The sequence below is a fragment of the Microvirgula curvata genome (genome assembly GCF_054781615.1).
Genome location: NZ_BAAGUB010000003.1, coordinates 285769 through 340414 on the forward strand (window position 1 = coordinate 285769; position 54646 = coordinate 340414).

A 54646-nucleotide genomic window follows, 5' to 3' on the forward strand; every position below is an offset into this window, starting at 1 on the left:
CGTTCCAGCGCAATGCTGACGGCAATGGCACCGCTGCCGGTGCCCATGTCCAGACAGCGCGCCTGTGGTGGCAGATGCGCGAGGGCAAACTCGACCAGCACTTCGGTTTCCGGCCGCGGAATCAGCACGCCGGGCGCCACATGGAAATCCCGGCCAAAGAACTCGCGCACCCCGACCAGATAGGCGATCGGTTCGCCGGCCAGCCGGCGGGCGACCAGCGCATCGAAGCGGGCGGCATCGGCCTCCGGCACTTCCAGCTCGGGCCAGGTCGACTGACGGGTACGGCCGATGCGCGCCGCCTGCTCGAGCAGCATGCGCGCTTCCAGCCTCGGCAGACCGCTGCCGGCCAGCAATTCGGCGACGGTCCGCATCACATCAGGAACACGGTGGCGAGACCGAGGAAGATGAAGAAGCCGCCGGAATCGGTACAGGCAGTGATCAGCACGCTGGAACCCAGCGCCGGATCACGTCCCAGTTTCTGCATCAGCGTCGGGATCATCACCCCCATGGTCGCTGCCAGCACCAGGTTCAGCGTCATCGCCGTGGTCATCACCACCCCCAGTTGCCAGCTGCCGTACAGCGCCCAGGCCAGTACGCCGAGCGCACTGCCCCAGACCAGGCCATTGATGACGCTGACGCCGATTTCCTTGCGCCACAACCGCCATGCCTGGTTCAGCTGCATCTGGCCCATGGCCAGTGCGCGCACGATCATGGTGATGGTCTGATTGCCGGAGTTGCCGCCGATCCCGGCCACGATCGGCATCAGTGCCGCCAGCGCGACCAGGTTCTGGATCGAATGCTCGAAGGCGCCGATCACCCGGCTGGCGACAAAGGCCGTGCACAGATTGACCGCCAGCCACGCCCAGCGGTTCTTCACCGAGGCCAGCACGCCGGCGAACAGGTCTTCCTCTTCCTTCAGGCCGGCCATGCTGAGCACTTCGCTCTCGCTCTCCTCACGGATGTAGTCGACCATGTCGGCCACCGTGAGCCGGCCGACCAGCCGGTAATTGCTGTCGACCACTGGTGCGGACACCAGGTCATAGCGCTCGAACGCCTGGGCCGCATCCCCGACGTCGTCGTCAGGCAGGAAGGTGACCACATCGCGCGCCATGACCGACGACACTTCGGATTCGGGATCGGAAATCAGCAGTTTGTTCAGTGGCAGTACGCCGACCAGGGTTTCCTCGTCGTCGACGACGAAGATCTTGTCGGCGTGGTCGGGCAGTTCCTCGAAGCGGCGCAGATAGCGCAGCACGACTTCCAGTGTCACATCGGCGCGGATCTTGACCAGCTCGAAATCCATCACGCCGCCGACCTGGTCCTCGCGGTACGACATCGCGCTTTGCAGCTGCTCGCGTTCCTTCAGGTCCAGGCCGCCCATGACCTCGTACACCACCTGGCTCGGCAGGTCGGGCGCCAGGTCGGCGAGTTCGTCGGCATCAAGCTGTTCGGCGGCGGCGACCAGCTCTTCGCGGTCCATCGACTCGATCAGCGTCTCGCGCACCGCGTCGGACACTTCGAGCAGGATGTCGCCATCGCGGTCGGCCTTGACCAGATCCCACACCCGCAGCCGCTCGTCCAGCGGCAGCGATTCAAGAATGTAGGCGACGTCGGCGGGGTGGAGCTGGTCGAGCTTTTTGCTCAACTCGGCGCTGTGCTGCTTGTGGACCAGATTCTCGACCAGCTGCTGGCGAGGCATGTCCTGCTTGTGGACGAGATCCTCGACCAGCTGCATGCGGTTCAGCAGGTTCTGCACCTGCGTCAGGCTGGCCTGGAGGTTGTCCTGGTTTCTTGTGGTATCGACGGTCATGCAAGTCGTCTCCCGTACCCGCACGGAAGATCGGCGCCGGCGAATACGTCAGTCGTTATGTTTGTAGGGAGAAGGCGGCGGGTAACTGGGTAAGTCCATGGTTGGAGCCGGGGAAAGGTGCGCCCGGCAGAGTACACAGAGGGCGCGAATTGTAACGCCGGCGCAATAAACCACGCCAGACTGCTGACGAAAATTGCTGCGCCGCACGCCATCGCGTCGATCGCGATCCGGCGTGCGCCACGCGCGCCGGACACCGGCGCAATGATGCGGCGCAAACATTACGGGATGTCGGCGTAGGCCATTCGCCGCTGCAGGATGGCAGCCTTGCGCCGGAGCCGGGAATCATTGCGGTGATCATCGTAATAGCGCGGATTCGGCACCATGGCCGCCAGTCTGGCTGCCTGCGACGCCGACAGCCGCGACGCGCCGGTCTTGTAGTAATGCCGGGCCGCCGCTTCGGCGCCGAACACGCCATTGCCCCACTCGATCACGTTCAGATAGATCTCGAAGATGCGCCGCTTGTCCATCACCGCTTCCAGCATCACGGTGATGATGGCCTCCTCGGCCTTGCGCCACGGCGTGCGTTTGGACGACAGGAACAGGTTCTTCGCCAGTTGCTGGCTGATGGTCGAGCCGCCGGCGACGATGCGGCCCTTCTGCATGTTCTTCTCCCAGGCGGTCTGCATCCCCTCCCAGTCGAACCCCTCGTGGGCAAGGAACTTGGCGTCCTCGCTGGCGACCAGCGCCCGCTTCAGGTTGCTGGAAATGCGGTCGTACGACACCCAGCGATAGCGGATCTCGATATCGGGATTGGTTTCGGCCAGCACGGCCTGCTGTTCGGTCATGAAGGCGGTCGTGGACGGGTTGTTCCACTTCCAGTACAGGATGTGCCCGAACAGCCACAGTTGATACAGCAGGAACACCGCGGCCAGCAGACCGACCAGCTTGAAAAGCAACTTCACGAAAAGCTCCGCAAAAAAGAAAACAGCCGGAAGAACCGGCCCAGACTGCCCACAAACCCCGTCCATTGAAGAACGGACGAGCGAAGCGAGGTTTCCCCGCAGCGGCGGGGACGGAAGAGGCAGGAGTCAATCAGACAGACTGCCGTACTCACGGCAGATCCTGTCAGTCGGGCGTGCACCGACGCCACGGTGACCGTCGGTGCCCACCTTTATCAGCAGTCTGAGCCGGAAGAACCGGCCGTGGGTCGGGCATGTAACGGCGCAGCCGTCAGTCATGCCAGCAAATCGCGAAGGCTGTTCATCACCGGACGTGTCTCCGGCTGCACGCCATGCCAGATCCGGTACGACTCGGCCGCCTGTTCGACCAGCATGCCCAGTCCGTCGGACAGCATGCCGGCCCGTTCGGCCTGCGCCCGCGCCAGGAACGGCGTCAGGCCCTTGCCGTACACCATGTCGTAGACCAGCTCGCTGTCGGTCAGCACCCCGTCCGGCAGCGGCGGCAGCGCGCCGCTGAGGCCGGCCGACGTGCCGTTGATGACGATGTCGAAGTGGCGTCCGGCCAGTTGCTCGTACGCACAGACCTCGATCCGGCCCCAGCCGGCGAAGTCGGCCGCAACCTGCTGCGCCTTGTCCAGCGTGCGGTTGACCAGGGTGACGCTGGCCGGCTTCTGCTCCAGCAGCGGCAGCAGCACGCCGCGCACGGCGCCGCCGGCGCCCAGCACCAGCACATTCTTGCCGGCGATGGCGACATCGAGGTTGACGGTGATGTCACGGGTCAGGCCGATACCGTCGGTATTGTCGCCATGGACCTCGCCATCGCGGAAAGTCAGCGTATTGACGGCCCCGGCCGCACGGGCACGCTCGGTCAGGTGCTGCCGCGCCAGCTCATGCGCTTCGAGCTTGAACGGCAGGGTCACGTTCAGTCCGTGGCCGCCGCCGGCGACAAAATCGCGCACGCTGGCGGCAAAGCCGTCCAGCGGCGCCAGCAGGCGTTCATAGGCCAGCGGCACTCCCTGCAGGCGGGCGAACTCGAGGTGGATGTACGGCGACTGGCTGTGCGCAATCGGGTTGCCGATAACGGCGTAGCGTTGGGTCATGATGGTCACTATCGCAAAGGGAAATTCGGAATTCGGTCGCGGGGCGGCTCAGCCCTGCCGCCATGGCAGGCCGCTGACACGCCAGCCGCCAAGGCGGTTGCGCTGGCCCTGCCCGTCGAGCGGGCCCTCGAAGCCGTCGAGGATGTTGTAGGCCTGGTAGCCCAGCCCGGCCGCCAGCGTGGCGGCGGCCACCGAGCGGACCCCGCTGCGGCACAGGAACAGGACCGGCAGGTCTTTCGCCACCGCCGCTTCGAGCTGGCCGGCAAAGGCCGGATTGGGCTGCATGCCGGGCCAGGTCCTGAATTCGATGCCGGTCGCGGACGGCGGCATGCCGACAAAGCTCCACTCGGCAGCGCTGCGCACGTCGACCAGGCGCGCGGCGCCCAGTTCGACCAGTCGCCAGGCCTCCGCCGGGGTCACCTCACCGGCATAGGCGCTGCCCGCTTCGCGTCCGCGTGTCGCGGCCCGGGCCAGAATTGTGTCAATTGTGTCGTCCATCGCGAAGCCAGCAAGCCGGGTGTCATGTTCGGGCGATTATAGTAGCAGCGAATGCACGGACAATGACAAGGCTTGTCCGGCAGTCGCCGGACGGTCCAAACCGGTGCATGCCCGTCAGCAATGCACCGGTTTTGTGCCACCGCACGGCAAATTGCACGCTTATGGTGCATCATGCCATTGAGCGAGCCGGACGGGACGGCGTCCAGTCCCCGGGAATGCCGCGACAGCGGGCATGGCACAGTTTCTGCTATGTCTTCTGCCAGCTATCCGGTGCGCCCGGACCTCAACTTGAACGACTCGTAACACCTGAACACTTTGGGAGATTTGTATGGCGGCTGCCGACGTTAAGAAACTGATCGAGGATAACGACGTAAAGTTCGTTGACCTGCGCTTTACCGACACCAAGGGCAAGGAACAGCACGTCACCATCCCGGCGCACGTCCTGACCGAAGATGCCGAAGCCTGGTTCGAGCACGGCCATGCGTTCGATGGCTCGTCCATCGCCGGCTGGAAGGGTATCCAGGCCTCCGACATGCTGCTGATCGCCGACCCGGCGACGGCCTTCATCGACCCGTTCTACGACGAACCGACGGTGTTCATGACCTGCGACGTGGTCGATCCGGCCGACGGCAAGGGCTACGACCGCTGCCCGCGTTCGATCGCCAAGCGCGCTGAAGCCTACCTGAAGGCCAGCGGCATCGGCGATGTCGCCTTCTTCGGTCCGGAACCGGAATTCTTCGTGTTCGACAGCATCACCTGGCACGCCGACATGTCCGGCTGCCACGTGAAGATCAACTCGGAAGAAGCCGCCTGGTCGTCCGCCGATCCGCTCGACGGCGCCAACACCGGCCACCGTCCGCGCGTCAAGGGCGGCTACTTCCCGGTCCCGCCGGTCGACAGCTTCCAGGACATGCGCTCGCAAATGTGCCTGGTGCTGGAAGAACTCGGCGTGCCGGTCGAAGTGCACCACCACGAAGTGGCGACCGCCGGCCAGTGTGAAATCGGCACCCGCTTCAGCACGCTGACCCAGCGCGCCGACTGGACCCAGATCACCAAGTACGTGGTGCAGAACGTCGCCCACAGCTTCGGCAAGACCGCCACCTTCATGCCGAAGCCGATCTGCGGCGACAACGGCTCGGGCATGCACGTTCACCAGTCGATCTGGAAAGACGGCGTGAACCTGTTCGCCGGTGACGGCTATGCCGGCCTGTCCGACTTCGCGCTGTACTACATCGGCGGCATCATCAAGCACGCCAAGGCGCTGAACGCGATCACCAACCCGGGCACCAACTCGTACAAGCGCCTCGTGCCGCATTACGAAGCCCCGGTGAAGCTCGCCTACTCGGCCCGCAACCGTTCGGCCTCGATCCGCATTCCGCACGTGGCCAGCCCGAAGGCCCGCCGCATCGAAGCGCGCTTCCCGGACCCTTCGGCCAACCCGTACCTGTGCTTCGCCGCGCTGATGATGGCCGGCCTGGACGGCGTGCAGAACAAGATCCACCCGGGCGAACCGGCCAGCAAGAACCTGTACGACCTGCCGCCGGAAGAAGACAAGCTGATCCCGACCGTCTGCGCGTCGCTGGACGAAGCGCTGGGCGAGCTCGACAAGGACCGCGACTTCCTGACCCGTGGCGGCGTGTTCAGCAACGAGTGGATCGATGCCTTCATCGAACTCAAGATGCAGGAAGTCAACCGCATCCGCATGACGCCGCACCCGGTCGAGTTCGACGAGTACTACAGCCTGTAAGGGCCTGGCCGGGCGGGCACCGGAACACCGGGAGCCCGCCCGGCTGATACGGGGGACTGTCACACGACAGTCCCCCGGTTTTTTTGCACGGCCGGGCACCGACGTTCACCGTGGCGCGGTGCACGCCGGCTGACAGGATCTGCCCCGCTTCCGTCCCCGCCGCCGCGGGGAAACCCCGCTTCGCCCGTCCGTTAGACGTGGTCACTTTTTTCAGCCTTTTCCGACCCGGTCGATGGCGTATCATCGGCAGCATGACTCTGCGCCCCGCCCTTCCGCTGCTGGCTGCGCTGCTGGCGCTGCCGGTAACCGCCGCGCCCGTGCCGGTGGACGGCACGACACCATACCCGACGCCGCCCGACATCCGGCTCTCGCGCCCGGTGCCGACCGCGCCGTATGCGCCGCCGTCCCGCTTCGGCACCATCGCACCGATCCCGCCAGCGAGTGATCGCCAGCCGGCACCGGTACGCGATATCGACATGGACATCCGGCCCGCGCCGCGCCGTCTGCCCGACCGTCCGCGCTGAGCCCGGCACGGGTGCCGGCCACATGGCAGGCATTTTGCTTTATCGTCGTTATTCATTCCCTTTTGGCTGCCGATGCCCGATTCCGTTTTCGCCGGTCTTGCCCTGCTCGACACGGCGGTCCTCGCCGTCAACCGCGAGGGCGCCATCCTCCACGCCAACCCGGCAGCCGAAAACCTGCTGGCACTGGGCAGTCGCGAACTGGTCCGCCACACCCTGTCGAGCCTGTTCGTCAATGCCCAGCCGCTGATGCGCGGCCTGGCCACCGCCGTCGACAACGATGTCAGTTTCACCGAACACGATCTGACACTGGACACCACCAACCAGCTGCACCTGCACCTGTACTGCTCGCTGACGCCGATCGACGCCAACGGCGCGGCGGCGCTGCTGGAGCTGCGGCCGATCGACCAGCAGATCCGCATCGCCAACGAGGAACGCCTGCTGATCCAGCAGCAGGCGAACCGCGAGCTGATCCGCAATCTCGCCCACGAGATCAAGAACCCGCTTGGCGGCATCCGGGGTGCCGCGCAGTTGCTGGCACTGGAACTCGATGACCGCCCGGACCTGACCGAGTACCTCGATGTCATCCGCAACGAGGCGTTGCGCCTGCAATCGCTGGTCGACCGCCTGCTGGCGCCGAACCGGCGCCATGTGCAGGACGACGTCAATATCCACGAAGTGCTGGAACGGGTGCGCAGCCTGCTGCTGGCCGAGTATCCGGACGGACTGCACGTTCTCCGCGACTACGATATCAGCCTGCCGATGCTGACCGCCGACAAGGAGCAGTTGATCCAGATCGTCCTCAATATCGTCAAGAACGCGGCACAGGCCATGGCCGGCCACGGCACCATCCGCCTGAAAACCCGCATCGCCCGCCAGGTCACGCTGGCACGCCGCCGCTACGCGCTGGCACTGGAATTGCAGATCATCGATGACGGCCCCGGCATCCCGCCCGACCTGCACGACCATGTGTTCTACCCGCTGGTGACCGGCAGGGCCGAGGGAACCGGACTGGGCCTGACGCTGGCACAGACCTTCGTGCATCAGCACCAAGGAACCATCGAGTTCGAATCCCGGCCAGGACGCACCTGCTTTACCGTGCTCCTGCCGTTCCTGGAGAAAAGCGCATGACCACTGCACCGGTCTGGATTATCGACGACGACAAGTCCATCCGCTGGGTTCTGGAAAAAGCACTGGCCCGCGCCGGCATCGCCTTCCAGAGTTTCAGCAATGCCGACGATGCCCTGAACGCCATGTACGACGACACGCCGAAGGTGATAGTCAGCGATATCCGCATGCCGGGCACGGACGGACTGAAATTCCTGGGCAAGATCAAGGCTGACCATCCGCAACTGCCGGTCATCGTCATGACCGCGCACTCGGATCTCGACAGCGCCGTTTCGGCCTTTCAGGGCGGCGCATTCGAGTACCTGCCCAAGCCGTTCGACATCGATCAGGCCGTCCAGCTGGTCGAACGCGCACTCGGCGAGGTCGCCAGCATCGACCGCCCGGCGGACACGCTGGAACCGCTGCCGGTGCTGCTTGGCCAGGCGCCGGCAATGCAGGACGTGTTTCGCGCCATCGGCCGGCTCAGCCAGTCCAGCGTCACCGTGCTGATCACCGGCGAATCCGGCTCCGGCAAGGAACTGGTCGCGCAGGCGCTGCACCGCCACTCGGCGCGTGCCGCCAAGCCGTTCATCGCCATCAACACCGCCGCCATCCCGCGCGATCTGCTGGAGAGCGAGCTGTTCGGCCACGAGCGTGGTGCCTTCACCGGCGCCACCGCGCAACGGCGCGGCCGCTTCGAGGAGGCCGAGGGCGGTACGCTGTTCCTGGATGAAATCGGCGACATGCCGACCGAGCTGCAGACCCGCCTGCTGCGGGTGCTGTCGGACGGGCAGTTCTATCGCGTCGGCGGCCATATGCCGATCAAGGCCAATGTGCGGGTCATCGCCGCCACCCACCAGAACCTGGAATCCCGCGTGCGCGACGGCCAGTTCCGCGAGGACCTGTTCCATCGCCTGAACGTGATCCGCCTGCGTCTGCCGCCGCTGCGCGAGCGCCACGAGGACATCCCGCTGCTGACCCGGCATTTCCTGGCCCGCAGCGCGTCCAGCCTTGGCGTCGACGCCAAGCGGCTGTCGGAAGCCGCCATGGCCCAGCTGGCCGACTATGCCTTCCCAGGCAATGTCCGCCAGCTGGAGAACCTGTGCCAGTGGCTGACAGTGATGGCACCGGGCCAGACCGTCGAGCCGGCCGACCTGCCGCCGGAGCTGAAGGAAAGCGGCGGGGACGCGGTCGCAGGCCACCATCCGGCGACAGCCGGCGACTGGGCCGGCAGCCTGGCCGCCGTCGCCGCCGAGCAGTTACGCCGTGGCGAGACCGGCATCATCGACGCGCTGACCCGCGAGTTCGAGGGCACGCTGATCCGCACCGCACTGGCGCACACCGGCGGGCGCCGGGTCGAGGCGGCGTCCCTGCTCGGGCTCGGCCGCAACACGCTGACACGCAAGGTGCAGGAGCTGGGGATAGACAGCGACGAATAAAAGAAGGGGACCTCGCGGTCCCCTTCTTTGTGCCCTGCATGCTACTCGGCGCTGTCCTTGCGGCCTTCGCGCCGCGCCTTGCGCTCGGCGCGGTCGGCCTCGTCAGCCAGCCGCTCGGCTTCGAGCCGGGCTTCGATTTCCCGGGCCATGACCTCCCACTGCGCCGGTGTTTCCAGCGTCAGCCGGCCGATACGGCCGTCGCGGAAGTCGTTCAGCACCACTTCGGCCGCCTTCTGCTCGTCCAGCACGCCACCGGCACGCATGGCGCCACGGCGACGGCCGATTTCCTCGAACAGTGCTACATCGCTGTCCGGCAGCGCGCTCAGGTTGTAGCGCGCCATCAGTTCGGCCGGGTAGACCGGCATCAGCATCGCCAGCAGTTCGAGCGCCACCTCGGCCTCGTCCATCGCATTGCGGCCGACAGCGCCGCTGGCGGCCAGCGCATAGCCGGAACGCTCATGCTCGATCTTCGGCCACAGCATGCCCGGGGTATCGAACAGCACGACTTCGTCGGTCAGCTGGATGCGCTGCTGCGCCTTGGTGATGGCGGGCTCGTTGCCGGTCTTGGCGATCTTCTTGCCCATCAGGCTGTTGATCAGCGTCGATTTGCCGACGTTGGGAATACCGCACACGATCAGCCGCAATGGCCGGTCCGCACCGATCACCCGACCGGGCACCAGTGCGCGCGCCGCGTCGATAATCTTCTTTTTCGGATTGCTCTCGCCATTGTCGAGCGCAATCGCGCCGGTCCCCGGCTGCGAGGCGAACCAGGCCAGCCAGTCCCGGGTGGTGGCCGGATCGGCCAGATCCTGCTTGTTGAGGATCTTGAGCTTCGGCCGCCGGGTCTCGAGCAGACGGGAAATCATCGGGTTGGACGACGACATCGGCAGACGCGCATCGCACATCTCGATCACCACGTCGACTTCGGCGAGCTTGTCGGCAAACTCGCGCTTGGCCTTGTGCATGTGACCGGGGAACCATTGGATGGCCATGGGGAGAATCCTTCTGTGGTCGTCCTGGAGCGGCCGACCGGCTTTAACGGCAAAACGGCGCGCATTGTACCCGTGCGGCAGCCTGCCGGATATGGCGGTCGCAGGCAAACCCTTGGCGAAACGGGCTTTTGTGCCGTACTTGACCCCGGTCAATGACGTGCTGCTTAGCCATGGCCGGCACGAACGGGCGGTCGTACATTGTTCCCATGCTGTGCCGCGCATCGGCCAGCAGGGTGTTCTTCACGCAAGCTTGAATCAAAGCCTTGGGCGTCACTGCGGTGGCGCCTTTTTTATTGTCGTCGGCCGCCATCCCGTACACTCGACACCTTGCCGTTTTTCTCCGGTACGCGATGACACGCTTTGATATCTCGATCTGCTGGTTCCGCCGCGACCTGCGGCTGTCCGACCATGCCGCGCTGTACCAGGCCCTGAAGCACAGCCGGAGCGTGGTGTGCGTCTTCGTATTCGACCGCGCCATTCTCGAACCACTGCCAAGGGCCGACCGCCGGGTGGATTTCATCCACCGCTCGCTGGCCGAACTCAAGCAGGCGCTGCGCGAGCACGGCAGCGATCTGCTGGTCCGCCATGCCGATGCCTGCGAGGCGATTCCCGAACTGGCTCGCACGCTGGGTGCCGACGCCGTGTTTGCCAACCGCGACGATGACCCGGCCGCCATCGCCCGTGACGATGCCGTGGCTGCCGCCCTGGCCGCAGACGGGCGCACGCTGCTCACCAGCAAGGACGTGACGCTGTTCGAGCGTGACGAGGTCCTGACCGCATCCGGGACGCCCTACAGCGTCTATACGCCGTACCGGAACGCATGGCGGAAAAAGCTCGATCCGTTCTTCCTGCAGGCCTATCCGGTGGAACGCTACCTGACAGCACTGGCGCCGCTGCCGCCGCAACCGTTCCCGTCCCTGCCCGAACTCGGCTTTGCGCCGGCCGACCCCGGCGTGCCGACCGGGATGTCCGGCGCGCAGGCCCTGTTTGCGGCCTTTCAGCCACGCATCGCCCATTACCGCACCCTGCGCGACTACCCGGCCGACAATGGCGTGTCGGCGCTGTCGGTCCACCTGCGCTTCGGCACGATCTCTATCCGGCAACTGGCGCAGTTCGCCTGGGCCGACGGTTCGGACGGCGCGATGTGCTGGCTCGACGAACTGATCTGGCGCGACTTCTACCACCAGATCCTCTGGCACCATCCCCGGGTCGGTCAAGGGCGGTCGTTCAAGCCGGAGTACGAGGGCCTGGCCTTCCCCGGCGACCCGCAGCATTTCGACGCCTGGTGCGAGGGACGGACCGGCTATCCGCTGGTCGACGCCGCGATGCGTCAGCTGAACCGGACCGGCTGGATGCACAACCGGCTGCGCATGGTCAGTGCCAGCTTTCTGGTCAAGGACCTGTTGATCGACTGGCGCCATGGCGAAGCGTATTTCGCCGAAAAGCTGCTGGATTTCGATCTGGCCGCCAACAATGGCGGCTGGCAGTGGGCCGCCTCGACCGGCTGCGATGCCCAGCCATACTTCCGCATTTTCAACCCGGTCACCCAGTCGGAGAAATTCGACCCGCGCGGCGATTTCATCCGCCGCTTCGTCCCGGAACTGGCCGCGCTGGACCACAAGGCCATCCACGCGCCGTGGCAGGCCAGGCAGTTGCCGCCCGGCTTCCGGCTGTCGCATGACTATCCGGCGCCGATCGTCGACCATGCCGTGCAGCGGCAGCGTGCGCTGGCGCTGTACGGCAAGGACTGACGGCAGACAGCAGCAAGCCCGCAGACCTTTCCGTCTGCGGGCTTGCCGTGGGTGAACGCCGGTTACTTGTGGCGGTCGAGGAAGGCGCGGATTTCGGTTTCCGCCTGCTCCTTCGTTCGGCCGTAGCGCTCGCGGATCAGGCCGTTGAGCTGCTCGACCTTGCCATTGATGCGGGTCAGGTCATCATCGGTCAGCTCGCCCCAGGCGGCCTTGACCTTGCCCTTCAGTTGTTCCCACTTGCCTTCAAACGTATCACTGTTCATGGTCTTTCTCCTTGCAGGTTGGACTTCGTGCCCCGGAGCGGCCGGTCAGCCGCGACGGGAAAACAGGCTGAGCACGAAGAGGATGAGGCCAACGACAAAAACGATTTTGGCCGCGTAGGCTGCCGTACCGGCCAGGCCGCCGAATCCAAGCGCGGCCGCAACCAGTGCGACAATCAGGAAAATGACACCCCAACGAAACATGTCTGTCTCCTTCGGTGCTGACGCGCCGGAACGGGCCGCGACATGGGTGGGGGGAGTGGGAGTGTGCGCCGGGCGGGAATTACTTCACCCGCAGGTCGTTCTTGACCGAGGTGACGCCCTGGATGCCGCCGGCGACTTCCGCCGCGCGGAGCACCTGGGCCTTGTTCCTGACCACGCCGCTGAGCTGGACCCGGCCATTGCTGGTACTTACGCTGATCGGAAATGACTTCACATCGGCATCGGCCAGCAGCGCCGCCTTCACCTGGCTGGTGATGGCCGTATCGCTGAGATAGCCCCTGGCGCCCTTGTCACCGCCGTCCTTCAGCCTCAGGTCACTTCTGACCTCCTTGACGCCGGGCACGTTCGCCGCCAGTTGCGCGGCCAGCGACGACTGCTGCATATCGTTGACGAAGCCTGACAGCAGCACGACGCCCTGCTGGGTCTCCACGCCGATATCGAGGCTTTTGATCTGCTCGTCGGCCAGCAACGCAGCCTTGACCCTGGCCGTCACCGCGCTGTCGTCGATATAGGCATCCGCCTGCTTTGCACCACTCTCGATCTTGCTGCCGGCCTTGTCGATACTCTGGCCGAGGGTGTCCGCCATCGCCGCGCCACTGAATACCAGCGAGGAAGCGAGGAGCCACGGGGTCGCATGCTGGAACATCCGGTTTCGGGTCGTATTCATGGGGGTGCATCCTTTCCGTTGTTGTTCGGTTTCGGTGTGCTTGTTGCGTACCCCCAGACTAGGGCAGCCATGCCGGCGGCCCAACAGTGAAAGGTTTAACAAATGTAACAATAACCAGTACATCATGACACATTTGGTTAAGCGGCTGTTTTTTAATCGAAAATACTGAAAAACTTATTCACACCCAGCATACCCCTCTTTGCAGGCGCACGACGTTTCCGACATGAAAAAACCGGAAGTAGCCACTTCCGGTTGCATGATGAAAAGGCAGCGTCGTGACTAGCCCAGCAGTCCTTCCGCCGTCATCGCCGCCTGCACGGCCGGTCGCTTGAACACCCGCGCGCGCAGCGCCTTGATGCGCGGCCAGCGATCGAGCGAATGATGCAGGAAGCCCAGCCAGCCCAGGCAGGTGAACAGATAGGCATCGGCCACGCTGTAGCTGCCGTTCAGGTAGTCCCGCCCCGCCAGGCGCGTTTCGACATCGTCGAGTCGCAGGCTGAGCCGGGCCCAGGCACGCTGCATCATCCCGGCCGAGTTCTGGCCGTCCACATCCCACAGCGGCCCCGTGCCCTTGTGGATTTCAGTGGCGATAAAGTTCAGCCATTCCGCCAGCTGTGCCCGTTCCAGCGTGCCGGCACGCGGTACCAGTCCCTTGCCGGGCACCAGGTCAGCCACGTACTGCATGATCGCTGCCGCCTCGGTCAGCACCGTACCGCACGGCAGGGCCAGCGCCGGCACATAGTTGCGCGGATTGATGGTGCGGAAGTCGCGACCATCGGCGGTCAGGCGCGGTGACGCACGCAGGTTGATGCGTTCGAGGTCGTACGGCAGGCCGGCTTCTTCCAGCACGATATGCACCGCCATCGAGCACGCGCCCGGGGTGTAGTACAGCTTCATTCCTGTTCCTCTCGTCATGAATCACGATGCCGGCCAGCAGGTCGTCGCGGCTCGCCGGCCGCTACAGTATGGCGCGGCGATGGCGGGCTGACAAAGGCCGCCGGCCCGCGGAAGCCTTGCGTTCGTCGCCGGGGCTTGCATTAGACCGACCGGTCTAATACCATGTCCCCATGATGACTGAAGCCTCACCGTCGCACGATACCCGCGAACACATTCTTGCCGTCGCCGAGCCGATGATCCTCGGTCGCGGCTTCACCGCGGTCGGCCTGACCGAGCTGCTGACGGCAGCCGGCGTGCCCAAGGGATCGTTCTACCATTACTTCCGTTCCAAGGAGCACTTCGGTGAAGCGCTGCTGGAACGCTACTTCGCCGGCTACGCCAGCCGGATGGAAACGCTTTTCGCCGACGGCGTGCCCGGCCCGATGCGCGACCGGCTGCTGGCCTATTTTGCGTCCTGGCTGCACGGCGCCTGCGATATTGAAAATCACGGCAGTTGCCTGGCGGTCAAGCTGTCGGGCGAGGTCTGCGATCTGTCCGAGCCAATGCGCGAAGCGCTCGCGCACGGCATGAACCAGGTGGTCGGCAAGCTGTCTGCCGCCATCGCGGCGGCCGTTGCCGACGGCTCGACCACGGCCGGCGACGATTGCGATGCACTGGCCGAAGCCCTGTACTCGATGTGGCTGGGTGCCGCGCTGCGAACCAAGGTGCTGCGCGACCCGGCTCCACTGCAACGGGCGCTGGACGAAACCCGGCGGCGCCTGCCGCAACCGGACTGATCCCTGTTCCGGCCGGTGTGACCACGACACCGGCCTTTCATTTCCCCACCAACTAGACGACCAGTCTATTTTCAGGACACCACCGATGAACGCCGACAAGTTGCTCACGCCGCTCACCCTGGGCGCAATCGAACTCCGCAACCGCATTGTGATGGCCCCGCTGACCCGCCTGCGCGCCATCGAACCGGGCGATATCCCGACTCCGCTGATGGCCGAGTACTACACCCAGCGGGCCAGCGCCGGCCTGATCATTACCGAGGCCGCGCAGATTTCGCCGGTCGGCAAGGGCTATGCCGGCGCACCGGGCATCTATGACGAAACCCAGGTCGCCGCCTGGAAGTACATCACTGATGCCGTCCATGAGCACGGCGGCCGCATGGCGATCCAGTTGTGGCACGTCGGCCGCATTTCGCACACCGCGCTGCAGCCCGGCCACGCCGCCCCGGTGGCACCGTCGGCGCTGGCTGCCGACACCCGCACCACCATTCGCGATGAAAACGGCAATCTGACCCGCGTGCCCTGCTCGGTGCCGCGCGCACTGGAAACCGCCGAACTGGAAGACCTGGTTGAAGACTACCGTCTGGCCACCGACCGCGCGCGCCGCGCCGGCTTTGACCTGATTGAAATCCATGCCGCACACGGCTACCTGTTGGCCCAGTTCCTGTCGCCGCAGTCCAATGTCCGCACCGACGCCTATGGCGGCAGTATCGAGAACCGGGCCCGGCTGACGCTGGAAGTGGTCGATGCGACCATCGCCGAGTGGGACAGCGCTCACGTCGGCATCCGCATTTCACCGCTGGGGATGTTCAACGGGCTGGACGATGCCGGGCAGGAAGAAATGGCCTATTACCTGGTCAGCGAGCTGGCGCGGCGCAATCTCGCCTACCTGCATATCTCGGAACCGGACTGGGCTGGTGGCCCGGCCTACAGCGAGGCGTTCCGCCGCGCGCTGCGCGACCGCTACCCGGGCAAAATTCTGGCCGCCGGCAGTTACACCACGGAAAAGGGCGAGAAGCTGATCTCGCAGGGGCTGATCGACGCCGCCGTCTTTGGCCGGCCGTTTATCGCCAATCCGGATCTGGTCGAACGACTGACCCTGGGTGCGCCGCTGAACGCCGTCGACGAAGCCACGGTGTATGCGTCGGGCGCCACCGGCTACACCGACTACCCGACCCTGTCCGCCCGGGCCTGAGCCCGGCATGACGCAAGACCGGCGCGGCCTCGTCAACCGGCCTTGCCGGTCTTGCCCCCCGGGTGACGCCCGGTCTTGTCCTGATAGAACGCGCGAATCTCGCGCATGTCGCGCTCGATATCGCCGGTCGGCTGGAACAGCGGGCCGAAGCCGGCGGTCTTGCTCGGGTAGTCCATATAGGCCATCAGGATCGGCACTTCGGCGCCGACGGCAATATAGTAGAAGCCGGTCTTCCATTCGGTGACGCGGTTGCGCGTCCCCTCCGGCGGAATGGCGACCACCAGCCGCTCGGAGCGACGGTAGACCTCGACCATCTGTTCGACCAGCGAATTGCGCTGGCCGCGCTGGACCGGAATCCCCCCGAGCCAGCGCATGATCGGCCCCATCGGTCCGCGAAACAGGCTGGCCTTGCCCATCCAGTAGATTTTCGCCCGTGCGGCGAAGCACATGCCGAGTGTCAGCGGAAAGTCCCAGTTGCTGGTATGTGGTGCGGCGATCAGCACATACTTGGGCTGATCGGGAAAGCGGCCAACCAGCTTCCAGCCACTGACGCGCAGCAGCACAATGGAAATCCAGGCGAACAGCGTGCGAATGACGGGGGTATCGAAAAGGGTGTAGTGCATCGGGTTCGGCCGAAGCCGCTCGGGTCGCAGTGGAAAAGGCGGCGGACTGTACCTGAAATCGCTTCGCCTGGTATTAACGACAGCACGCCCGCGACAGCGGGTTTGATCTTTCTCATATACCAGTTCTGAATTTGCAATCCATTTTTAATTGCATTTCAGAATATGAGCACTGCGTAGACTGGGGCTGTCAGTATTCGCGGAGATCCCGCCATGCGAGCCCTCATTGTCGGCGGCGACCATATCGAGCCCACCCGGCGCGCCCTGCAGGCGCAAGGTTTTCAGGACATCGTGCACTGGAGCGGCCGCAAGACCGGCGACCTGACCCGGCCGATGCCGGCCCGGGTCGGCCATATGGTCATCATGCTCGGCTACATCAACCACAACCTGGCCAGGCGCATGCGCCAGATTGCCCGGGCGCAGAACATCCGGCTCGATTTCGTCGGCCGCAAGGGACTGCACTAGCGACCGGCAGGCATCAGAACTTGTAGCCCTTGTGCAGCGCGACGATGCCGGCGCTGAGGTTGTGATAATCGACCTTGCCGAAGCCGACATCGAGCATCATCTGCTTCAGCGTTTCCTGGTCCGGGTGCATGCGGATCGACTCGGCCAGGTACTGGTAGCTGGCAGCATCGCCGGCAATCAGCTTGCCCATGATCGGCAGCGCCTTCAGCGAATACAGGTCGTAGACCGGCTTCAGCGGCGACCAGATGCGCGAGAACTCCAGCACCAGCAGCTTGCCGCCCGGCTTCAGCACCCGCAGCATCTCGGCCAGTGCCAGTTCCTTGTGGGTCATGTTGCGCAGGCCGAAGGCGACGCTGACCAGATCGAAGTAGTTGTCCGGGAACGGCAGCTTTTCCGCGTCGGCCAGCGCGACCGGCAGCACCGTACCCTCGTCCAGCAGCCGGTCACGGCCGACGGTCAGCATCGAGCTGTTGATGTCGGTCAGCCAGACTTCGCCCTGCTTGCCGACCCGTTTGGCCCAGCCGCGCGCCAGGTCGCCAGTGCCACCGGCGATATCGAGCACTTTCTGGCCCGGGCGCAGCCCGGCGGTATTCAGCGTGAAGTGCTTCCAGATCCGGTGCAGGCCACCCGACATCATGTCGTTCATCACGTCGTACTTGTTGGCGACCGAATGGAACACCTCGGCCACCTTGCCGGCCTTGGCATTTTCTTCGACGGTCTGGAATCCGAAATGGGTCTGCTTGTCCATGCTTACTCCCTGCTGGCGCCGGCGGCGGCGAGGCGGTCGAGATAGTGTTGCCAGTATTCGGCCTGCTTGAGGCCGAGCTCGTAAAGATAATCCCAGCTGTACAGCCCGGTGGAATGACCGTCGTCAAACACCAGCTTCAAGGCGTAGTGACCAACCGGTTCGAGATCGGTTATGGCCACGTGACGCTTGCCGACCTGCAGCGTTTCCTGGCCGGGACCATGGCCGCGGACTTCCGCCGACGGCGAGAACACCCGCAGGTATTCGCACGGCAGCTGAAAACGCGCGCCATCGTCGAAGGCGATTTCCAGTTGCGCGCTGCGCGTGTGCAGCACGATGTCGGTCGGGCGGGGAGAAGCAGGGGTCAGGCCGGTCATGCGCGGGTCTCCTTTTCCAGCAGCATGGCGTCGCCATAGCTGAAGAAGCGGTATTCCTGTTCCACCGCATGCCGGTATGCGCCGCGCAGGGTGTCGATGCCGGCAAAGGCACTGACCAGCATCAGCAGCGTGGATTTCGGCAGGTGGAAATTGGTCAGCAGGCGGTCGACCACCCGGAAGCGGTAGCCCGGCGTGATGAAAATGTCGGTCTCACCGCGGCCGGCGCGCAGCGCGCCGTCCTGGGCCGCCGCTTCCAGCGCGCGCATCGAGGTGGTGCCGACGGCAACCACGCGGCCACCGGCCGCATGGCAGGCGGCGATCGCGTCCACGGTCCCGACCGGAATCTCGAAGCGTTCGCTGTGCATCTTGTGTTCGTCGATATTGTCGACCCGCACCGGCTGGAAAGTGCCGGCGCCGACATGCAGCGTGACCGTCGCCGTGCCGATGCCGCGCGCGCGGATGGCGGCGAGGATCTCGTCGGTGAAGTGCAGACCGGCCGTCGGCGCCGCCACGGCGCCACGCTCGCGGGCATACACGGTCTGATAGCGCGACTCGTCGTCACCGCCGGCTGCCCGCTCGATATACGGCGGCAGCGGCAGCTTGCCGGCGTCGTCGAGGATCGCGTATACGTCGCGGTCGCCGAGGAAGCGCAGCAGGAACAGTTCGCCCTGGCGTTCGACCATCTCCGCCTCCCAGCGGTCGGCAAACAGCAGCCGGGTGCCCGGCTTCGGCGATTTGGAGGCGCGGACATGGGCCAGCGCATGGTGATCGTCGAGCACGCGCTCGACCAGCGCCTCGATCGCACCGCCACTGGCCTTGCGGCCGTACAGCCGTGCCTTGATGACGCGGGTATCGTTCATCACCAGCAGGTCGCCGGGGGCGAGCAGCCCGATAAAGTCGGGAAAGCGCAGGTCGCTCAGGCGGTCGCCCTCAACGTGCAGCAACCGGCTGTTGCCGCGCTGTTCGGGAGGAAACTGCGCGATCAGGCGCTCGGGAAGGTCGTAATCGAATTCGGAAAGCAGCATGGGGAACGGCACGGCCGGAAGGCAATCGCCGGATTATAACGTTTTGCCCGGTCCCTACCTGCAAAATGCCGCCATGACCCTGTTGCGAGTGCGGAGACGACGAGCGGGAAAATCGAGCAAATACTCTGAAAAATCAGGCCGGCAGCAGCATGGCGGTGACCATTTTCGAGTCACTTGTAACGGAAGTTGCTTGCCAGTTCGCGAACGTTTGCCGCAAAATCGCCGCCATGTCGACGACAAACCCCCGAAACCCCAGCCGCGTACTTGTGCTGCACGGACCGAACCTGAACCTGCTCGGCACCCGTGAACCCCAGCATTATGGCGCAGATACGCTCGCCGGGATCAATGCGCGTCTGATCGAGCGGGCCCGTGCCCGCGGCGTGGCCTGCGATACCTTCCAGTCCAATGCCGAGCACCTGCTGATCGAGCGCATCCACGCCGCCCGCGAGGACGGCACGGGGTTCATCGTCATCAATCCGGCGGCATTCACCCACACCAGCGTCGCCCTGCGCGATGCGCTTGCCGCTGTCGATCTCCCCTTCGTCGAGGTGCACCTCTCCAATGTGCACAAGCGCGAACCGTTCCGACACCACTCGTATTTCTCCGACCTCGCGGTCGGCGTGATCTGCGGGCTGGGTGCGCGCGGCTACGAATTCGCACTCGATATCGCCCTGGACTCGTTGGCGGCCCACTGAGCCATCCGCCCGGTGCGCCGCCCAAGCAAATCTTACGGGAATCCGCCATGGACCTTCGCAAGCTGAAAAAACTGATCGACCTCGTCGAGGAATCCGGCATCGCCGAACTCGAAGTTACCGAGGGAGAAGAAAAAGTCCGCATCACCCGCGTGCAGGCAGGCAACACTGTCAGCTACGCCGCACCGCCGATGGCGATGCAGGCCCCGGCACCGGCCGCCGCCCCCGTGGCAGCAGCCCCGGTGGTCGAGGCCAAGCCGGTCGTCGACGACACCAAGCTGATCAAGTCGCCGATGGTCGGGACTTTCTACCGCTCGTCCAGCCCGGGTTCGAAGCCGTTCCTCGAAGTCGGCCAGACGGTCAATGTCGGCGATACGCTGTGCATCATCGAAGCGATGAAGCTGATGAATGAAATCGAAGCGGACCGTTCCGGCGTGATCAAGTCGATCCTGGCCGAAAACGGCCAGCCGGTCGAATACGGCGAGCCGCTGTTCGTCATCGAGTAATTCCCGCGTGTGCAACGTGAACCCTGAGAAGGCGATGCCGCTGGCGGTGATTCTTCTGACGGTTCACGTTTCACGTTTCACGGATGCAGCCTGCAACCCCACTCGTCGCCGTCCCGGCGGTCCCGCTCCGGCATCCTGCCCGGACCGGACAGTCGGACCGACACCGGTCAGCGGTGTCGCGCCATGACGGACGAGTCGCGGAGACCCGCCATGTTTGAAAAAATCCTTATCGCCAATCGCGGAGAAATCGCGCTGCGCATCCAGCGTGCCTGCCGCGAAATGGGCATCAAGACCGTGGTCGTCCACTCCGAGGCCGACCGCGAAGCCAAGTACGTGAAGCTCGCCGATGAATCGGTGTGCATCGGTCCGGCCGCGTCCGCGCTGAGCTACCTGAATGTGCCGGCGATCATCGCCGCTGCCGAAGTCACCGATGCCCAGGCCATCCACCCCGGCTACGGCTTCCTGTCGGAAAACGCCGATTTCGCCGAGCGCGTCGAGCAGTCGGGCTTCGTCTTTATCGGCCCGCGTCCGGAAACCATCCGCCAGATGGGCGACAAGGTGTGTGCCAAGCAGGCCATGATCGAAGCCGGCGTGCCCTGCGTACCGGGCTCCGGCGGCGAGCTGCCGGATGATCCGGCCGAAATCACCAAGACGGCCCGCGAAGTCGGCTACCCGGTCATCATCAAGGCGGCCGGCGGCGGCGGCGGTCGCGGCATGCGCGTCGTGCATTCCGAAGCCTCGCTGATCAACGCGGTCAACATGACCAAGACCGAGGCCCAGTCCGCGTTCGGCAACCCGGCCGTGTACATGGAAAAATTCCTCGAGACACCGCGTCACATCGAGATCCAGGTGCTGGCCGACGAGTACGGCCACGCCATCTATCTCGGCGAACGCGACTGCTCGATGCAGCGCCGTCACCAGAAGGTCATCGAAGAAGCGCCGGCCCCCGGCATCACCGACAAGCAGCGCAAGCAGATCGGCGAAGCCTGCGCCGAAGCCTGCCGCCGCATCGGCTACCGTGGCGCGGGCACGTTCGAGTTCCTGTTCGAGAACGGCGAGTTCTATTTCATCGAAATGAACACCCGCGTCCAGGTCGAACACCCGGTGACCGAACTGATCACCGGCATCGACATCGTCCAGGAACAGATCCGCGTGGCCGCCGGCGAAAAGCTGCGCTACACGCAGAAGGACGTGAAGATCCACGGTCACGCCATCGAGTGCCGCATCAACGCCGAAGACCCGTTCACCTTCGTGCCGAGCCCGGGCAAGATCGAAAGCTATCACCCGGCTGGCGGCCCCGGCATCCGCATCGACTCGCACATTTACCAGGGCTATACCGTCCCGCCGTATTACGATTCGATGGTCGGCAAGCTGATCGCCTATGGCGACACCCGTGACCAGGCCATTGCCCGCATGCGCGTGGCACTGTCCGAACTGGCCATTTCCGGCATCAAGACCAATATTCCGCTGCACCAGGAACTGATGATGGACGCCGCCTTCCAGCGCGGCGGCACCAGCATCCACTATCTGGAGCACCGGCTTGCAGAACGAAACAAGAAGGGCTGACATGGCTTGGCTTCAAGTCTCTATCGACGCTGACAGCCGTATCGCTGAACGCTTCGCCGACGCACTGATGGAACTCGGCGCCCTGTCCACCGCCATCGAGGATGCGGCGGCGGGTACCGAATTCGAGCAACCGATCTTCGGTGAACCGGGCGAGCCGGTCGACCAGTTGTGGGACAAGAGCCGCATCATCGCCCTGTTCGACGCCGACGCCGACGTGGCGGTGATGATCGCCGCCGCGGCCGCCGAGGCCGGCATGGCCCTGCCGGCCTGGAAGGAAGAGACGGTCGAGGCGCAGGACTGGGTGCGGGTGACCCAGGCGCAATTCGACCCGATCCGCATTTCCGACCGGCTGTGGATCACGCCGACCTGGCATGAGTCGCCGGCGCCCGATGCCATCAACCTGGCCCTGGACCCGGGCCTGGCCTTCGGCACCGGCAGCCATCCGACCACGCGGCTGTGCCTGCAGTGGCTGGACGCCAGCATCACCGGCGGCGAGCATATCCTCGACTACGGCTGCGGCAGCGGCATCCTTGCCATTGCCGCGCTGAAGCTGGGCGCCGCCGATGCGGTAGGCATCGACATCGACAAGCAGGCCGTCACCGCCAGCAATGACAATGCGGCTCAGAACAGCGTCACCGCCACCTTCGGTCTGCCCGATACGCTGGTGGAGGCGTCGCAGTACGACGTGCTGCTGGCCAATATCCTCGCCAATCCGCTGCGTGTGCTCGGCGACCTGCTCGCCTCCCACGTGCGCCCCGGCGGCCGCATCGTGCTGTCCGGCATCCTCGACGAGCAGGCAGAGGAACTGTCCCGCCTGTACAGTCAGTGGTTCGACATGGATGCGCCGGTATTCGACGAGGGCTGGACCCGACTGACGGGTACCAGACGGAGTGTTTGATTACGCTGACATAATTGCAATGCGCCGCAGCCGAGCGGCGCATTTGCATTTATCGTACCCGCCTGTGTAACCTCATAAGCAAGAACCGAGAAAACCCATAGCTGACCCCATGTATACAACCCAATGCCCTCATTGCGACACCCGCTTCCGCCTGCAACCCGAACAGCTGGACGCTGCAGACGGGCTGGTGCGCTGCGGACGCTGCCGCACGGTGTTCAACGCCAGAGCGCATCTGGAAGAAGAGCCGGCAGCGGAAACGCCGGTCGAGCCCGACACGACCGCCCCGGCCGGCGCACGCGCCGAAGACTTTGCGACCCCCGGCACCGGATCAACCGCGCCGTGGGATGAAAACGCCCCGGCCAATGAGGCGCAACGGCTCGCGCATCGCATGCGCCAGGCCAAGTCGGGCGAATGGGCAGCCGAGCCGCTGAAAGCCTCCAGCGACGAAACCGAACTGGCACCGGCCGGCAGCTCGCACGATTTCGACCTCGACCTGCCCGACCTCGCCACCCTGTCGAGTTATGGCGAAGTCGAGACACCGCCCCCGCCGGCAGAGGAGCCGGAAGTGCCACCGCTGCCGCCGCTGCAGGAAGACCGGCAGCCGGAAGCGCAGCCCCCGGAACCCGAGACGCCGGTCAGGAATGAAGAGCCCGACTTCGCCAGCCTGCTCGACAGCCTGAAGACGCCACCCCGGGTCGAACCGGTCGTCGGCGCCGTCGTCAGCGCCACCACCGAGCCGGACTTCGACGTCAGGATCGGCGACCACAAGACTCCGCTGCGCGTCGATGACGAGCACACGCCGGTCCCGCTGCCGGAAGACCGGCCGGTGCGTCCCGCCCGCTCCGAAAAAGCCAGGAAGAAGACCGCCGGGCCGAAGCACAGCTTCGCCTGGCTGTGGCTGATCGGCGCCCTGCTGGCCGCCATCGCCCTGGCCGCCCAGCTGGTGTACCTGTTCCGCACCGAGATCGCCAGCCAGGTGCCGGGCGCCCGCGCGCCGCTGGAAGCCGCCTGTAAGGCGCTCGACTGCACGGTGCCCTTGCCGCGCCAGAGCGAGCTGCTGCGCACCGAGTGGTCGGAAATGAGCTTTATCCCGGAACAGAGCGCACTGGTGCAGCTGTCCGCCACGGTCATGAACCACGCCGACTACGACATGGACTGGCCGTACATGCAGGTCACGTTCAAGGACGCCTCCGAGCACGTGCTGCTGAAAAAGGTCTTCCCGCCGAAGGAATGGCTGCCTGCCGGCGAGCAGAAACAGCCGGCCTTTGCCGCCAACAAGGAGGTCAAGGTCAACATGCAATTGAACCTCGGCACCCTGCGTGCGCAGGGCTACAGCATCGCCTGGGTCTATCCGTAACATCTGGCCAAGGCAAATCCCGCTCCATCTGCTAGGATGAGCGGGATTTTTTTCACCTTTTGTTGACGAGAGTCATATTCCATTCGTCATAGTTAAAGCACGATGACCTATCTTGCGCCGGCACGGTCCTGACTTGTCTCATTCCCGACCGCTCCTGCGTTGCAGGGCAGTCCGAAGCAGCATGACCGATCCGGCACCGCCCGACTGCCGTCTCCGGCTCCGTCAGAGAATCCGCCATGCCCGACTTGTCCATTCGCACTCGTCTGTCCCTGCTGATCGCCGTGCCGCTGCTTGCACTGACCGGCTATGCCGGATACGACGCAAACAGAAGCTGGAACACCATCGAGGAGATGGCGTCGACATCGGCGCTGATCGCTTTCTCGACCGCCTCCGGTGACCTGGTCCATGCCCTGCAGGCCGAACGCGGCCGCTCGATCGGCTTCCTGAACGGCGACCCTGACCGCAAGCCGGTCGACGCGACCCGTGAGGACAGCGATCGCGCCAACGCCAACCTGCTCGATTTCATCCAGAATCGCCCGCTGCCGATTGCCATACAATCGAATATCGCACCGCTGAAAGCCAAGCTCGGCGAACTGGCCGCGCTGCGCGCCAGACTCGACGCGCGCCAGCTGCAGCCGGCCCAGGCGCTGGCGGCCTATACCGGCCTGATCGACGAGCTGTTCGCCTTTGTCGGCACACTGGAACATGCCACCCGCGACCCGGAGCTGTCCCGTGACACCACCGCGCTGCTCGGCCTGATGTGCCAGAAGGAATTCGCCGGCCGCGAACGCGCCACGCTGAACGGCGCACTGTCTGCCGGCCAGCTCGACACTGCCGCCCGCGACCGCATCATCGGCGGCATGGGCCAGCAGGCGGCCTGTGAGAAGCAGTTCGAGCGCGCTGCCGCGCCGGAAATGAGCGAGGTGTACAAGATCATCCAGGGCACGCCGGAATACCAGGGCGGGCAGAAGATGCGTGATTCACTGATCGTGCCGGGCGAAATCGCCGCCGTCGGCGTCAAGCCTGCCGACTGGTTCAAGGCCTCGACACTGCATATCGACGCGATCAAGGGCATGCAGGACACGCTGAGCCTGACCATGCAGGCCAAGGCCGACAGCCACCTGGCCGACGCTCGCCGCTCGCTGGCCATCACGGGCGGCATTACCGCGCTGCTGCTGGCCATCGTCATCGTCATGTCGCTGATGACGCTGCGCAGCATCCTCAAGCCGATCAACCAGCTGCGCCAGTTGATGGACGACATGGCCCGTTCGCTGAACCTGTCGCTGCGCACCGGCATGAAGGGCAAGAACGAAATCGCCGCCATGGCCGGCAGCTTCGACCGTCTGGCCGCCACCTTCGAGCAATCGCTGAGCGAAGTCGGTGACAACGCGGCCACACTGGCCACCGCCGCGCGCCAGCTTACCGCCATCAGCGCCCAGGCCTCCGAGGCCAGCAGCGCCCAGACCGAATCGTCGAACCGCATTGCCGATGCCGGCGAGGAAATGAGCCAGGGCATTGCCGAGGTCGTGCGCCATGCGCATGCCAGTCGCGACAATGCCGATGCCTCGCGCCGCCTGGCCGACGAGGGGGTCGAGCACATGAATGCCACCACCGCCGAAATTCGCCAGCTGGCCAGCCAGGTCAACGATGCCACCCAGCGCATCGAGGGCCTGCATGCCCGCTCGCAGGAAATCAGCCGCATTATCGTGACCATCCGTGAAATCGCCGACCAGACCAATCTGCTGGCGCTGAACGCGGCCATCGAAGCCGCGCGGGCCGGCGAGCAGGGCCGCGGCTTTGCCGTGGTGGCCGACGAAGTGCGCAAGCTGGCGGAACGCTCGAGCCTGGCCACGGTCGAAATTTCCACCCTGATCGGCGCCATTCGCACCGACACCGATGATGTCGCCGGGCAGATGAACGAGGCCAGCCAGCGCATGCACGACGGGCTGACCCTGCTCGACACCGTGCAGCAGACGCTGGGCCGCATCCGTGCCAGCGCCGAGGGCACGCTGGACAAGACCAGCGAGATCAGCAAGTCGATGCAGGAGCAGGAAGTGTCCAGCGACGCCGTGGCCCAGGGCATCGTCACCATTGCCGGCCAGATTGCGCAGACCGGCCAGCTGGTCAACGAAACGGCCGAGGTCGCCGGGGCGCTGGACGTGACCGCCGACCGCCTGATCGGGCTGGTCGGACGCTTCCGCCACGGCCAAATACAGGCTTGACAAAACGCCCCGCCGGTCTTTCCGCCGTTTAATCGTTCAGGCGCGTTGCTCCGGGCGGGGCTCTGTGAAAAAATCGACTCAATTCAACGGATTTTGGTTTTCTCACTATGCTGGACCGGGACGGCTATCGCCCCAACGTGGGAATTATCCTCTGTAACGCGAAAAATCAGGTGTTCTGGGGCAAGCGGGTGCGCGAGCACTCGTGGCAGTTTCCACAAGGGGGTATCAAACCGGGCGAAAGCCCGGAAGCGGCCATGTACCGCGAACTGATGGAAGAAGTGGGCTTGTCCCCTCATCACGTGAAGATCCTCGGTCGCACCCGCGACTGGATGCGTTATGAGGTACCGCCCAACTGGGTCCGTCGGGAATGGCGAGGCAGTTACAAGGGACAGAAACAGATCTGGTTCCTGCTGCGCCTGACCGGACGTGACTCCGACGTCTGTTTGCGGGCATCGAGCCATCCTGAGTTCGATGGCTGGCGCTGGAGCGACTACTGGTCGCCCATCGACAGCGTGATCGACTTCAAACGCGGCGTGTACGAATCGGCGCTGACCGAGCTCGCCCGTCTGTTGCGCGGGCTGGACGCCCGCCAGTCGTAGCGCCCTGCCCCCCGGCTTCCGGGAGGTTTATCGACCCGCCCGGCGTGGCGGTGCCGCGCCGATTGCGAAAAGGAGCTGTGCATGGCCCTGACCCCTTCTTCCATGCTGCCGCTCGGCTACCCGCTGCCGGCGTTCGAGCTGCCGGACGGCACCGGCCGCCGCTACCGCAGCGAGCAGCTTGCCGGTCCGGCCGGCCTGCTGGTCATTTTCATCTGCAACCATTGCCCTTATGTGAAGCACATCGACCCGGTGCTCGCCCCGCTGGGCGCGGTACTGGCGGCACAGGGTATCGGCATGGTCGCCATCTCCAGCAACGACGTGGCCGCCTATCCGGACGACGCGCCGGCGCGCATGGCGGAGACCGCGCACCTGCTCGGCTACACCTTTCCGTACCTGTATGACGAAGACCAGTCGGTTGCCCACGCCTTCCATGCCGCCTGCACCCCGGACCCGTACCTGTTCGATGCCGGCGGCCACCTGGTCTGGCGCGGCCAGCTCGATGCCAGCCGGCCCGGCAATGGCATTGCGGACGCCGCCGACCTCAGGCGCGCCGTCACCGCCATGCTGGCCGGCCAGCCGCCGCTGACCGAACAGAAGCCCAGCATCGGCTGCGGCATCAAGTGGCGCAAAGCCTGACCCTTTCCGGACATCCATGCTGAATACACCCCGCCCCCCGTACGGGCTGGCCGCGCTGGTCGCCGTTGTGGCGACCTGGTCGGCCATCCTGCCGTTCGACCGCCCGACCTGGTGGCTGGAAGTCGCGCCGGTACTGCTGGCCGCGCCGCTGATCGCCCTGAGCTGGCGCCGCTTCCCGCTGACGCCGCTGCTGTGCGCCGCCGTGGCGCTGCACATGATCCTGCTGTTGTATGGCGGCCACTACACCTATGCCGAGACGCCGTTCGGCAACTGGCTGCGCGAGCAGCTCGGTACCGAACGCAATCCGTTCGACCGCCTCGGCCACCTGGCGCAGGGCTTCGTGCCGGCACTGGTGGTCCGCGAGATACTGCTCCGCCGCTCGCCGCTGCACGCCGGCAAATGGCTGACCTTCATCACCCTGTCGATCTGCCTGGCCATCAGTGCCGCCTACGAACTGTTAGAATTCGCGGCGGCGATGGCCATCGGCCAGGGCGCCGACGAATTCCTCGCCACCCAGGGCGATCCGTGGGATACACAGTGGGACATGCTGTGCGCGCTGATCGGCGCGACGCTGTCACTGCTGTTGCTGTCACCACTCCACAATCACCAGATCGCGAAACTCCGTAGATTTTCCTGATGAGTCAGACTTACGACGAAAGTGCCGTCCGCGTCCTGAAGGGCCTCGAGCCCGTCAAGGAACGGCCGGGCATGTACACCCGCACCACCGACCCCACCCATATCTGCCAGGAAGTCGTCGACAACGCGGCGGACGAGGCGCTGGGCGGCTATGCGCACAAGATTGCCGTCACCGTACACACGGACGGCTCGCTGTCGGTCGAGGATGACGGCCGTGGCATTCCGGTCGGCCTGCATCCGGCCGAACACATTCCGGTAGTCGAGCTGGTGTTCACCCAGCTGCACGCCGGCGGCAAGTTCGACAAGACGGCCGGCGGCGCCTATGCGTTCTCCGGCGGCCTGCACGGTGTCGGCGTCTCGGTCACCAATGCGCTGTCGACCCGGCTGGAAGTCGAGGTCAAGCGCGACGGCGCGGTATGGCGCATCGTGTTCTCCGGCGGCGACGTCATCGAACCGCTGACGCAGATCGGTGAATGCGGTGCCCGGACCTCCGGCACCAGCGTCCGCGTCTGGCCGGACCCGAAATACTTCGAGAGCCCGCGCTACTCGATGACCGAGCTCGAACGCCTGCTGCGCGCCAAGGCGGTGTTGCTGCCCGGCGTGGCCGTGACGCTGACGATCGAAAAGGCCGACGGCAGCAGCGACACCCGTACCTGGCGCTATCCGGACGGACTGAAAAGCTATCTGGACGAGCTGTGCAACAGCGACGCGCCGCTGGCGCCGCCGTTCGCCGCCGAACACTATGCCGGCCCCGATCACGACACCTTTGCCGAGGGCGAAGGTGCGGCATGGGCCTTTGCCTGGTTCGAGGAAGGCACCGGCGGCGGCGAAAGCTACGTCAACCTGATCCCGACCGCCTCCGGCGGCACCCACGAGGCGGGGCTGCGCACCGGCGTGTTCGAAGCAATGAAAGCCTTCGTCGAGCACCATGGCCTGATGCCGCGCGGCGTGAAGCTGCTGGCGGAAGACGTATGGAGCCGCGCCCGCTATGTGCTGTCGGCCCGCGTGCTTGACCCGCAGTTCCAGGGCCAGACCAAGGAAAAGCTCAACAACCGCGATGCGCTGAAGCTGGTCTCGGCCATGGTGCGCGACCCGTTCGAGCACTGGCTGAACACCCATGTCGACGACGGCAAGAAAATCGCCGAGCTGGCCATTCGCCAGGCGCAGCACCGGCTGAAGTCCACGCGCAAGGTCGAAAAGAAAAAGGGCTCCGGCGTCGCCGTGCTGCCCGGCAAGCTGACCGACTGCGAGAGCGAGGACATCGAGCGCAACGAACTGTTCCTGGTCGAGGGCGACTCGGCCGGCGGTTCGGCCAAGCTGGCGCGAGACAAGGAAACCCAGGCCATCCTGCCGCTGCGCGGCAAGGTGCTGAACAGCTGGGAAACCGACCGCGACCAGCTGTTCGGCAATGCCGAAATTCATGATATCTCGGTGGCGATCGGCGTCGATCCGCATGGTGACGGCGATGCGCCGGACCTGTCCGGCCTGCGCTACGGCAAGATCGCCATCCTGTCGGATGCCGACGTCGACGGCTCCCACATCCAGGTGCTGCTGCTGACGCTGTTCTATCGCCATTTCCCGAAGCTGGTCGAACACGGCCATATCTACGTGGCACAGCCGCCGCTGTTCCGCGTCGACGTTCCCGGCCAGGGCAAGACCCGTCCGCCGCGCAAGTTCTACGCGCTGGACGAGGCGGAAATGGACGGCATCGTCGACCGGCTGCGCGCCGAGCAGGTGCGCGAAGGCAGCTGGTCGGTCAGCCGCTTCAAGGGCCTGGGCGAGATGAACCCGGAGCAGTTGCGCGACACCACCATGAATCCGGACACCCGCCGGCTGCTGCCGGTGCAGATCCGCACCGACGCCCACGACGACACCCGCAGGATGTTCTCGATGCTGATGGGCAAGGGTGAGGCCAGCAGTCGCCGCACCTGGATGGAAGCGCACGGCAACGAAGTCGAGACCGATATCTAGACTGCCGGTCACTGCGGGCGGCATGGCGCCGGTTTGCAGACAAACAGAAGGGAGCCCTGGGGCTCCCTTCTGTTTTTGCCGCTTTGGCCTTCCGGTCCGGACTATTCGTCGTCGCCGCCGCGCATGCTGCGGTCAACTACCTGACGGGTCAGGTGCGGGGCGAACAGTTCGATGAAGTGGTAGGCGAAGCCGCGCAGGTACGCATCGCGGCGGATGCCGATCCGGGTGGTCGACGGCAGGAACAGGTGCTCGGCATGCACGAAGCCGAGCTGGGTGTCGCGCTCCGGCTCGAATGCCATGGTGGCGATGATGCCGACCCCGAGTCCCAGCCCGACATAGGTCTTGATCACGTCGGTGTCGATGGCGGTCAGCACGATATTCGGTTCGATGCCGGACAGTTCGAAGGCACGGTTGATATTGTTGCGGCCGGCAAACGCGTAGTCGTAGGTCACGATCGGCCACGCGGCGATGTCCGCCAGCGTCAGCGGATGGTCAAGCGACAGGATCGGATGGCCGAGCGGCGCCACCACACTGCGGTTCCACTGGTAGCAGTCGAGTGCGGTCAGTTCGGAGAACTGGTCGATGCTTTCGGTCGCCACGGCAAAATCGGCCTCGCCAGCCACGACCATTTCGCAGATCTGGATCGGATTGCCCTGCTTGATGCGCAGCGAGACCTTCGGATAGCGCTTCAGAAACGCCTGCACCGCGGTCGGCAGCGCATAGCGTGCCTGGGTGTGCGTGGTGGCGATGGTCAGTTCGCCCTCTTCCTCGCGGGCGAACTCGTCGCCGACCCGCTTCAGGTTCTGCGCTTCGCGCAGGATGCGGCCGGCGATATCCAATACCTGCTGGCCCGGTTCGCTGACCGCCACCACCCGCTTGCCGTTGCGGATAAACACCTGAATGCCCAGTTCGTCTTCCAGCAGGCGAATCTGCTTGGAAATCCCGGGCTGCGACGTGTGGAGTTTCTCCGCCGCCTCGGACACATTCAGGCCCTGCTTGGCGACCTCCACCAGATAACGCAACTGCTGCAGCTTCATTCTGCTCCCCTGCCGGGCGGCCCCCTGTCGTCTGGCCGCCGGTTTCTAAATAACCCTGAACGCTTAAACTCTAACACAATCTTCTTTTGGTGTTCTAAAGCCGTCTGGGTACGATACGGCCTCAGCCAGTAACAGGAGAATGCAGTGGAACTCGACGCCAAAGTCGCGGCCGCGCGCGCGCTACTCGCCGGAATCGCCAGCGGGCATGCCCCTGCCGTGTTCACGACGAGCTTCGGCGCCGAGGACATGGTCATCACCGACCTTATCGCCGACGGGAATATCGATATCGATATCGTCAGCATTGATACCGGTCGCCTGCCGGCAGAGACTTATGAACTGATGACGCGAACGGCCAGCCGCTATCCGCAGCAGCGCATCGACGTGCTGTTTCCCGATCATCAGGGCGTGGAAGCCTTTGTCGCGCAACACGGCGTCAATGGTTTCTACGACAGCGTCGACGCGCGCAAGGCCTGCTGCGCGGCACGCAAGCTCGAACCGCTGCGCCGCGCACTGGCCGGCCGCAATGCCTGGGTGACCGGCCTGCGCCGTGCCCAGTCGGTGACCCGCGAAGGGCTGGGCGAAAGCGAATACGACGAACAGTACCGGCTGACCAAATTCAACCCGCTGCTCGAATGGAGCGAACGCGACGTCTGGGATTACCTCCGCGCCCGCGACGTGCCCTACAACACCCTGCACGACCAGCACTATCCGTCCATCGGCTGCGCCCCCTGTACGCGGGCCATCGCCGTCGGCGAAGACGTGCGCGCCGGCCGGTGGTGGTGGGAAAATCCCGAAAACAAGGAGTGCGGCCTGCACGTCCATATGCTGAAACCCGCTGCCTGAGTGGCGTTTCCCGATCCGCCCGACCGCCTTTGCGCGTGTCATCAATGCCTGCAATCGAGCCATGTACCAGTACGACGACTTTGACCGCCGCATCGTACGCGAGCGCGTCGACCAGTTCCGCGACCAGACCCGACGCTTTCTCGCCGGCGAACTGTCCGAGGATGACTATCGACCGCTTCGCCTGCAGAACGGCCTGTATATCCAGCGCCATGCGCCCATGCTGCGCATCGCCATTCCCTACGGCACCCTGTCCAGCGTCCAGCTGCGGGCGCTGGCCGCCATTGCCCGCGAGTTCGACCAGGGCTGGGGCCACTTCACCACCCGCCAGAACCTGCAACTGAACTGGCCGAAACTGGAAACCGTGCCGGACATCCTCGACCGGCTGGCCGACGTCGACATGCACGCCATCCAGACCTCGGGCAACTGCATCCGCAATACCACCACCGACCACTTCGCCGGCGTCGCCGCCGACGAGCTGTTCGACCCGCGCCCGTACTGTGAACTGATTCGTCAGTGGTCGACGCTGCACCCCGAGTTTGCCTACCTGCCGCGCAAGTTCAAGATCGCCGTCAACGGTTCGGCCACCGAGGACCGCGCCGCGAGCTGGTTCCACGATGTCGGCCTGTGTGCGCAGCGCAACGAGGCCGGCGAGATCGGCTTCAAGGTCATGGTCGGCGGCGGCCTCGGCCGCACGCCGATCATCGGCAGCGTCATCCGCGACTTCCTGCCGCCGGAGCACCTGCTGACCTATCTCGACGCCATCCTGCGCGTCTACAACCGCTATGGCCGGCGCGACAACAAGTACAAGGCGCGCATCAAGATCCTGGTCAAGGCAATGACGCCGGAAGCCTTCGCCGCACGGGTCGAGGACGAGTGGCGTCATCTGAAGGATGGCGTCGGCACCGTCAGCGCCGACACCATCGCCATGCTGACCCGCCATTTCGCGCCGCCGGCTTACGACACGCTGGAAACACCGGATGCCGGCTTCGCCGCGCAGCGCCGCGACGACCGTGCTTTCGCCCGCTGGCTGGAACGCAACACCCTGGACCACCAGGTGCCCGGCTACCGCGCCGTCACCCTGTCGCTGAAACCGCACGGGCTGCCGCCCGGCGACATCAGCTCGGAACAGATGGAAGCCGCCGCCGGCTGGGCCGACCGCTTCGGCTACGGTGAAGTCCGTGTCAGCCACAACCAGAACCTGATCCTGCCGGACGTGCGCGAGCGCGACCTGTACACGCTGTGGCAACTGGCGCGGGAACAGCGGCTGGCAACGCCGAACATCGGCCTGCTGACCGACGCGATCTGCTGCCCGGGCGGCGACTACTGTTCCCTGGCCAACGCCAAGTCGATCCCGGTCATTGCCGCCATCGCCGAGCGCTTCGACAACCTCGACTACCTGGAAGACCTCGGCGACCTCGAACTGAACCTGTCCGGCTGCATGAATGCCTGTGGTCACCACCATATCGGCCATATCGGCATTCTCGGCGTCGACAAGAACGGGGAGGAGTGGTACCAGGTCACGCTGGGCGGCGACGCCGGCCGCAGTGCATCGCTGGGCAAGGTCATCGGCCCGTCGTTCGCGCGTGCCGACATGCCGGACGTCATCGAAAAGCTGCTGCATACCTATATCGAACACCGTGCTGCCGGTGAGCGCTTTATCGACACCCTGCGCCGCATCGGCGCGGAACCGTTCAAGGAACGCGTATATGCCAAAGCTGATCAGACTCACTGATGCCGGCGCGGTCATCGGCAACGATGACTGGACCCTGCTGCGCGATCCGGAAACGGAGGCGCTGCCGGCGTCCGGCGACGTGATCGTGCCACTGGCCCTGTGGCAGACCCGGCGCGAGGCGCTGGAAAAACATGCCGGCCGGGTTGGCGTGTGGCTTGCGGCCGATCAGGAGCCGGCCGAAATGGGGGCGGATGTTGCAAATTTGCCACTAATTGCCATCGATTTTCCGCAATTTGCCGACGGAAGAGGCTATAGCAGCGCAAAGTTGTTGCGAGAAAGATACAATTACAGACAGGAGTTGCGTGCAATCGGTGACGTACAACGCGACCAGCTATATTACCTTTCACAAGTTGGATTTAATGCGTTTGCCATTAGATCCGACCGAAATCCGGAAAGTGAAATCGCTGGTCTGTCCGACTTTTCCACCAGCTATCGCAGCCGGGGTTGGGGAGGACGACGTGTTCAAGGGTCTGACGCATGATTTGTGGTACCGTAGCGCCGCTGGTTCACGGCCATGCACGCGTCAAGACCGTTGGCGTACGCTTAATTGACAGCGCCTCGGGCAGAAATCTATATTAGCGATGCCTGTATCTTCTGGATTGCATAATTTACCGACGCGCGTGAGTGATCCGGTATCGTGCAACTAGCCAAAGTTCCTGACGAAAAAGAGGGTAACCGATGAAAACCACCAACAAAATCAAGCTGGGCGGTCTGATGGGCGCGCTGCTGGTGTCGCTGTTTTCGGCCAACGCCTACGCGACCAAGCCGGGCTACACCGTAGACCAGTCCACCGACGCAGTGACGCGTAACAGCTACAACGAATGCTGGCGCACTTCGTACTTCGACAAGGCCAAGGACGGCCTGGTCGAGTGCGGTGATGCAGCAGCCAAGCAAGCACCGAGCGCCGTCATGGTGCCGGTGAAGGAAAAGATCTCGCTGTCCGCCGAAGTGCTGTTCGACTTCGACAAGGCCACGCTGCGCCAGGATGGCAAGAAGGCCCTGCTGGAAGTGGCCGACAAGATCAAGGCCAAGGGCGCCAAGCTGGTTGGCGTCGAAGTGACGGGCTTCACTGACTACCTGGGTAGCGACAAGTACAACCAGGCGCTGTCCGAACGCCGTGCCAACACCGTCCGCAACGAAATCGTTGCCTACGGCGTGGCTCCGGAAAAAGTGACCGCGGTTGGCAAGGGTGAATCCGAAGCCAAGATGACCCAGGAATGCCAAGCCAAGAAATTCAAGAAGCGTGCCGACCTGAAGGCTTGCCTGGCTCCGGACCGTCGCGTTGATGTGGACATCACCGCCCAGCAAGAAACCCTGCAGGAAAAAACCAAGTAATTGGTTTTCCCCTCAGGTGCAAAACCCCGCGATCTCGCGGGGTTTTTTATTTCTGCCGCCGCGATCAGGCGCTTCATGAGCACGCTCATGCACCACGGCAACCGTCGGTGCCCCCATTATCGGCAGCCTGACTGCAGCGTATTCTTTACGCTACCGGCCCCCGCTCGCTACAATCGGTCGTTTAACGGACTCACATTACAGATGCAGGTTCACTTCGGCGGACACCCGGGCGACACATTCCCGCCCTGTGCGTTGACCATCGGCAATTTCGACGGCGTACACCTCGGCCACCAGGCCATCCTTCGCGACCTCCGGCGCGAGGCTGACGCGCGCGGGCTGCCCACCGCCCTGCTGACGTTCGAACCGCATCCGCGCGAATTCTTTTCCCGCAACGACCCGCCGGCACGGCTGGCGACGTTGCGCGACAAACTGGCTTTCCTGCAGGGCACCGGTCTGGTCGACCGGGTCCATGTACAGCGTTTCAACCGCGGTTTTGCCTCGCTGTCGCCGCAGGCATTCATCGACAGCGTGCTGGTCGAGCGGCTCGATACCCGCTTTCTGCTGATCGGCGACGATTTCCGCTTTGGCAGCCGCCGCACCGGTGATTTCTCGCTGCTGGCCGCCGAGCCGCGCTTCACCACCCGGGCGATGCCGACGGTCGAGCTTGACGGTGCACGCGCCTCCAGCACCGCCATCCGCGAAGCGCTCGAAGCCGGTGACATGCCGCTTGCGGCACGCCTGCTTGGCCGGCCGTACCAGTTGTCCGGCCGGGTCGTGCATGGTCGCAAGCTCGGGCGTACGCTCGGCTTCCCGACCGCGAACATCCACCTGCCGCACCGCAAACCGGCGCTGGCCGGTGTCTTTGCCGTCGAGTGTCTGACGCCGGACGGGCAGCGCCATGTCGGCGCCGCCAGCCTCGGCAAGAACCCGACCATCGACGACGCCGGCTGCTACCGGCTGGAAGTCTACCTGCTCGACTATTCGGGCGATCTGTATGGCCAGCGCCTGATCGTCCGCTTTATCCACAAGCTGCGGGACGAGGAGAAGTACGACTCGCTCGACGCGCTGATTGCCCAAATTCATGCGGACGTCGCTGAGACGCGCCGCCTCATGCCCTGTTGATTATCCGGAAAGTCCCATGAGCCTCGATGTGAAAAAAACCGTCAATCTGCTCGACACGCCGTTCCCGATGCGTGGCGATCTCGCCAGGCGCGAACCCGGCTGGCTCAAGCAATGGCAGGCCCAGCAGCGCTACCAGAAGCTGCGCCAGATTGCGGCCGGCCGGCCGAAGTTCATTCTTCATGACGGCCCGCCGTATGCAAACGGCGACATTCACATCGGTCACGCGGTCAACAAGATCCTCAAGGACATCATTGTCCGCTCGAAAACCCAGTCCGGTTTCGATGCCCCGTACGTGCCGGGCTGGGACTGCCACGGCCTGCCGATCGAACACCAGATCGAGAAGCTGACCAAGGGCGACAAGAAGGCCATTGCGGCTGCGCCGACCATCCATGCGCGCATCGTCGAATACCGCAAGCAGCACGGTCTGGAACCGAAGGACGTCCGCCTGCCGGCCGCCTTTACCCGCGAGCTGTGCCGCGAGTACGCCGGTCTGCAGATCGAACGGCAGAAACAGGACTTCATCCGCCTCGGCGTGCTCGGCGACTGGGACAATCCGTACCTGACGATGAACTTCAAGACCGAAGCCGACATCGTCCGCACCCTGGGCCGCATCCACCAGAACGACTTCCTGTTCAAGGGCGAGAAGCCGGTGCACTGGTGCATCGAATGCGGCTCGGCGCTGGCCGAAGCCGAAGTCGAATACGAAGACAAGGATTCGCCGGCCATCGACGTGGCCTTCCGCGTGCTGGACGGCCAGAAGCTGGCAACGGCCTTCGGCCTCGCCGCGCCGGTCGATGATGCCAGCGCCGTGATCTGGACCACCACGCCGTGGACGCTGCCGGCCAACCAGGCGGTGTCCGCCCATGCGGAACTGACCTACCAGCTGTTCGATACCGCCCGGGGCAAGCTGATTCTGGTACGCGAACTGGCCGCCGCCGCGCTGAAGCGCTACGGCTGCGAAGACGCGCGCCTGCTCGGCGAGACCGTCGGCGCCAGGCTCGAACACCTGCAGCTCGCCCATCCGTTCCTCGACCGCAGCGTGCCGATGATCCTCGGCGAGCACGTGACCACCGACGCCGGCACCGGCCTGGTCCACACTGCGCCGGCCCATGGCGTGGAAGACTTCCAGGTCGGCCGCCTGTACTCGCTGCCGATCGACAATCCGGTCGGCGATGACGGCCGCTACAAGAAGAGCGCGCCGGTGTTTGCCGGTGACACGGTCTGGGAAGCCAACCCGAAGATCGTTGCCCTGCTGACCGAACGCGGCGCGCTGCTGGCCAGCGAAACCCTGAATCACAGCTATCCGCACTGCTGGCGCCACAAGACGCCGATCATCTTCCGCTCGACCGCCCAGTGGTTCATCGGCATGGAAAAGCACGGTCGCGACGGCCGCACCCTGCGCGACCACGCCAACGAAGCGGTCGAAGCCACCGAGTTCTTCCCGGCCTGGGGCCGTGCCCGCCTCGAATCGATGATCCGCAACCGCCCTGACTGGTGCGTGTCGCGCCAGCGCAACTGGGGCGTGCCGATGACCTTCTTCGTGCACAAGGAAACCGGCGAGCTGCACCCGCGCTCGGGCGAATTGCTGGAAGCCGTCGCCAGGCGCATCGAGGAACGCGGCATCGAAGCCTGGTTCAGCCTGGACGCTGCCGAACTGCTTGGTGCCGAGGCCGCCGACTACCGCAAGCTGACCGACACCCTCGACGTCTGGTTCGACTCCGGTTCGACCCACTATGCCGTACTGCGCCAGCGCCCGGAACTGGCCTGGCCGGCCAATCTGTACCTGGAAGGCTCCGACCAGCATCGCGGCTGGTTCCAGAGCTCGCTGCTGACCGGCTGCGCGACCGAAGGCCGCGCGCCGTACGACCAGTTGCTGACTCACGGTTTCGTCGTCGACGGCGAAGGCCGCAAGATGTCGAAGTCCAAGGGCAATGTGGTCGCCCCGCAACAGATCAACGACAGCCTTGGCGCTGACATCCTGCGCCTGTGGGTCGCATCGACCGACTACTCGGGCGAACTGGCAATCTCGGACAAGATCCTCAAGGGCACCACCGACAGCTATCGCCGCCTGCGCAACACGCTGCGCTTCCTGCTGGCCAACCTGTCGGACTTCGACCCGGCCCGCGACGCACTGCCGGTGGCGGAACTGGTCGAGATCGACCGCTACGCACTGGTGCTTGCCGGCCGCCTGCATGACGAGATCACCGGTCAGCACTACCCGCGCTATGCGTTCCACAATGCGATGCAGCGCATCGTCGGCTATTGCTCGGACGAGCTTGGCGCGTTCTGGCTCGATATCCTCAAGGACCGGCTGTACACCACTCCGGCCGGCTCCGCTGCCCGCCGCTCGGCGCAGACCGCACTGTGGCACGTCACCCGCAGCCTGCTCGGCCTGCTGTCGCCGGTGCTGTGCTTTACCGCGGACGAAGCCTGGCATGTGCTGAACGGCGACAGCGACGACAGTCCGCTGTTCCACCTGTGGCACGAGGTACCGGCCGTCGACGACGCCGAAGCGCTGGCCGCCCGCTGGGATGCCGTCCGTCCGCTGCGCGCGGCGGTCAACAAGGAAATCGAAGCCCGTCGCGAAGCCGGCGAAATCGGCGCCTCGCTGCAGGCCGAAGTCGATATCGTGGCTGATGCCGAGCTGTACCCGGCACTGGCCGCGCTCGGCGACGAACTGAAGTTCGTGCTGATCGTGTCCCGCGTCGGCCTGAGCCAGGGCGAAACGACCGCGATCACGGTTGCGTCGTCCGCCTATCGCAAATGCGAGCGCTGCTGGCATTACCTGCCGAGCGTCGGCGAGCATGCCGAACACCCGACCCTGTGCGCGCGCTGCGTGGACAATGTGTTCGGCCACGGCGAGACCCGCGCCCATGCGTAAGGCCGCGGGATGGTTCGGCCTGGCGCTGGTGGTGATCGTGCTCGATCAGCTGACCAAGCTGTATTTCAACGGCAGCTACCAGTACGGAGAGGTGCGTCCGGTCATTGACGGGCTGTTCAACTTCGTCCTGGTCTACAACCCGGGAGCGGCGTTCAACTTCCTCGCCGATGCCGGCGGCTGGCAGCGCCATTTCTTCACCGTGCTGGCGCTGGCGGTGGCCGGCTGGCTTGGCTGGCAGATCTGCCGCGCCCGGCAAAGCACGCTGATGAACCTGGCGGCGGCGCTGATTATCGGCGGCGCGCTCGGCAACCTGGTCGACCGCGTCATCCATGGTCATGTGATCGACTTCATCCAGGTCTACTGGCGCACCTTCTACTGGCCGGCATTCAATATCGCCGACAGTGCGATCTGCGTCGGCGCGGTGCTGATGGTGATCGACGGTTTCCGCAAGGAGCGCAACGGATGAGACATATTGTGCTGGCCAACCCGCGCGGCTTCTGCGCCGGGGTCGATCGTGCGATCGCCATCGTCGAGCGCGCGCTGGAAAAGTACGGCGCGCCGATCTATGTCCGCCACGAAGTGGTGCACAACACCTTCGTCGTCGAGGGTCTGAAGGCGAAGGGGGCGATCTTCATCGAGGATCTGGCCGATGTGCCGGCAGGCCACACGCTGATCTACTCGGCGCATGGCGTGCCGCTGTCGGTGCGCGAGGAGGCCGCCCGGCGCGGCCTCAACGTCTACGACGCAACCTGTCCGCTGGTGACCAAGGTCCATGTCGAAGTGCGCAAGATGAACGAGCTCGGCCACGAGATCGTCATGATCGGCCACAAGGGGCACCCGGAAGTCGAAGGCACGATGGGCCAGGCGGCCAGCGACAATATGTATCTGGTCGAAACGGTGGATGACGTTGCCCGGCTGGAAGTCCGCGATCCGGAACAGCTGGCCTATGTCAGCCAGACCACGCTGTCGGTCGACGAGACACGCGACATCATTGCCGCCCTGCGCGCCCGCTTCCCGGCCATCCACGGGCCGAAGAAGGACGATATCTGCTACGCGACGCAGAACCGGCAGGATGCGGTCAAGCAGCTGGCTGACGAGTGCGACCTGGTGATCGTGGTCGGTTCGCCGACCAGCTCGAACTCGAACCGTCTGCGGGAAGTCGCCGCCGGTCGTGGCATCGAATCGTACATGGTCGACAATGCCGGCGAGCTGAAGCGCGAATGGTTCGACGGCAAGCGCCGGGTCGGGCTGACCGCAGGCGCCTCGGCACCGGAAGTGCTGGTGCAGTCGGTCGTGACCACCATTCTCGGCTATGGTGTCGACGGGGTGGACGAGTTGTCCGGCGTCGAGGAAAACACGATTTTCTCGTTGCCGGCCGGACTTCGCGACGCCTGACCCCACCGAAAGGAAAGCCCATGTCCCCGCATTCCCTGTTCCGCCACCTGGCGCTTGCCGCCATGGTCGCCCTGCTTGCCGCCTGTGCCAGCGGCGGCTCGCAGACCACGGCCTACGGCAACGTCGAAGTCGGCGCGTCGGTCAACCGCTGACGCGCGCGGCGTGCCGGCCGGCCGCGACCGGCTCGCCGCCACCCAGTATCCCGGCATGACGTTCGCTGACCAGCTTGTCCAGCAGACCGAACGATGCGCGACTGGCGCGTTCGGCCTCGCTGGCTGCCGCCAGCAGTGCGTCGGCACCGGTTTCGCCGGCTTCCACCAGGGCAATGGCCGCCTCGAGTCGCTGGTAGGTCTGTGCCAGCTGCGCCGACACGCCCTTCCAGGCACCGAGATCGCCAAAACGCTGCTGCCCCTGCTGCTGTGCCCAGTCCTCGACCCGCTGCCGCAACTCGGTCCGCGCCGCATGGTCGCCATTGGCACTGCCGCCCAGCGCGTGATAGCCAAGCTGCTTGTACAGCACATTGTCGGTCTTGATCAGCGAGCAGGCCGACTGGTCCTTCACATGCTCGACGTGGGCGATCACCGCCGACGAGGTCTGCGCCAGGCGCACGAACACCGCCCGGAAGCCATCCACTGACTCGCGCACTTCGCCGGCCACGGTATTGGCCGCCTGCGAGCGCGCCAGCATGTCCTCGACCCGACTGCTCAACTGGCTCAGCGTCGCCTGCACCTGCACCGCCGACGCCTTGCTGCGGTTGGACAGTGTCTTGACCTCATCCGCCACCACGGCAAAACCGCGCCCGGCCTCGCCGGCCCGGGCAGCCTCGATAGCCGCATTCAGCGCCAGCAGGTTGGTCTGTTCGGCCAGGCCGGAAATGGCCTGCAGGGCGGACTCGATCAGTGTCCATTCCTTTTCCAGCGCAGAACCGGCGGCATTCACCGCCTCGACGCTGGCGGCGATGGTATCGAGCTGCTGGCCGATCTGGCCGGCCGCGCTCTCGCTGGCCCGCGCCTGCTCGGCGTTCTCGCCGGCAATGCTGGCGATCTGCTGCATCTCGTCACTGATGGTGCGCAGGTCGCTCTGGCTGGCGCCCAGGTCTTCGCGCAGATTGGCCGTGTTCAGCGTATGCAGTTGTGCGGCCAGCTGGTTCTGCTTCAGGTAGGCACTGTTCTGCGCCATCGCATCGATGGCGTGATCGATGTCATCGAGCGAATCGGCGAACACGCCGGGCAGGCCGGCCGACAGCGGACGACGGCCGTAGTCGCCGCCGCGGATGCGCGAGAAGCAGTTGCTGATTTCCTTGAAATAGCTCTCGACCAGGTCCATGAACTCGTTCAGTTCCCAGGCCACCTGACCGACCTCACCCAGGTTGCGGACCCGGGTGGTGCGATGGTGCAGCTCGCCGCGCCGGGCATGCTCGATATGCTCGCGCAGCAGATACAGCACGCGGAACGGGCGTCCGGACTGCACGACCACATAGGCCGTCAGCAGCAGCGCCAGCACCGGGCTGCCCCACACCGGCAGGCCGATGCCAAGTCCGAAGCACACGACCGTCGCCAGCACCAGCAGGTTGTAGCAGACCAGCACCAGCTTGAACTGGGTGGACAGGAACGGCGGGCGCCGACGTGGCTGGGATGCGCTCATGCGTGTTGTCTCCGGCTGAATACTTCCTGGTTCAATGAAAGCACCAGTTGTTCGTAGCTGGCGAAGCCGAGCTCGGCGATATGCCGTTCCAGCCAGGCCAGCGACAGGTCGGGGGCATCTTTCTTTCCGCTATTGCGCTCGATGGCGCTCATCTGCTCATAGACGGGAATCAGGGCATCGAGGGCGGCGCGTGCCGGGCGGCGACGCACCGAGTAGTAGCCTTTGAGCGCACCGTGGCGGTCAAAGTCCGGGGTGATGTTGGCCAGCACCCAGTAAAAGCCGTTGTCGGCGATGCGGTTCTTGACCACGCCAAAGAATTCTTCGCCCCGCTGCAGGGTCTTCCACAGCAGGCGGAAAGCACCGCGCGGCATGTCCGGGTGACGGATGATGCTGTGCGGATGGCCGAGCAAGGCATCCTCCCGGTAACCGCAAATACGCATGAAGTCCCGGTTGGCATAGGTAATGACCCCCTTGGGGTCGGTCTTGGTGATGATCAGATCATCATCGGTCAGCACATACTCACGCTGAGCGATCAAGGACAGCGGCGCATTCATATTTATAGGAGTACGTGCGGGGTGGAAAAGCCGGCATTCTAATGAGAACCATGCAAATAACATCTGTCCAATGACGTTTTCTTGCGCTAGATCATGATTTTGTCGTCTGTGCAACAATTCAGTCATATCGGCTGACCCATGCTAGCATTTGCGCCGTTTTCAGCGTTTTGTACGGACATCGCCATGCCAATCGGAACCCCTCTCTCCCCCTCCGCCACCCGCGTGATGCTGCTTGGCAGCGGCGAACTCGGCAAGGAGGTCGCCATCGCCCTGCAACGCCTCGGCTGTGAAGTCATCGCCGTCGATCGCTATCCACATGCGCCGGCCATGCAGGTTGCCCACCGCAGCCACGTCATCGCCATGACCGACGGCGCGGCGTTGCGGGCACTGATCGAGCAGGAACGGCCGGCACTGGTGGTACCGGAAATCGAAGCCATCGCCACGGCCACCCTGCTGGACATCGAACGCGAAGCGCTGACCGAAGTCATCCCGACTGCCCGTGCCGCCCATCTGACCATGAACCGCGAAGGCATCCGCCGGCTGGCGGCCGAGACCCTCGGCCTGCCGACCTCGCCGTTTGCCTTCGCCTCCAGCCTGGACGAACTGCAGGCCGCCATCGACGCCGGCATCGGCTACCCGTGCGTGGTCAAGCCGGTCATGAGCTCCAGCGGCAAGGGCCAGTCGGTGCTGCGCAGCGCGGACGATGTCCGTACCGCCTGGGACTACGCCGCCAGTGGCGGCCGGGTCGACAGCGGCCGGGTCATCGTCGAAGGCTTTATCGACTTCGACTACGAAATCACCCTGCTGACCGTGCGCGCGCGCGGCCGCGACGGCCAGCCGGAAATCCACTTTTGCGCACCGGTCGGCCACCTGCAGCAGAACGGCGACTATATCGAGAGCTGGCAGCCGCAGCCGATGTCGCCGCTGGCGCTCGAACGCGCCCGCGACGTAGCCGGACGCGTGGTCGACGCACTGGGCGGACGTGGCCTGTTCGGCGTCGAGCTGTTCGTCAAGGGTGACGAGGTCTGGTTCTCGGAAGTCAGCCCGCGCCCGCACGACACCGGTCTGGTGACCCTAGCCAGCCAGATGCTGTCCGAATTCGAGCTGCACGCCCGCGCCATTCTCGGCCTGCCGGTCGACACCGGCATGCGCGTGCCGGCGGCGGCCAGCGCCGTCATCTACGGCGGCGTCGACGCGGTCGGCATCGTGTTCGACGGCGTGGCCGACGCCCTGGCCGTCCCAGGCGCCGACCTGCGCCTGTTCGGCAAGCCGGAGAGCTTCGTCCGTCGCCGCATGGGCGTGGCAGTCGCATCGGCCGACGATATCGACACCGCCCGCAGCCGTGCCCGCGAGGCGGCCGGCAAGGTCAAGCCGCGCGAGGCCGGGCAATGAGCGACGCGACCGCCACCCCGTACCAGCTGCTCGGCGGCGAAGCCGGCGTGCTGCACCTGGTCGACCGCTTCTACAATTTCATGGACGCCGATCCGCGGGTGAAGTCGCTGCGCGACATCCACCCGCCGGATCTGGAAGATTCGCGCCGCAAGCTGTACATGTTCCTGTCCGGCTGGCTGGGCGGCCCCAACCTGTTCGTCGAGGCCTTCGGCCATCCGCGGCTGCGGGCGCGGCACCTGCCGTTCGCGGTCGACGAGGCCATGCGCGATGCGTGGATGCTGTGCATGCACGAGGCGCTGAACGGGCTGGAAGCCTCACCGGAAGTGACCCGACGGCTGTATGACGCGCTGTGGGATCTGGCCGACTTCATGCGCAACAGGTAATCCGACAGACGGACCCGTTTTTTCGCTGCCACCTTCTATCGTGCAGATGTGGACTGGCCCAAGCCCGTATGAAAAACGGGCAGGCCCTCCCGTTACGACATCGCCCGCGCATCAGGGAGGGCGATGCCTTCTGCACGAGGAGACAAACATGCAGCGGGCATTCTGGGCAAGCCTCGGCGCCGTCGCGACGCTGGGCACCACCGCGGCCGACGCGGCGGAATTATCAAATGCATTCGGGCTGGGCGACCCCTGGTCGCCACAGGCACTGGCGCGCATCGACGCAATGCCGCCAGCCGGCTCTCCCGCCAATACCCTCTCCAATGGCTGCATGCCGGGCGCGACCCTGTGCAGCAGGCTGATCGGCGTATCGCCCTCGGCCTCCGGCCAGCCACTGGGCACACTGAATCTGACCTCGACGATCTCGCTGGAAGCGGAAAAGCTCGGCAACGGCTACACCGCGCTGAAACCGACGCTGAAAATCGGCAAGAACGCCCGCCTGTCGATACGGCCAAAGCAGCGCATGCTGCTGTGGCGGCTGGATTTCTGAGCTGCCGCAAATGGCAGGCGCACGAAAGCCGCCGGGCCTCCGGCGGCTTTGACGGCGGCGCCCTGTCCTAGCTCCGGTTACCGCGCTCGATCTGCACCCCGACCCGCTTGACGCCGGCCAGGATACCGAGCTTGGTCACGCTGACCCGTACCCACGGCGCACCAAACTCGTCGCGGATAACGTGAGCGATATGCTCGGCCAGGGCCTCGATCAGCAGGAAGTGCCGTTCGGCCAGAATCGCGCGCAGTCGCTCGACCACCACTCCATAGTGGATGGTGTCGCCGATGTCGTCGCTGTGACAAGGGGTCTCGCTGGGGATGCCGATGTCGAGGTCGATCTCGATGGTCTGCGGCGCATGCCGCTCCCATTCATAGAGACCGATGACGGTATCGACGCGCACTTCGCGCAAAAAGATGATGTCCATTCCGACACTAAGAAAGACGGCAGTGGGGCGATGGCCGCCAATGCCGTAAAATGCAAGGTTTCGTATTTTAAAGAATTCGACATGTCCACGATAGCGTTCATCGTTGCCGCCTACCTGATCGGGTCCTTGCCCTTCGCTGTCATCGTCAGCAAAACGATGGGGCTGTCCGACCCGCGCAGCTACGGATCGAAGAATCCGGGCGCGACCAACGTGCTGCGCAGCGGCAACAAGAAGGCGGCGGCGCTGACCCTGTTCGGCGACGCGGCCAAGGGCTGGCTGGCGGTCTTTCTCGCCCAGCAGTTCGGCCCGCGCCATGGACTGGCCGAACCGGAATTCGCCATGGTCGCACTGGCGGTATTCGCCGGCCACCTGTGGCCGCTGTTCCTGCGCTTTCGCGGCGGCAAGGGCGTGGCCACGGCGCTCGGTGTACTGGTTGCCGTCAATCCGCTGATTGCGCTGAGTTCGGCCGCCGTGTGGCTGCTGATCGCCGCCACGACCCGCTACTCGTCGCTGGCCGCCATTCTGGCCGCCATCGCCGCGCCGGTCGCCACGGCCTTTATCCAGCCCGGCGTCTACTTTGGCGCCATTGTCGTCATCGCCCTGTTGCTGGTGCGCAAGCACAAGCAGAATATCCTCAACCTGCTGTCCGGCCAGGAAGGCCGGATCGGTGCCGGCAAGACGGCGGCAAACGGCGAGCAGGATTCTTGACCGACCCCACTCAGGAGCACGACCATGGCCAGAAAACAGGAACACGAACAGCTGGACGACGAAACACTGGCGCTGCTGGCCTGGTGTGCCGAGGTGGAAACCCACCTGGTGGCGGCCGGGGCCACGGTGGCCGAGGCGCAGGAGCATATCGAGGACCAGGCCGAGTGGTATACCGACCAGTTCTATGACGGCCTGACCCCGGAGGAAGCCGCAAAGGCCGCACTCGCCTGACAGCGGGGACTTGCCAAGACGGCGTCATGGCGGTTTGATGATGATTTAGTCCCTGAACGTCAACCGCCATGACCGACCACATCGACGCCCTGATTTCCCGGTTCGACCAGTTGCTCGAACGCCTCGATCGCGCGCTGCCGCCACTGCCGGAACCCACCGACTGGCGTGCGCATGCCTTCCGCTGGCGCGTGCGCAATGGCCGCGGCTGGCTGGCGGCCGTCGACCAGCCGCACAGCATCCGCCTGAGCGACATCGCCAATGTCGACGCGCAGAAGGACAAGCTGGTGCGCAACACCGCCGCCTTTGTCGCCGGACGTCCGGCCAACAATGTGCTGCTGTCCGGCTCGCGCGGCTCGGGCAAGTCGTCGCTGGTCAAGGCCCTGCTGCCGGCCTTCTCCGCGCAGGGACTGCGTCTGGTCGAAGTCGATCGCACCCATCTGGCCGATCTGCCGGACATCATCGAGCAGGTGGCCGACCGCCCCGAACGCTTTATCCTGTTCTGTGACGACCTGTCGTTCGAAGAGGGCGACGACGCGTACAAGGCGCTGAAGAGCGCGCTGGACGGCGGCATCAGCCGCCGCTGCGACAACCTGCTGGTCTACTCGACCTCGAACCGGCGCCACCTGCTGCCGGACCGGATGCGCGACAACCTCGATACCCGCTCGGTCGATGGCGAAATCCATCCCGGCGAGGCGGTGGAGGAAAAAGTGTCACTGTCCGAACGCTTCGGGCTGTGGCTGTCGTTCTATCCGTTCAACCAGGACGAATACCTGGCCGCCGCCGAGGTCTGGCTCTCCCATTTCAAGCTCAAACTGACGAAGGAAGCCCGCCAGGCCGCCCTGCTGTGGGCGCAGATGCGCGGCGCGCGCTCGGGCCGCGTCGCCTGGCAGTTCGCCTGCGACTGGGCCGGCCGCACACCGGCCGAGCGCAAACAGTTGTAGGACCGCGGGCTTACGGATGGTGGCGCGGCAATTCGGCCAGCCAGCTCGGCACCGCGACCCGGATCAGGAACGCCGTCGACAGGCCGGCCATCAGGATGCCGACGATGGCCTCGAACGGACCGATGACGCGTTCGTGCCCGCTCGGCACCACATCGCCATAGCCCACGGTGGTGTAGCTGGACATCGAGTAGTACAGCGCGTCGCTGAAATCCGTCAGCGAGGTCTGCCACTGGATCGCTTCCGCCCACAGCAGCATCTCCAGCGCATGCACCAGCAGCAGGGCAAAGGTCACCAGCCCGAGACGGGCCAGTTCGGCCACGACGCGCTGCCGTTTCCGCGCCGGCCGCAGCACGCGCAGAATCAGGTACAGGCCGGCGACATGCAGGGTCACCGTGGCCAGTGTCAGGCCCAGTCCGAGGAAAAAATGCTCAAGCATGGCGGCGAACCCGGATAATGATCGGTTGTCAAAACCGGCGCCCTCCTCTGTGGAGCGTGCCGGTCGCTTACCCTATCAAGGATTTTCCCCGTGCGCGACCTCACCCCGCTCATCAACCGGCTGAAGAAAAACGATCGCCACCTCGGCAAATGGGCCCGCCGGGAAGGCATCCAGTGCTATCGCGTCTATGATCGCGACCTGCCCGAGTTTCCCGTCGCCATCGACCGCTACGCCGACCGCCTGCATATCGCCGAGTACGACACCGGCTGGCAGCAGGACGAAGATACCCACGAAGTCTGGGTCGAAGGCGTCAAGGCGGCGGCCAGCGAGGCGCTCGGCGTCGCGTTCGAGACCATCGCCTTCAAGACCCGTCGCCGGCAGAAGGGCCTGGCCCAGTACGAAAAGACCGGCGAGGACGGCGCCTTCTTCGTCGTCGAGGAGGCCGGGCTGAAATTTCGCGTCAATCTCGACAGCTATCTGGATACCGGACTGTTTCTCGACCATCGCCCGACCCGCGCCCGCATCCGTCAGGAAGCGGCCGGCAAGCGTTTCCTGAACCTGTTCGCCTATACCGGCAGTTTCAGCGTCTACGCGGCGGCGGGGGGCGCGCGCGAGACAGTGACGGTGGATCTGTCCAACACCTATCTGCAGTGGGCCGGTCTGAACATGGAGCTGAACGGCTTCACCGACCCGGCGGCGCACCGTCGCGACCGCGCCGACGTGTTCCAGTGGCTGGACGACACCATTCGCGACGGCGAACATTTCGACCTGATCGTCATGGACCCGCCGACCTTCTCCAACTCGAAGAAGATGATCGACGTACTCGACATCCAGCGCGATCACGGCTGGCTGATCGACAGCGCGATGATGGTGCTCGCCCCCGGTGGCACGTTGTACTTTTCGACCAATCTGCGCGGCTTCAGGCTGGACGCCGACCTGGCGGACAAGTACCGGCTGGAGGATATCAGCGCGGTTTCGGTGCCCGAGGACTTCCGCAACCGCAAGATCCACCAGTGCTTCCGCCTGCAGGCCAGGGCCTGAGTCCGGCAAGCGCACGGAAATTTGATTTTCGTCAAAGTTAGTTTTCCGCTTTTCTCTAATATACAAACCGAGCCGCAGTTGGTTCGATGTAGTTTCTCCTCTATTTCTCCTTTGCAGACTTCACGCCACGGCCCCACCGTGGCGTTTTTTTTGTCCGGATTTCGTCCATCAGGCTTTGTTGATATGCATCAACATTACGAATCCAGAAAAGTCTAATATTCGCTTCGAACCGCAGTCGGTTCGATGTAGTTTCTCCTCTATTTCTCCTTTGCAGACTTCTCGCCACGCTTCTCCGCGTGGCGTTTTTTTTTGCCTGCAGCCTGCCTGCTCTCGTCTTTTCCGGTCAGGGCAATGGCACCTGCATGCCCGAGATGCCCGGCATCGCCTCGCGCATCAGCTGGAGGAACAGGCGCAGGCGGGCCGGGTAGTAACTTGCGAACGGGTAAACCAGGAACACCGGCAACGGGTCGGCACGCCAGCCCGGGGCCAGATGCAGCAGGCGCCCTTCCGCCACGTCGTCCTTCACCATCCAGGCGGACACCAGGCCGGCCCCCAGCCCCGACAGCATGGCATTGCGCAGCGCGTACAGGCTGTCGGTACTCAACCGTGGCCGGATGGCAAAGCGGTGGACATCGCCGTCACCCAGCGACGTCAGTGCCACTTCGTGACGATAGAAGGTCTGCAGCGCCAGCCACGGCAGTGTCTCCAGCGCTGCCGCCGAGGTAGGCAAAGGCCGCCCGGCGAGCAGCGACGGTGCGGCCACGGCAATGCGCGGCACTTCGGCCAGCCGGATGGCCACCACCGACGGATCATCTACCGACCCGACCTGAATGGCGCAGTCGATGCCTTCGGCGATGAAATCCGGCCGCCGGTCATGCAGCAGCCATTCCACTGTCACCCGCGGATGGCGATCCAGATAGGCCATCAGCGGCGCAATCAGCTGGCCCTGGCCAAACGCATGCGGCGCGATGACGCGCAGATGACCTTCCGCCTCGTCCTTGACCCCGCGCAGGTCCGCACTCATCGCCTGCCAGCTGTCGAGCAGCGTCTTGGCATGGGCGAAGCAGCGCCGGCCGTCGTCGGTCAGGGTCATGGCATGGGTCGAGCGCTGCAGCAGCTTCAGTCCGAGTGCGCGTTCCAGTGTCTGCAGCCGCCGGCTGACCGTTGGCTGGCTGGTCTCCAGTTGCGCCGCGGCGGCCGACAGGCTGCCCGCTTCGACGATGCGGACGAAGGTCTGCATCAGTCCGATCCGGTCCAGGCCGGCAAAATCGGTGTCTTTCATACGTCAAGCGTATAACAAATCTGCGTCGGCGGTGACTACCGGATTCGGGCTCCGGCGCAGAAACTGGCGCCATCGTTCGTTTCCACAGAAAGATCCGCGCCATGACCACCATCCAATTAACGCATGAAACCAGCCAGCCAGCTCCCTCGCGCCAACTGGTGCTGCTGCTGGCGGCCGGCGCCGGGCTGAGCGTGGCCTCGCTGTACTACAGCCAGCCGATGCTGGGCGTGCTGGGCCCCGACCTGCAGACCAGCGACCGGATGGCCGGTCTGGTGCCGACCCTGACCCAGCTCGGCTATGCGCTGGGCATCCTGCTGCTGGCTCCGCTTGGCGACCGTTTCGACCGCCGCCTGATCATCGTGACCAAGGCCGTGCTGCTGACGCTGGCCCTGCTGCTGAGCGGGCTCGCCCCCGGCATCGCGCCACTGCTGGTCAGCAGCGCGGCGGTCGGGCTGACGGCGACGCTGGCACAGGACATCGTGCCGGCCGCCGCGATCCTGGCGCCCGCCGCCCAGCGCGGCAGGATTGTCGGCACGGTGATGACCGGCCTGCTGCTGGGCATTCTGCTGTCGCGGGTGGTCAGCGGTTTTGTGGCCGAGCATTTCGGCTGGCGCACGATGTATGTCACCGCCGCCGCGGCCATCGCCCTGACCGGCCTCGCCGCCTGGCACGGCCTGCCCCGCTTCCGGCCCACCACGCAACTGGCTTATGGCGCGCTGATGCATTCGCTGCTGGTGCTGTGGCGTCGCCATGCGGCGCTGCGCCGTGCAGCCTGGGCCCAGGGCCTGCTGTCGGTCGGCTTCAGTGCCTTCTGGTCCACGCTGGCCGTGATGCTGCATGCGTCCTTCCATCTGGGCAGCGCTGCCGCCGGAGCCTTTGGCCTGGCCGGTGCCGCCGGGGCGCTGGCGGCCCCGCTGGCCGGTCGTCTGGCCGATCGCAAGGGTCCGGAACGGGTCATGCGCCTCGGCGCCGGGCTGGCAGCGCTGTCGTTCGCTCTGCTCGGCCTGGCTGTCCTGCTGCCCGCGACGGCCCAGCTGGCCCTGATCGCCCTCGCGGCGGCCGGCTTCGACTTCGGCATCCAGGCGGCACTGGTCGCCCACCAGACCCAGGTCTACGGCATTGAGCCCGCGGCACGCAGCCGCCTGAATGCCCTGCTGTTCACCGGGGTGTTCATCGGCATGGCAACGGGCGCGGCGCTCGGCAGTCTGGCGCTGGCGCAATGGGGCTGGACGGGGGTTATTGCCCTGGCCACGGCGGCATCGCTGGCCGCCCTGCTTGTCCGCCTGACACAGCGCACAGGCATGGCATAGTGCGACACTATCGGGCGGGATGAAAAATTCAATCCCGCCCGCCGCTTGCCTTGCCGGCAGGCGACGCCATCTGCGCAGCATCCGGCCACTCGCGCCGCCCAATGCAAAGGAGACCCTCATGGCCGTCGAAAACCTGAATCAGGACACATTCAAAACCGCGCTGGACGATGAGCGTCCGCTTGTCGTCGATTTCTGGGCGCCGTGGTGCGGCCCGTGCCGCAATTTCGCCCCGGTGTTCGAAGCCGCATCCGAAGCCCATCCGGACATACGCTTCGTCAAGATCAACACCGAGGAAGAACAGGACCTGGCCAATGCTTTCCGCATCCGCTCGATCCCGACGCTGATGGTGTTCCGCGAACAGGTGATGCTGTTCAACCAGGCCGGCGCACTGTCCGCGCCCCAGCTCGAACAGCTGATCGGGCAGATCAAGTCGGTCGACATGGCGGAAGTGCATCGTCAGATTGCCGAGGACGCGGCCGCAAAGGAATAGGCAACGGACAAGGGCATCAGGGCGCTCCATTCGCTCTATCATCAGGTTTGAAGATGACTCGATAGACAGGACTCCTGATGCCCCGCCTGCTTCCTCTCTCCCTGCTGCTGATCGCCGGCATGGCCAATGCCGCCTGCCCGCCGCTGCTCGACCACCGCTTCAAACTGCTGGACGGCAGCAGCCTCGACCTGTGTCAGTACGCGGATCAGCCGATTCTGGTGGTAAACACCGCCAGCAAGTGCGGCTTTGCGCCGCAGTTCGACGCGCTGGAAAAGCTGTACCGCGACTACAAGCCGCGCGGGCTGCTGGTCATCGGTTTCCCGAGCAACGACTTCCGCCAGGAGCTTCCCAGCAACAAGGAAATCGGCGATTTCTGCCGGCTGACTTATTTCGTCCAGTTCCCGATGGTGGAAAGCTCGGTGGTGACCGGCAGCAAGGCCATCCCGTTCTTCAAACAACTGAAGGCGGCAACCGGCGACGTGCCGCGCTGGAATTTCCACAAGTACGTGATCGCGCCGGGCGGCAAGACCGTTACCGCTTTCGGCACGCTCACCAAACCGGATGCCCCGGAGATACTGGATGCGATCCGGCCGGGACTGCGCCCGGCCCCGTGACGCCTGCGCTCAGGACGGGATGCCCATATGCGACAGCGGCAACGCTGTCGTGTGCTTGATCTCGTTCAGCACGAAGCTGGATTTCACGTCCGACACGCCCGGGTGGGTGATCAGCGTGTTCATGATGAAGCGCGAGAAGTGCTCCAGGTCCTCGAAATACACGTGCAGCAGGAAGTCCACTTCGCCGGTCATGGCGAAGCCGCTGATGACTTCCGGCCAGCTGCGCACCGCGCGGCTGAAGGCGTTGATCGACTCGCCGTCGCGCTTTTCCAGCGATACGCGGACGAATGCCTGCAGGCCCAGCCCGATACGGGCCGGCTCGAGCAGGGCCACATACTGGCGGATCACGCCGCTTTCCTCCAGCTGCTTCAGGCGTCGCAGGCACGGCGAGGGCGATAGGGCGACGGTTTCGGCCAGCTCCACATTGGTCAGCCTGCCATTCTTCTGCAGGGCGGCGAGAATCTTGATGTCTGTCTTGTCTAGTTCGAGGCTTGGCATTTCGTGCTATCCAGATTGCGCTGAATCCGTGATTCATGTCCCGCATATTGTACCCATGAGCAACAATGCAACAAAATTGCTTTGTGCGACGTCTACGCTCTAATTGACGACTTCGTCCGGTCCATATCGCGCCTTCCCTGCCCGGGACGGTCGCCCGGGAGCCCCTGATGTCCGCCCCATCCGACACCGCCTGCATGGTCGATCTGGCCACTTTCCCTGTCCCCGACTACAGCGATACCGAGCATGAGACCTGGACGCGCCTGTATGCGCGCCAGCGCGAACTGCTGCCCGGCCGCGCCTGTGACGAGTACCTGGCCGGTCTGGCCCGGCTGGAGCTGTCGGAAACCCGGCTGCCACGACTGGTCGACATCAGCCGCCGCATCGAGCAATACACCGGCTGGCGGCTGACCCGGGTCGCCGGACTGGTCGAGAACGACGACTTCTTCACCCTGCTGGCCGGACGCTGTTTTCCGTCCACCGACTTTATCCGCAAGCCGGACGAGCTCGACTACACCCCGGCGCCGGACATGTTCCATGACCTGATCGGCCACGCACCGCTGCTGACCCACTCGCGCTTCGCCGCTTTCTTCGAGCGCTTCGGTCATGCCGGCAAGGCAGCGTTCGCCAGCGGCCATCCGGCCACCGAGTGGCTGCCGCGCATCTACTGGTACACGGTCGAGTTCGGCCTGATTCGTGCGGCCGAAGGGCTGCGCATCTATGGTTCGGGCATCGTGTCATCACCGGGCGAGGTGCTGCACAGTCTGTCCGACGCGGTTACCCGCCACGATTTCGACCTCGATGCCATCGCCGCGCGCGATTACGACATCTGGCACATGCAGAACGACCTGTTCGTCATCGACAGTTTCGACCAGCTCGAAGACGATTTTGCCGCCTGGTGCCGCGAGGCCCGGCTCGGCTGAGCAACACCGGCAGCACCCGATTCCCGCCATCCAGAGCGGGAACACACGAGGAGACAATACGCATGGCAGACCCCCTCAATCCGATGGGAACCGACGGTTTCGAGTTCATCGAATTCGTCGCCCCCGAGCCCGCGGCGCTGGAAGCGCTGTTCACCCAACTGGGCTTCGTCCGTACCGGCCTGCACCGCACCAAGCGCGTCGCGCTGTGGCAGCAGGGTGATATCCATTTCATCGTCAATGCCGAACCGGCCAGTTTCGGCGCCGACTTCGCCCGCCTGCACGGCCCGTCGGTGTGCGCCTTTGCCTTCCGGGTCGGCAATGCCGCCGATGCCTACCGGCGCGCGCTCGAGCTCGGCGCCGAGGGCGTTCCGCACCGCGCCGGGCCGATGGAACTGAACCTGCCGGCGATCAGGGGCATCGGCGGCGCCTGCCTGTACCTGGTCGAGCGCTTCGGCGAGCATTCGCTGTACGACGTCGATTTCCGGCTGACCCCGGCCGATACCCGGGGGTGCGGCCTGACCGGCATCGATCACCTGACCCACAACGTCGAACGCGGCCATATGGACGACTGGGCCGGTTTCTACCAGCGGCTGTTCAATTTCCGCGAGATCCGCTATTTCGACATCGAGGGCA

At 64.9% G+C, this 54646-nt stretch carries 60 protein-coding genes and 1 pseudogene (2 of these 61 running past the window's edge); 39 read left to right on the forward strand and 22 right to left on the reverse strand.

The features are described 5' to 3' along the window. From prmC to ACYVG8_RS01535, 5 genes and pseudogenes are all read right to left on the reverse strand, one after another. Window positions 1-371, reverse strand: partial view of a peptide chain release factor N(5)-glutamine methyltransferase gene (gene prmC, locus ACYVG8_RS01515; protein WP_107889366.1) — the 5' end (the start) only. 439 nt of this gene lie to the left of the window's left edge; only the first 371 of its 810 coding nucleotides appear in the window; it begins with the start codon at window positions 369-371; its stop codon lies beyond the left edge, outside the window. Beyond that, window positions 371-1648, reverse strand: a pseudogene (gene mgtE, locus ACYVG8_RS01520) (magnesium transporter); the annotation flags it as partial. The pseudogene mgtE and the gene prmC, both read right to left, overlap by 1 nt. Window positions 1649-2088: 440 nt before the next feature. Then, window positions 2089-2772 carry a monofunctional biosynthetic peptidoglycan transglycosylase gene (gene mtgA / locus ACYVG8_RS01525; protein WP_028497602.1) on the reverse strand — a complete coding sequence of 228 codons (684 nt, stop codon included), beginning with the start codon at window positions 2770-2772 and terminating at the stop codon, window positions 2089-2091. A 272-nt stretch (window positions 2773-3044) separates the two neighbouring features. Continuing rightward, entirely contained in the window at window positions 3045-3869 is an 825-nt protein-coding gene (gene aroE / locus ACYVG8_RS01530) for a shikimate dehydrogenase (RefSeq protein ID WP_028497601.1), read from the reverse strand. 48 nt (window positions 3870-3917) lie between these two features. Beyond that, window positions 3918-4367 (reverse strand): rhodanese-like domain-containing protein, encoded by a 450-nt coding sequence (locus ACYVG8_RS01535; RefSeq protein ID WP_028497600.1) that lies wholly within the window; start codon window positions 4365-4367, stop codon window positions 3918-3920. A gap of 328 nt (window positions 4368-4695) precedes the next feature. On the opposite strand from ACYVG8_RS01535, the gene glnA reads away from it, so the two are divergent. The 4 genes from glnA (at window position 4696) to ntrC (ending at window position 9181) form a co-directional block, all read left to right on the forward strand. Further along, the gene (glnA, locus tag ACYVG8_RS01540) at window positions 4696-6114 is read left to right on the forward strand and encodes a type I glutamate--ammonia ligase (protein ID WP_028497599.1); all 1419 of its coding nucleotides are present in this window, start codon (window positions 4696-4698) and stop codon (window positions 6112-6114) included. A 251-nt stretch (window positions 6115-6365) separates the two neighbouring features. Next, the gene (locus tag ACYVG8_RS01545) at window positions 6366-6638 is read left to right on the forward strand and encodes a hypothetical protein (protein WP_107889364.1); all 273 of its coding nucleotides are present in this window, start codon (window positions 6366-6368) and stop codon (window positions 6636-6638) included. Between the two features lie 72 nt (window positions 6639-6710). After that, window positions 6711-7766 carry a nitrogen regulation protein NR(II) gene (gene glnL, locus ACYVG8_RS01550; RefSeq protein ID WP_028497597.1) on the forward strand — a complete coding sequence of 352 codons (1056 nt, stop codon included), beginning with the start codon at window positions 6711-6713 and terminating at the stop codon, window positions 7764-7766. Then, a complete protein-coding gene (ntrC, locus tag ACYVG8_RS01555) occupies window positions 7763-9181 on the forward strand; it encodes a nitrogen regulation protein NR(I) (RefSeq protein WP_028497596.1) in 1419 nt (472 codons plus the stop codon). The genes glnL and ntrC overlap by 4 nt, the downstream gene beginning before the upstream one ends. A 41-nt stretch (window positions 9182-9222) precedes the next feature. Here ntrC and ylqF read toward each other — a convergent pair whose 3' ends face one another. After that, on the reverse strand, window positions 9223-10173 hold the full coding sequence (ylqF, locus tag ACYVG8_RS01560; protein WP_331637518.1) for a ribosome biogenesis GTPase YlqF: 951 nt from the start codon (window positions 10171-10173) through the stop codon (window positions 9223-9225). Window positions 10174-10216: 43 nt separating this feature from the next. Further along, complete coding sequence (locus tag ACYVG8_RS01565) at window positions 10217-10483, reverse strand: hypothetical protein (RefSeq protein ID WP_028497594.1); 267 nt, start codon at window positions 10481-10483, stop codon at window positions 10217-10219. A 40-nt stretch (window positions 10484-10523) separates the two neighbouring features. Between ACYVG8_RS01565 and ACYVG8_RS01570 the strand changes: the two genes are divergently transcribed. After that, window positions 10524-11924, forward strand: a complete 1401-nt coding sequence (locus ACYVG8_RS01570; RefSeq protein ID WP_107889362.1) for a cryptochrome/photolyase family protein — start codon at window positions 10524-10526, stop codon at window positions 11922-11924. Between the two features lie 62 nt (window positions 11925-11986). Here ACYVG8_RS01570 and ACYVG8_RS01575 read toward each other — a convergent pair whose 3' ends face one another. From ACYVG8_RS01575 to ACYVG8_RS01590, 4 genes are all read right to left on the reverse strand, one after another. Next, window positions 11987-12187: a CsbD family protein gene (locus ACYVG8_RS01575; protein WP_028497592.1), complete on the reverse strand. Its 201-nt coding sequence runs from the start codon at window positions 12185-12187 to the stop codon at window positions 11987-11989. A 45-nt stretch (window positions 12188-12232) separates the two neighbouring features. Beyond that, window positions 12233-12388 carry a DUF1328 domain-containing protein gene (locus ACYVG8_RS01580; protein ID WP_084299677.1) on the reverse strand — a complete coding sequence of 52 codons (156 nt, stop codon included), beginning with the start codon at window positions 12386-12388 and terminating at the stop codon, window positions 12233-12235. A 79-nt stretch (window positions 12389-12467) separates the two neighbouring features. After that, the gene (gene osmY, locus ACYVG8_RS01585; RefSeq protein WP_084299675.1) at window positions 12468-13073 is read right to left on the reverse strand and encodes a molecular chaperone OsmY; all 606 of its coding nucleotides are present in this window, start codon (window positions 13071-13073) and stop codon (window positions 12468-12470) included. A gap of 279 nt (window positions 13074-13352) precedes the next feature. Continuing rightward, window positions 13353-13970, reverse strand: coding sequence for a glutathione S-transferase N-terminal domain-containing protein (locus ACYVG8_RS01590; RefSeq protein WP_460744933.1), 618 nt, complete (start codon window positions 13968-13970; stop codon window positions 13353-13355). Between the two features lie 170 nt (window positions 13971-14140). Here ACYVG8_RS01590 and ACYVG8_RS01595 point away from each other — a divergent pair, with 170 nt between their 5' ends. Together ACYVG8_RS01595 and nemA are read left to right on the forward strand one after the other, a co-directional pair. Then, window positions 14141-14746 (forward strand): TetR/AcrR family transcriptional regulator, encoded by a 606-nt coding sequence (locus tag ACYVG8_RS01595; RefSeq protein ID WP_036384647.1) that lies wholly within the window; start codon window positions 14141-14143, stop codon window positions 14744-14746. A gap of 85 nt (window positions 14747-14831) precedes the next feature. Then, entirely contained in the window at window positions 14832-15938 is a 1107-nt protein-coding gene (gene nemA / locus ACYVG8_RS01600) for an N-ethylmaleimide reductase (RefSeq protein ID WP_112692170.1), read from the forward strand. Between the two features lie 32 nt (window positions 15939-15970). On the opposite strand, the gene ACYVG8_RS01605 is transcribed toward nemA, so the two are convergent. Further along, window positions 15971-16561 (reverse strand): lysophospholipid acyltransferase family protein, encoded by a 591-nt coding sequence (locus ACYVG8_RS01605; protein WP_028497587.1) that lies wholly within the window; start codon window positions 16559-16561, stop codon window positions 15971-15973. A gap of 210 nt (window positions 16562-16771) precedes the next feature. Here ACYVG8_RS01605 and ACYVG8_RS01610 point away from each other — a divergent pair, with 210 nt between their 5' ends. Continuing rightward, window positions 16772-17023: a DUF2325 domain-containing protein gene (locus ACYVG8_RS01610; RefSeq protein ID WP_051528577.1), complete on the forward strand. Its 252-nt coding sequence runs from the start codon at window positions 16772-16774 to the stop codon at window positions 17021-17023. Window positions 17024-17036: 13 nt separating this feature from the next. Here the strand turns inward: ACYVG8_RS01610 and ubiE are convergent, their stop codons facing one another. The 3 genes from ubiE to queA are packed head-to-tail and all read right to left on the reverse strand — an operon-like array spanning window position 17037 to window position 19170. Continuing rightward, on the reverse strand, window positions 17037-17771 hold the full coding sequence (gene ubiE, locus ACYVG8_RS01615) for a bifunctional demethylmenaquinone methyltransferase/2-methoxy-6-polyprenyl-1,4-benzoquinol methylase UbiE (RefSeq protein ID WP_028497586.1): 735 nt from the start codon (window positions 17769-17771) through the stop codon (window positions 17037-17039). Between the two features lie 2 nt (window positions 17772-17773). After that, a complete protein-coding gene (locus tag ACYVG8_RS01620; RefSeq protein ID WP_028497585.1) occupies window positions 17774-18145 on the reverse strand; it encodes a gamma-butyrobetaine hydroxylase family protein in 372 nt (123 codons plus the stop codon). Beyond that, on the reverse strand, window positions 18142-19170 hold the full coding sequence (gene queA / locus ACYVG8_RS01625) for a tRNA preQ1(34) S-adenosylmethionine ribosyltransferase-isomerase QueA (protein ID WP_460744934.1): 1029 nt from the start codon (window positions 19168-19170) through the stop codon (window positions 18142-18144). Before queA ends, ACYVG8_RS01620 begins: the two co-directional genes overlap by 4 nt. A 227-nt stretch (window positions 19171-19397) precedes the next feature. Here queA and aroQ point away from each other — a divergent pair, with 227 nt between their 5' ends. From aroQ to parE, 10 genes are all read left to right on the forward strand, one after another. After that, complete coding sequence (aroQ, locus tag ACYVG8_RS01630) at window positions 19398-19865, forward strand: type II 3-dehydroquinate dehydratase (RefSeq protein ID WP_028497583.1); 468 nt, start codon at window positions 19398-19400, stop codon at window positions 19863-19865. Between the two features lie 47 nt (window positions 19866-19912). Then, entirely contained in the window at window positions 19913-20368 is a 456-nt protein-coding gene (gene accB / locus ACYVG8_RS01635; RefSeq protein WP_028497582.1) for an acetyl-CoA carboxylase biotin carboxyl carrier protein, read from the forward strand. Between the two features lie 210 nt (window positions 20369-20578). Then, window positions 20579-21934: an acetyl-CoA carboxylase biotin carboxylase subunit gene (accC, locus tag ACYVG8_RS01640; protein ID WP_028497581.1), complete on the forward strand. Its 1356-nt coding sequence runs from the start codon at window positions 20579-20581 to the stop codon at window positions 21932-21934. A 1-nt stretch (window position 21935) separates the two neighbouring features. Continuing rightward, a complete protein-coding gene (gene prmA / locus ACYVG8_RS01645; protein WP_028497580.1) occupies window positions 21936-22832 on the forward strand; it encodes a 50S ribosomal protein L11 methyltransferase in 897 nt (298 codons plus the stop codon). A 109-nt stretch (window positions 22833-22941) separates the two neighbouring features. Continuing rightward, on the forward strand, window positions 22942-24189 hold the full coding sequence (locus tag ACYVG8_RS01650) for a DUF3426 domain-containing protein (RefSeq protein ID WP_460744935.1): 1248 nt from the start codon (window positions 22942-22944) through the stop codon (window positions 24187-24189). A gap of 236 nt (window positions 24190-24425) precedes the next feature. After that, window positions 24426-26411 carry a methyl-accepting chemotaxis protein gene (locus ACYVG8_RS01655; RefSeq protein ID WP_107889356.1) on the forward strand — a complete coding sequence of 662 codons (1986 nt, stop codon included), beginning with the start codon at window positions 24426-24428 and terminating at the stop codon, window positions 26409-26411. 107 nt (window positions 26412-26518) lie between these two features. Then, window positions 26519-27010: an RNA pyrophosphohydrolase gene (locus ACYVG8_RS01660; protein ID WP_028497577.1), complete on the forward strand. Its 492-nt coding sequence runs from the start codon at window positions 26519-26521 to the stop codon at window positions 27008-27010. An 81-nt stretch (window positions 27011-27091) separates the two neighbouring features. After that, a complete protein-coding gene (locus tag ACYVG8_RS01665; protein ID WP_460744936.1) occupies window positions 27092-27646 on the forward strand; it encodes a thioredoxin family protein in 555 nt (184 codons plus the stop codon). Window positions 27647-27662: 16 nt separating this feature from the next. Continuing rightward, window positions 27663-28283 carry a DUF2238 domain-containing protein gene (locus tag ACYVG8_RS01670; RefSeq protein WP_036384644.1) on the forward strand — a complete coding sequence of 207 codons (621 nt, stop codon included), beginning with the start codon at window positions 27663-27665 and terminating at the stop codon, window positions 28281-28283. Beyond that, complete coding sequence (parE, locus tag ACYVG8_RS01675) at window positions 28283-30253, forward strand: DNA topoisomerase IV subunit B (RefSeq protein WP_460744937.1); 1971 nt, start codon at window positions 28283-28285, stop codon at window positions 30251-30253. The genes ACYVG8_RS01670 and parE overlap by 1 nt, the downstream gene beginning before the upstream one ends. 101 nt (window positions 30254-30354) lie before the next feature. Here the strand turns inward: parE and cysB are convergent, their stop codons facing one another. Beyond that, window positions 30355-31290, reverse strand: coding sequence for an HTH-type transcriptional regulator CysB (gene cysB, locus ACYVG8_RS01680; RefSeq protein WP_028497574.1), 936 nt, complete (start codon window positions 31288-31290; stop codon window positions 30355-30357). 144 nt (window positions 31291-31434) lie between these two features. Here cysB and ACYVG8_RS01685 point away from each other — a divergent pair, with 144 nt between their 5' ends. The 9 genes from ACYVG8_RS01685 to ACYVG8_RS01725 all read left to right on the forward strand — a co-directional run bounded on the left by ACYVG8_RS01685 (window position 31435) and on the right by ACYVG8_RS01725 (window position 40750). Continuing rightward, window positions 31435-32133, forward strand: a complete 699-nt coding sequence (locus ACYVG8_RS01685) for a phosphoadenylyl-sulfate reductase (RefSeq protein ID WP_028497573.1) — start codon at window positions 31435-31437, stop codon at window positions 32131-32133. A gap of 61 nt (window positions 32134-32194) precedes the next feature. Further along, window positions 32195-33865, forward strand: a complete 1671-nt coding sequence (locus ACYVG8_RS01690) for a nitrite/sulfite reductase (protein WP_028497572.1) — start codon at window positions 32195-32197, stop codon at window positions 33863-33865. Continuing rightward, the gene (locus tag ACYVG8_RS01695) at window positions 33840-34346 is read left to right on the forward strand and encodes a DUF934 domain-containing protein (RefSeq protein ID WP_028497571.1); all 507 of its coding nucleotides are present in this window, start codon (window positions 33840-33842) and stop codon (window positions 34344-34346) included. Before ACYVG8_RS01690 ends, ACYVG8_RS01695 begins: the two co-directional genes overlap by 26 nt. Before the next feature lie 197 nt (window positions 34347-34543). After that, window positions 34544-35200 carry an OmpA family protein gene (locus ACYVG8_RS01700; protein WP_028497570.1) on the forward strand — a complete coding sequence of 219 codons (657 nt, stop codon included), beginning with the start codon at window positions 34544-34546 and terminating at the stop codon, window positions 35198-35200. 201 nt (window positions 35201-35401) lie between these two features. Then, complete coding sequence (locus ACYVG8_RS01705; RefSeq protein ID WP_112692174.1) at window positions 35402-36322, forward strand: bifunctional riboflavin kinase/FAD synthetase; 921 nt, start codon at window positions 35402-35404, stop codon at window positions 36320-36322. A 16-nt stretch (window positions 36323-36338) separates the two neighbouring features. After that, window positions 36339-39203 carry an isoleucine--tRNA ligase gene (gene ileS / locus ACYVG8_RS01710; protein ID WP_460744938.1) on the forward strand — a complete coding sequence of 955 codons (2865 nt, stop codon included), beginning with the start codon at window positions 36339-36341 and terminating at the stop codon, window positions 39201-39203. Then, window positions 39196-39669: a signal peptidase II gene (gene lspA, locus ACYVG8_RS01715; RefSeq protein ID WP_199489750.1), complete on the forward strand. Its 474-nt coding sequence runs from the start codon at window positions 39196-39198 to the stop codon at window positions 39667-39669. Before ileS ends, lspA begins: the two co-directional genes overlap by 8 nt. Then, window positions 39666-40598: a 4-hydroxy-3-methylbut-2-enyl diphosphate reductase gene (gene ispH, locus ACYVG8_RS01720; protein ID WP_028497566.1), complete on the forward strand. Its 933-nt coding sequence runs from the start codon at window positions 39666-39668 to the stop codon at window positions 40596-40598. Before lspA ends, ispH begins: the two co-directional genes overlap by 4 nt. Before the next feature lie 20 nt (window positions 40599-40618). Further along, window positions 40619-40750, forward strand: a complete 132-nt coding sequence (locus tag ACYVG8_RS01725) for a hypothetical protein (RefSeq protein WP_255420186.1) — start codon at window positions 40619-40621, stop codon at window positions 40748-40750. Here the strand turns inward: ACYVG8_RS01725 and ACYVG8_RS01730 are convergent. Beyond that, entirely contained in the window at window positions 40740-42242 is a 1503-nt protein-coding gene (locus ACYVG8_RS01730; RefSeq protein ID WP_051528575.1) for a methyl-accepting chemotaxis protein, read from the reverse strand. The genes ACYVG8_RS01725 and ACYVG8_RS01730 overlap by 11 nt on opposite strands. Next, complete coding sequence (locus ACYVG8_RS01735) at window positions 42239-42778, reverse strand: PAS domain-containing protein (RefSeq protein ID WP_460744939.1); 540 nt, start codon at window positions 42776-42778, stop codon at window positions 42239-42241. The genes ACYVG8_RS01730 and ACYVG8_RS01735 overlap by 4 nt, the downstream gene beginning before the upstream one ends. 201 nt (window positions 42779-42979) lie before the next feature. Here ACYVG8_RS01735 and purT point away from each other — a divergent pair, with 201 nt between their 5' ends. The 3 genes from purT (at window position 42980) to ACYVG8_RS01750 (ending at window position 45118) form a co-directional block, all read left to right on the forward strand. Next, window positions 42980-44188, forward strand: coding sequence for a formate-dependent phosphoribosylglycinamide formyltransferase (purT, locus tag ACYVG8_RS01740; RefSeq protein ID WP_028497564.1), 1209 nt, complete (start codon window positions 42980-42982; stop codon window positions 44186-44188). Further along, window positions 44185-44571, forward strand: a complete 387-nt coding sequence (locus ACYVG8_RS01745; RefSeq protein WP_028497563.1) for a group II truncated hemoglobin — start codon at window positions 44185-44187, stop codon at window positions 44569-44571. The genes purT and ACYVG8_RS01745 overlap by 4 nt, the downstream gene beginning before the upstream one ends. Window positions 44572-44719: 148 nt before the next feature. Then, entirely contained in the window at window positions 44720-45118 is a 399-nt protein-coding gene (locus tag ACYVG8_RS01750; RefSeq protein ID WP_028497562.1) for a hypothetical protein, read from the forward strand. 67 nt (window positions 45119-45185) lie between these two features. Here the strand turns inward: ACYVG8_RS01750 and folB are convergent, their stop codons facing one another. Further along, window positions 45186-45542 (reverse strand): dihydroneopterin aldolase, encoded by a 357-nt coding sequence (gene folB / locus ACYVG8_RS01755; RefSeq protein ID WP_028497561.1) that lies wholly within the window; start codon window positions 45540-45542, stop codon window positions 45186-45188. Window positions 45543-45623: 81 nt separating this feature from the next. Here folB and plsY point away from each other — a divergent pair, with 81 nt between their 5' ends. From plsY to ACYVG8_RS01770, 3 genes are all read left to right on the forward strand, one after another. Beyond that, the gene (plsY, locus tag ACYVG8_RS01760) at window positions 45624-46250 is read left to right on the forward strand and encodes a glycerol-3-phosphate 1-O-acyltransferase PlsY (RefSeq protein ID WP_028497560.1); all 627 of its coding nucleotides are present in this window, start codon (window positions 45624-45626) and stop codon (window positions 46248-46250) included. Between the two features lie 24 nt (window positions 46251-46274). Continuing rightward, a complete protein-coding gene (locus ACYVG8_RS01765) occupies window positions 46275-46481 on the forward strand; it encodes a hypothetical protein (protein ID WP_028497559.1) in 207 nt (68 codons plus the stop codon). Between the two features lie 68 nt (window positions 46482-46549). Beyond that, window positions 46550-47422, forward strand: a complete 873-nt coding sequence (locus ACYVG8_RS01770) for an ATP-binding protein (protein ID WP_107889335.1) — start codon at window positions 46550-46552, stop codon at window positions 47420-47422. A 10-nt stretch (window positions 47423-47432) separates the two neighbouring features. Here the strand turns inward: ACYVG8_RS01770 and ACYVG8_RS01775 are convergent, their stop codons facing one another. Continuing rightward, window positions 47433-47858 carry a potassium channel family protein gene (locus tag ACYVG8_RS01775; protein WP_051528574.1) on the reverse strand — a complete coding sequence of 142 codons (426 nt, stop codon included), beginning with the start codon at window positions 47856-47858 and terminating at the stop codon, window positions 47433-47435. A 90-nt stretch (window positions 47859-47948) separates the two neighbouring features. Here ACYVG8_RS01775 and ACYVG8_RS01780 point away from each other — a divergent pair, with 90 nt between their 5' ends. Continuing rightward, a complete protein-coding gene (locus tag ACYVG8_RS01780) occupies window positions 47949-48899 on the forward strand; it encodes a class I SAM-dependent methyltransferase (RefSeq protein ID WP_028497557.1) in 951 nt (316 codons plus the stop codon). A gap of 343 nt (window positions 48900-49242) precedes the next feature. Here the strand turns inward: ACYVG8_RS01780 and ACYVG8_RS01785 are convergent, their stop codons facing one another. Then, entirely contained in the window at window positions 49243-50181 is a 939-nt protein-coding gene (locus ACYVG8_RS01785) for a LysR family transcriptional regulator (RefSeq protein ID WP_028497556.1), read from the reverse strand. A 101-nt stretch (window positions 50182-50282) separates the two neighbouring features. Here ACYVG8_RS01785 and ACYVG8_RS01790 point away from each other — a divergent pair, with 101 nt between their 5' ends. The 3 genes from ACYVG8_RS01790 (at window position 50283) to ACYVG8_RS01800 (ending at window position 52595) form a co-directional block, all read left to right on the forward strand. Beyond that, window positions 50283-51491: an MFS transporter gene (locus ACYVG8_RS01790; protein WP_460744940.1), complete on the forward strand. Its 1209-nt coding sequence runs from the start codon at window positions 50283-50285 to the stop codon at window positions 51489-51491. A 118-nt stretch (window positions 51492-51609) separates the two neighbouring features. Beyond that, complete coding sequence (trxA, locus tag ACYVG8_RS01795) at window positions 51610-51981, forward strand: thioredoxin (protein WP_028497554.1); 372 nt, start codon at window positions 51610-51612, stop codon at window positions 51979-51981. Between the two features lie 77 nt (window positions 51982-52058). Continuing rightward, a complete protein-coding gene (locus tag ACYVG8_RS01800) occupies window positions 52059-52595 on the forward strand; it encodes a glutathione peroxidase (protein ID WP_028497553.1) in 537 nt (178 codons plus the stop codon). 9 nt (window positions 52596-52604) lie between these two features. On the opposite strand, the gene ACYVG8_RS01805 is transcribed toward ACYVG8_RS01800, so the two are convergent. Beyond that, window positions 52605-53093 (reverse strand): Lrp/AsnC family transcriptional regulator, encoded by a 489-nt coding sequence (locus ACYVG8_RS01805; RefSeq protein ID WP_028497552.1) that lies wholly within the window; start codon window positions 53091-53093, stop codon window positions 52605-52607. Window positions 53094-53260: 167 nt separating this feature from the next. On the opposite strand from ACYVG8_RS01805, the gene ACYVG8_RS01810 reads away from it, so the two are divergent. Both ACYVG8_RS01810 and hppD read left to right on the forward strand, forming a co-directional pair. Beyond that, window positions 53261-54013, forward strand: coding sequence for a phenylalanine 4-monooxygenase (locus ACYVG8_RS01810; protein WP_051528573.1), 753 nt, complete (start codon window positions 53261-53263; stop codon window positions 54011-54013). A gap of 62 nt (window positions 54014-54075) precedes the next feature. Beyond that, window positions 54076-54646, forward strand: the 5' portion of a protein-coding gene (gene hppD, locus ACYVG8_RS01815; protein ID WP_036384636.1) for a 4-hydroxyphenylpyruvate dioxygenase. It continues 488 nt past the right edge of the window; the window shows 571 of its 1059 coding nt (coding positions 1-571); its start codon is at window positions 54076-54078; the stop codon falls past the right edge of the window.

Bases quoted from the DNA above. Each gene is read 5' to 3' on its own strand.
- ACYVG8_RS01800 (WP_028497553.1), top strand. From the start codon at position 52,059: ATGCCCCGCCTGCTTCCTCTCTCCCTGCTGCTGATCGCCGGCATGGCC.
- ACYVG8_RS01545 (WP_107889364.1), top strand. From the start codon at position 6,366: ATGACTCTGCGCCCCGCCCTTCCGCTGCTGGCTGCGCTGCTGGCGCTG.
- ACYVG8_RS01655 (WP_107889356.1), top strand. From the start codon at position 24,426: ATGCCCGACTTGTCCATTCGCACTCGTCTGTCCCTGCTGATCGCCGTG.
- ACYVG8_RS01810 (WP_051528573.1), top strand. From the start codon at position 53,261: ATGTCCGCCCCATCCGACACCGCCTGCATGGTCGATCTGGCCACTTTC.
- lspA (WP_199489750.1), top strand. From the start codon at position 39,196: ATGCGTAAGGCCGCGGGATGGTTCGGCCTGGCGCTGGTGGTGATCGTG.
- prmA (WP_028497580.1), top strand. From the start codon at position 21,936: ATGGCTTGGCTTCAAGTCTCTATCGACGCTGACAGCCGTATCGCTGAA.
- ACYVG8_RS01745 (WP_028497563.1), top strand. From the start codon at position 44,185: ATGAGCGACGCGACCGCCACCCCGTACCAGCTGCTCGGCGGCGAAGCC.
- ACYVG8_RS01605 (WP_028497587.1), bottom strand. From the start codon at position 16,561: ATGCACTACACCCTTTTCGATACCCCCGTCATTCGCACGCTGTTCGCC.
- ubiE (WP_028497586.1), bottom strand. From the start codon at position 17,771: ATGGACAAGCAGACCCATTTCGGATTCCAGACCGTCGAAGAAAATGCC.
- ispH (WP_028497566.1), top strand. From the start codon at position 39,666: ATGAGACATATTGTGCTGGCCAACCCGCGCGGCTTCTGCGCCGGGGTC.
- ACYVG8_RS01660 (WP_028497577.1), top strand. From the start codon at position 26,519: ATGCTGGACCGGGACGGCTATCGCCCCAACGTGGGAATTATCCTCTGT.
- ACYVG8_RS01670 (WP_036384644.1), top strand. From the start codon at position 27,663: ATGCTGAATACACCCCGCCCCCCGTACGGGCTGGCCGCGCTGGTCGCC.
- ACYVG8_RS01765 (WP_028497559.1), top strand. From the start codon at position 46,275: ATGGCCAGAAAACAGGAACACGAACAGCTGGACGACGAAACACTGGCG.
- nemA (WP_112692170.1), top strand. From the start codon at position 14,832: ATGAACGCCGACAAGTTGCTCACGCCGCTCACCCTGGGCGCAATCGAA.
- purT (WP_028497564.1), top strand. From the start codon at position 42,980: ATGCCAATCGGAACCCCTCTCTCCCCCTCCGCCACCCGCGTGATGCTG.
- ACYVG8_RS01665 (WP_460744936.1), top strand. From the start codon at position 27,092: ATGGCCCTGACCCCTTCTTCCATGCTGCCGCTCGGCTACCCGCTGCCG.
- ACYVG8_RS01750 (WP_028497562.1), top strand. From the start codon at position 44,720: ATGCAGCGGGCATTCTGGGCAAGCCTCGGCGCCGTCGCGACGCTGGGC.
- accC (WP_028497581.1), top strand. From the start codon at position 20,579: ATGTTTGAAAAAATCCTTATCGCCAATCGCGGAGAAATCGCGCTGCGC.
- ACYVG8_RS01695 (WP_028497571.1), top strand. From the start codon at position 33,840: ATGCCAAAGCTGATCAGACTCACTGATGCCGGCGCGGTCATCGGCAAC.
- ntrC (WP_028497596.1), top strand. From the start codon at position 7,763: ATGACCACTGCACCGGTCTGGATTATCGACGACGACAAGTCCATCCGC.
- ACYVG8_RS01790 (WP_460744940.1), top strand. From the start codon at position 50,283: ATGACCACCATCCAATTAACGCATGAAACCAGCCAGCCAGCTCCCTCG.
- osmY (WP_084299675.1), bottom strand. From the start codon at position 13,073: ATGAATACGACCCGAAACCGGATGTTCCAGCATGCGACCCCGTGGCTC.
- ACYVG8_RS01650 (WP_460744935.1), top strand. From the start codon at position 22,942: ATGTATACAACCCAATGCCCTCATTGCGACACCCGCTTCCGCCTGCAA.
- ylqF (WP_331637518.1), bottom strand. From the start codon at position 10,173: ATGGCCATCCAATGGTTCCCCGGTCACATGCACAAGGCCAAGCGCGAG.
- ACYVG8_RS01785 (WP_028497556.1), bottom strand. From the start codon at position 50,181: ATGAAAGACACCGATTTTGCCGGCCTGGACCGGATCGGACTGATGCAG.
- ACYVG8_RS01570 (WP_107889362.1), top strand. From the start codon at position 10,524: ATGACACGCTTTGATATCTCGATCTGCTGGTTCCGCCGCGACCTGCGG.
- ACYVG8_RS01725 (WP_255420186.1), top strand. From the start codon at position 40,619: ATGTCCCCGCATTCCCTGTTCCGCCACCTGGCGCTTGCCGCCATGGTC.
- folB (WP_028497561.1), bottom strand. From the start codon at position 45,542: ATGGACATCATCTTTTTGCGCGAAGTGCGCGTCGATACCGTCATCGGT.
- aroE (WP_028497601.1), bottom strand. From the start codon at position 3,869: ATGACCCAACGCTACGCCGTTATCGGCAACCCGATTGCGCACAGCCAG.
- queA (WP_460744934.1), bottom strand. From the start codon at position 19,170: ATGCTGCTTTCCGAATTCGATTACGACCTTCCCGAGCGCCTGATCGCG.
- ACYVG8_RS01575 (WP_028497592.1), bottom strand. From the start codon at position 12,187: ATGAACAGTGATACGTTTGAAGGCAAGTGGGAACAACTGAAGGGCAAG.
- ileS (WP_460744938.1), top strand. From the start codon at position 36,339: ATGAGCCTCGATGTGAAAAAAACCGTCAATCTGCTCGACACGCCGTTC.
- parE (WP_460744937.1), top strand. From the start codon at position 28,283: ATGAGTCAGACTTACGACGAAAGTGCCGTCCGCGTCCTGAAGGGCCTC.
- ACYVG8_RS01595 (WP_036384647.1), top strand. From the start codon at position 14,141: ATGATGACTGAAGCCTCACCGTCGCACGATACCCGCGAACACATTCTT.
- ACYVG8_RS01565 (WP_028497594.1), bottom strand. From the start codon at position 10,483: ATGGCGGCCGACGACAATAAAAAAGGCGCCACCGCAGTGACGCCCAAG.
- ACYVG8_RS01770 (WP_107889335.1), top strand. From the start codon at position 46,550: ATGACCGACCACATCGACGCCCTGATTTCCCGGTTCGACCAGTTGCTC.
- glnA (WP_028497599.1), top strand. From the start codon at position 4,696: ATGGCGGCTGCCGACGTTAAGAAACTGATCGAGGATAACGACGTAAAG.
- ACYVG8_RS01610 (WP_051528577.1), top strand. From the start codon at position 16,772: ATGCGAGCCCTCATTGTCGGCGGCGACCATATCGAGCCCACCCGGCGC.
- ACYVG8_RS01535 (WP_028497600.1), bottom strand. From the start codon at position 4,367: ATGGACGACACAATTGACACAATTCTGGCCCGGGCCGCGACACGCGGA.
- ACYVG8_RS01805 (WP_028497552.1), bottom strand. From the start codon at position 53,093: ATGCCAAGCCTCGAACTAGACAAGACAGACATCAAGATTCTCGCCGCC.
- ACYVG8_RS01730 (WP_051528575.1), bottom strand. From the start codon at position 42,242: ATGAGCGCATCCCAGCCACGTCGGCGCCCGCCGTTCCTGTCCACCCAG.
- ACYVG8_RS01775 (WP_051528574.1), bottom strand. From the start codon at position 47,858: ATGCTTGAGCATTTTTTCCTCGGACTGGGCCTGACACTGGCCACGGTG.
- ACYVG8_RS01580 (WP_084299677.1), bottom strand. From the start codon at position 12,388: ATGTTTCGTTGGGGTGTCATTTTCCTGATTGTCGCACTGGTTGCGGCC.
- aroQ (WP_028497583.1), top strand. From the start codon at position 19,398: ATGTCGACGACAAACCCCCGAAACCCCAGCCGCGTACTTGTGCTGCAC.
- ACYVG8_RS01705 (WP_112692174.1), top strand. From the start codon at position 35,402: ATGCAGGTTCACTTCGGCGGACACCCGGGCGACACATTCCCGCCCTGT.
- ACYVG8_RS01590 (WP_460744933.1), bottom strand. From the start codon at position 13,970: ATGAAGCTGTACTACACCCCGGGCGCGTGCTCGATGGCGGTGCATATC.
- trxA (WP_028497554.1), top strand. From the start codon at position 51,610: ATGGCCGTCGAAAACCTGAATCAGGACACATTCAAAACCGCGCTGGAC.
- plsY (WP_028497560.1), top strand. From the start codon at position 45,624: ATGTCCACGATAGCGTTCATCGTTGCCGCCTACCTGATCGGGTCCTTG.
- ACYVG8_RS01700 (WP_028497570.1), top strand. From the start codon at position 34,544: ATGAAAACCACCAACAAAATCAAGCTGGGCGGTCTGATGGGCGCGCTG.
- ACYVG8_RS01620 (WP_028497585.1), bottom strand. From the start codon at position 18,145: ATGACCGGCCTGACCCCTGCTTCTCCCCGCCCGACCGACATCGTGCTG.
- cysB (WP_028497574.1), bottom strand. From the start codon at position 31,290: ATGAAGCTGCAGCAGTTGCGTTATCTGGTGGAGGTCGCCAAGCAGGGC.
- ACYVG8_RS01690 (WP_028497572.1), top strand. From the start codon at position 32,195: ATGTACCAGTACGACGACTTTGACCGCCGCATCGTACGCGAGCGCGTC.
- accB (WP_028497582.1), top strand. From the start codon at position 19,913: ATGGACCTTCGCAAGCTGAAAAAACTGATCGACCTCGTCGAGGAATCC.
- glnL (WP_028497597.1), top strand. From the start codon at position 6,711: ATGCCCGATTCCGTTTTCGCCGGTCTTGCCCTGCTCGACACGGCGGTC.